Source organism: Roseibium sp. 10G30-5 (genome assembly GCF_055809635.1).
Genome location: NZ_CM147918.1, coordinates 1,088,232 through 1,145,902 on the forward strand (window position 1 = coordinate 1,088,232; position 57,671 = coordinate 1,145,902).

51 protein-coding genes, 1 tRNA gene and 10 pseudogenes (2 of these 62 cut by a window edge) are annotated in these 57,671 nt (G+C 55.7%); 20 read left to right on the forward strand and 42 right to left on the reverse strand.

The annotated features are described in order from the left end of the window. The 11 genes and pseudogenes from AC0L7U_RS05545 to AC0L7U_RS05595 form a co-directional block, all read right to left on the reverse strand. A protein-coding gene (locus AC0L7U_RS05545; protein ID WP_473694443.1) for a hypothetical protein crosses the window boundary here: on the reverse strand, positions 1-104 show its 5' portion. It extends 154 nt beyond the left edge of the window; the window shows 104 of its 258 coding nt (coding positions 1-104); its start codon is at positions 102-104; its stop codon lies beyond the left edge, outside the window. A gap of 19 nt (positions 105-123) precedes the next feature. Continuing rightward, entirely contained in the window at positions 124-1,173 is a 1,050-nt protein-coding gene (locus AC0L7U_RS05550; protein WP_473694445.1) for an NAD(P)/FAD-dependent oxidoreductase, read from the reverse strand. 4 nt (positions 1,174-1,177) lie between these two features. Further along, positions 1,178-2,314, reverse strand: a complete 1,137-nt coding sequence (locus AC0L7U_RS05555; protein ID WP_473694447.1) for an NAD(P)/FAD-dependent oxidoreductase — start codon at positions 2,312-2,314, stop codon at positions 1,178-1,180. A 518-nt stretch (positions 2,315-2,832) separates the two neighbouring features. Then, positions 2,833-3,780, reverse strand: a pseudogene (locus tag AC0L7U_RS05560) (UDP-glucuronic acid decarboxylase family protein). A gap of 160 nt (positions 3,781-3,940) precedes the next feature. After that, positions 3,941-4,261 carry a hypothetical protein gene (locus AC0L7U_RS05565; RefSeq protein ID WP_473694449.1) on the reverse strand — a complete coding sequence of 107 codons (321 nt, stop codon included), beginning with the start codon at positions 4,259-4,261 and terminating at the stop codon, positions 3,941-3,943. Positions 4,262-4,272: 11 nt separating this feature from the next. After that, a complete protein-coding gene (locus AC0L7U_RS05570; protein ID WP_473694451.1) occupies positions 4,273-5,184 on the reverse strand; it encodes a glycosyltransferase family 2 protein in 912 nt (303 codons plus the stop codon). A gap of 15 nt (positions 5,185-5,199) precedes the next feature. Beyond that, on the reverse strand, positions 5,200-6,051 hold the full coding sequence (locus tag AC0L7U_RS05575; RefSeq protein WP_473694453.1) for a response regulator: 852 nt from the start codon (positions 6,049-6,051) through the stop codon (positions 5,200-5,202). 4 nt (positions 6,052-6,055) lie between these two features. Continuing rightward, a complete protein-coding gene (locus tag AC0L7U_RS05580; RefSeq protein ID WP_473694455.1) occupies positions 6,056-7,225 on the reverse strand; it encodes a sensor histidine kinase in 1,170 nt (389 codons plus the stop codon). After that, the gene (locus tag AC0L7U_RS05585) at positions 7,222-7,599 is read right to left on the reverse strand and encodes a PAS domain-containing protein (protein ID WP_473694457.1); all 378 of its coding nucleotides are present in this window, start codon (positions 7,597-7,599) and stop codon (positions 7,222-7,224) included. The genes AC0L7U_RS05580 and AC0L7U_RS05585 overlap by 4 nt, the downstream gene beginning before the upstream one ends. 271 nt (positions 7,600-7,870) lie before the next feature. Then, complete coding sequence (gene cueR / locus AC0L7U_RS05590; RefSeq protein WP_473695676.1) at positions 7,871-8,266, reverse strand: Cu(I)-responsive transcriptional regulator; 396 nt, start codon at positions 8,264-8,266, stop codon at positions 7,871-7,873. A 22-nt stretch (positions 8,267-8,288) separates the two neighbouring features. After that, the gene (locus AC0L7U_RS05595; protein WP_473694459.1) at positions 8,289-10,916 is read right to left on the reverse strand and encodes a heavy metal translocating P-type ATPase; all 2,628 of its coding nucleotides are present in this window, start codon (positions 10,914-10,916) and stop codon (positions 8,289-8,291) included. Positions 10,917-11,185: 269 nt separating this feature from the next. Here AC0L7U_RS05595 and AC0L7U_RS05600 point away from each other — a divergent pair, with 269 nt between their 5' ends. From AC0L7U_RS05600 to AC0L7U_RS05610, 3 genes are all read left to right on the forward strand, one after another. Beyond that, the gene (locus tag AC0L7U_RS05600) at positions 11,186-12,013 is read left to right on the forward strand and encodes an inositol monophosphatase family protein (protein ID WP_473694461.1); all 828 of its coding nucleotides are present in this window, start codon (positions 11,186-11,188) and stop codon (positions 12,011-12,013) included. A gap of 131 nt (positions 12,014-12,144) precedes the next feature. Further along, positions 12,145-13,359, forward strand: a complete 1,215-nt coding sequence (locus tag AC0L7U_RS05605; RefSeq protein ID WP_473694463.1) for an MFS transporter — start codon at positions 12,145-12,147, stop codon at positions 13,357-13,359. Continuing rightward, positions 13,356-14,330, forward strand: a complete 975-nt coding sequence (locus AC0L7U_RS05610) for a GlxA family transcriptional regulator (RefSeq protein WP_473694465.1) — start codon at positions 13,356-13,358, stop codon at positions 14,328-14,330. Before AC0L7U_RS05605 ends, AC0L7U_RS05610 begins: the two co-directional genes overlap by 4 nt. Here the strand turns inward: AC0L7U_RS05610 and AC0L7U_RS05615 are convergent. The 9 genes and pseudogenes from AC0L7U_RS05615 to AC0L7U_RS05655 form a co-directional block, all read right to left on the reverse strand. After that, a complete protein-coding gene (locus AC0L7U_RS05615) occupies positions 14,327-14,824 on the reverse strand; it encodes a DUF1330 domain-containing protein (RefSeq protein WP_473694467.1) in 498 nt (165 codons plus the stop codon). The genes AC0L7U_RS05610 and AC0L7U_RS05615 overlap by 4 nt on opposite strands. Positions 14,825-14,871: 47 nt before the next feature. Next, the gene (locus tag AC0L7U_RS05620) at positions 14,872-15,168 is read right to left on the reverse strand and encodes a helix-turn-helix transcriptional regulator (protein WP_473694469.1); all 297 of its coding nucleotides are present in this window, start codon (positions 15,166-15,168) and stop codon (positions 14,872-14,874) included. Beyond that, a complete protein-coding gene (locus AC0L7U_RS05625) occupies positions 15,125-15,439 on the reverse strand; it encodes a hypothetical protein (RefSeq protein ID WP_473695932.1) in 315 nt (104 codons plus the stop codon). The genes AC0L7U_RS05620 and AC0L7U_RS05625 overlap by 44 nt, the downstream gene beginning before the upstream one ends. After that, positions 15,366-15,593, reverse strand: a complete 228-nt coding sequence (locus AC0L7U_RS05630; protein WP_473694471.1) for an HTH domain-containing protein — start codon at positions 15,591-15,593, stop codon at positions 15,366-15,368. The genes AC0L7U_RS05625 and AC0L7U_RS05630 overlap by 74 nt, the downstream gene beginning before the upstream one ends. A 192-nt stretch (positions 15,594-15,785) precedes the next feature. Then, complete coding sequence (locus AC0L7U_RS05635) at positions 15,786-16,631, reverse strand: glycerophosphodiester phosphodiesterase (RefSeq protein ID WP_473694473.1); 846 nt, start codon at positions 16,629-16,631, stop codon at positions 15,786-15,788. Continuing rightward, positions 16,618-17,673 (reverse strand): ABC transporter ATP-binding protein, encoded by a 1,056-nt coding sequence (locus AC0L7U_RS05640; protein ID WP_473694475.1) that lies wholly within the window; start codon positions 17,671-17,673, stop codon positions 16,618-16,620. The genes AC0L7U_RS05635 and AC0L7U_RS05640 overlap by 14 nt, the downstream gene beginning before the upstream one ends. A gap of 18 nt (positions 17,674-17,691) precedes the next feature. Next, positions 17,692-18,486, reverse strand: a pseudogene (locus tag AC0L7U_RS05645) (ABC transporter permease). A 59-nt stretch (positions 18,487-18,545) separates the two neighbouring features. Further along, complete coding sequence (locus tag AC0L7U_RS05650) at positions 18,546-19,433, reverse strand: ABC transporter permease (protein WP_473694477.1); 888 nt, start codon at positions 19,431-19,433, stop codon at positions 18,546-18,548. 4 nt (positions 19,434-19,437) lie between these two features. Further along, entirely contained in the window at positions 19,438-20,589 is a 1,152-nt protein-coding gene (locus AC0L7U_RS05655; RefSeq protein WP_473694479.1) for an extracellular solute-binding protein, read from the reverse strand. 413 nt (positions 20,590-21,002) lie between these two features. Here AC0L7U_RS05655 and AC0L7U_RS05660 point away from each other — a divergent pair, with 413 nt between their 5' ends. Together AC0L7U_RS05660 and AC0L7U_RS05665 are read left to right on the forward strand one after the other, a co-directional pair. Then, a complete protein-coding gene (locus AC0L7U_RS05660) occupies positions 21,003-22,547 on the forward strand; it encodes a M23 family metallopeptidase (RefSeq protein ID WP_473694481.1) in 1,545 nt (514 codons plus the stop codon). Between the two features lie 57 nt (positions 22,548-22,604). Further along, positions 22,605-22,991: a hypothetical protein gene (locus AC0L7U_RS05665; protein WP_473694483.1), complete on the forward strand. Its 387-nt coding sequence runs from the start codon at positions 22,605-22,607 to the stop codon at positions 22,989-22,991. An 8-nt stretch (positions 22,992-22,999) separates the two neighbouring features. Here AC0L7U_RS05665 and AC0L7U_RS05670 read toward each other — a convergent pair whose 3' ends face one another. Continuing rightward, positions 23,000-23,434 carry a winged helix-turn-helix transcriptional regulator gene (locus AC0L7U_RS05670; protein WP_473694485.1) on the reverse strand — a complete coding sequence of 145 codons (435 nt, stop codon included), beginning with the start codon at positions 23,432-23,434 and terminating at the stop codon, positions 23,000-23,002. A 169-nt stretch (positions 23,435-23,603) separates the two neighbouring features. On the opposite strand from AC0L7U_RS05670, the pseudogene AC0L7U_RS05675 reads away from it, so the two are divergent. Beyond that, a pseudogene (locus AC0L7U_RS05675) lies at positions 23,604-24,357 on the forward strand (SDR family oxidoreductase). Positions 24,358-24,444: 87 nt separating this feature from the next. Here the strand turns inward: AC0L7U_RS05675 and AC0L7U_RS05680 are convergent. Further along, positions 24,445-25,157 (reverse strand): annotated as a pseudogene (locus tag AC0L7U_RS05680) (LrgB family protein). Then, positions 25,129-25,555 (reverse strand): annotated as a pseudogene (locus AC0L7U_RS05685) (CidA/LrgA family protein). The pseudogenes AC0L7U_RS05680 and AC0L7U_RS05685 overlap by 29 nt, the downstream one beginning before the upstream one ends. 107 nt (positions 25,556-25,662) lie before the next feature. On the opposite strand from AC0L7U_RS05685, the pseudogene AC0L7U_RS05690 reads away from it, so the two are divergent. Further along, a pseudogene (locus AC0L7U_RS05690) lies at positions 25,663-26,469 on the forward strand (LysR family transcriptional regulator); the annotation flags it as partial. 179 nt (positions 26,470-26,648) lie between these two features. Here AC0L7U_RS05690 and AC0L7U_RS05695 read toward each other — a convergent pair. The 4 genes from AC0L7U_RS05695 to AC0L7U_RS05710 all read right to left on the reverse strand — a co-directional run bounded on the left by AC0L7U_RS05695 (position 26,649) and on the right by AC0L7U_RS05710 (position 30,721). Then, entirely contained in the window at positions 26,649-27,284 is a 636-nt protein-coding gene (locus tag AC0L7U_RS05695; protein ID WP_473694487.1) for a methyl-accepting chemotaxis protein, read from the reverse strand. Positions 27,285-27,288: 4 nt separating this feature from the next. After that, positions 27,289-28,653, reverse strand: coding sequence for a HAMP domain-containing protein (locus AC0L7U_RS05700; protein ID WP_473694489.1), 1,365 nt, complete (start codon positions 28,651-28,653; stop codon positions 27,289-27,291). Between the two features lie 291 nt (positions 28,654-28,944). Continuing rightward, complete coding sequence (locus tag AC0L7U_RS05705; RefSeq protein WP_473694490.1) at positions 28,945-29,805, reverse strand: NAD-dependent epimerase/dehydratase family protein; 861 nt, start codon at positions 29,803-29,805, stop codon at positions 28,945-28,947. Between the two features lie 22 nt (positions 29,806-29,827). Further along, positions 29,828-30,721: a helix-turn-helix transcriptional regulator gene (locus tag AC0L7U_RS05710; RefSeq protein WP_473694492.1), complete on the reverse strand. Its 894-nt coding sequence runs from the start codon at positions 30,719-30,721 to the stop codon at positions 29,828-29,830. A gap of 144 nt (positions 30,722-30,865) precedes the next feature. On the opposite strand from AC0L7U_RS05710, the pseudogene AC0L7U_RS05715 reads away from it, so the two are divergent. The 10 genes and pseudogenes from AC0L7U_RS05715 to AC0L7U_RS05760 all read left to right on the forward strand — a co-directional run bounded on the left by AC0L7U_RS05715 (position 30,866) and on the right by AC0L7U_RS05760 (position 39,097). Next, positions 30,866-32,158 (forward strand): annotated as a pseudogene (locus tag AC0L7U_RS05715) (ABC transporter substrate-binding protein). 191 nt (positions 32,159-32,349) lie between these two features. Next, the gene (locus AC0L7U_RS05720; RefSeq protein WP_473694494.1) at positions 32,350-33,192 is read left to right on the forward strand and encodes a carbohydrate ABC transporter permease; all 843 of its coding nucleotides are present in this window, start codon (positions 32,350-32,352) and stop codon (positions 33,190-33,192) included. Then, positions 33,192-34,082 (forward strand): carbohydrate ABC transporter permease, encoded by an 891-nt coding sequence (locus AC0L7U_RS05725; RefSeq protein ID WP_473694496.1) that lies wholly within the window; start codon positions 33,192-33,194, stop codon positions 34,080-34,082. Before AC0L7U_RS05720 ends, AC0L7U_RS05725 begins: the two co-directional genes overlap by 1 nt. A gap of 15 nt (positions 34,083-34,097) precedes the next feature. Then, on the forward strand, positions 34,098-35,180 hold the full coding sequence (locus tag AC0L7U_RS05730) for an ABC transporter ATP-binding protein (RefSeq protein ID WP_473694498.1): 1,083 nt from the start codon (positions 34,098-34,100) through the stop codon (positions 35,178-35,180). Between the two features lie 24 nt (positions 35,181-35,204). Next, positions 35,205-36,194: a Gfo/Idh/MocA family oxidoreductase gene (locus tag AC0L7U_RS05735; RefSeq protein WP_473694500.1), complete on the forward strand. Its 990-nt coding sequence runs from the start codon at positions 35,205-35,207 to the stop codon at positions 36,192-36,194. Positions 36,195-36,216: 22 nt separating this feature from the next. Then, entirely contained in the window at positions 36,217-36,975 is a 759-nt protein-coding gene (locus tag AC0L7U_RS05740; protein WP_473694502.1) for a ThuA domain-containing protein, read from the forward strand. Then, positions 36,972-38,024 (forward strand): mannonate dehydratase, encoded by a 1,053-nt coding sequence (locus AC0L7U_RS05745; RefSeq protein WP_473694504.1) that lies wholly within the window; start codon positions 36,972-36,974, stop codon positions 38,022-38,024. The genes AC0L7U_RS05740 and AC0L7U_RS05745 overlap by 4 nt, the downstream gene beginning before the upstream one ends. Before the next feature lie 18 nt (positions 38,025-38,042). After that, positions 38,043-38,174 (forward strand): hypothetical protein, encoded by a 132-nt coding sequence (locus tag AC0L7U_RS05750; RefSeq protein ID WP_473694506.1) that lies wholly within the window; start codon positions 38,043-38,045, stop codon positions 38,172-38,174. Beyond that, positions 38,175-39,008 carry a lactonase family protein gene (locus AC0L7U_RS05755; RefSeq protein WP_473694508.1) on the forward strand — a complete coding sequence of 278 codons (834 nt, stop codon included), beginning with the start codon at positions 38,175-38,177 and terminating at the stop codon, positions 39,006-39,008. Next, the gene (locus tag AC0L7U_RS05760) at positions 38,981-39,097 is read left to right on the forward strand and encodes a hypothetical protein (protein WP_473694509.1); all 117 of its coding nucleotides are present in this window, start codon (positions 38,981-38,983) and stop codon (positions 39,095-39,097) included. Before AC0L7U_RS05755 ends, AC0L7U_RS05760 begins: the two co-directional genes overlap by 28 nt. A 123-nt stretch (positions 39,098-39,220) precedes the next feature. Here the strand turns inward: AC0L7U_RS05760 and AC0L7U_RS05765 are convergent, their stop codons facing one another. From AC0L7U_RS05765 to AC0L7U_RS05790, 6 genes and pseudogenes are all read right to left on the reverse strand, one after another. Next, positions 39,221-40,414, reverse strand: coding sequence for a Gfo/Idh/MocA family protein (locus AC0L7U_RS05765; protein WP_473694511.1), 1,194 nt, complete (start codon positions 40,412-40,414; stop codon positions 39,221-39,223). A gap of 168 nt (positions 40,415-40,582) precedes the next feature. Beyond that, a complete protein-coding gene (locus tag AC0L7U_RS05770) occupies positions 40,583-41,671 on the reverse strand; it encodes an ABC transporter ATP-binding protein (RefSeq protein ID WP_473694512.1) in 1,089 nt (362 codons plus the stop codon). Between the two features lie 106 nt (positions 41,672-41,777). Beyond that, positions 41,778-42,573: pseudogene (locus AC0L7U_RS05775) on the reverse strand (carbohydrate ABC transporter permease). Between the two features lie 73 nt (positions 42,574-42,646). Further along, positions 42,647-43,495 carry a carbohydrate ABC transporter permease gene (locus tag AC0L7U_RS05780; RefSeq protein WP_473695677.1) on the reverse strand — a complete coding sequence of 283 codons (849 nt, stop codon included), beginning with the start codon at positions 43,493-43,495 and terminating at the stop codon, positions 42,647-42,649. Between the two features lie 110 nt (positions 43,496-43,605). Beyond that, a complete protein-coding gene (locus AC0L7U_RS05785; protein ID WP_473694514.1) occupies positions 43,606-43,791 on the reverse strand; it encodes a hypothetical protein in 186 nt (61 codons plus the stop codon). 32 nt (positions 43,792-43,823) lie between these two features. Continuing rightward, the gene (locus AC0L7U_RS05790; protein ID WP_473694516.1) at positions 43,824-44,900 is read right to left on the reverse strand and encodes an ABC transporter substrate-binding protein; all 1,077 of its coding nucleotides are present in this window, start codon (positions 44,898-44,900) and stop codon (positions 43,824-43,826) included. Between the two features lie 263 nt (positions 44,901-45,163). On the opposite strand from AC0L7U_RS05790, the gene AC0L7U_RS05795 reads away from it, so the two are divergent. Beyond that, a complete protein-coding gene (locus AC0L7U_RS05795) occupies positions 45,164-46,105 on the forward strand; it encodes a LysR family transcriptional regulator (RefSeq protein ID WP_473694517.1) in 942 nt (313 codons plus the stop codon). 334 nt (positions 46,106-46,439) lie between these two features. Here AC0L7U_RS05795 and darG read toward each other — a convergent pair whose 3' ends face one another. The 4 genes and pseudogenes from darG to AC0L7U_RS05815 all read right to left on the reverse strand — a co-directional run bounded on the left by darG (position 46,440) and on the right by AC0L7U_RS05815 (position 48,639). Continuing rightward, positions 46,440-47,420: a type II toxin-antitoxin system antitoxin DNA ADP-ribosyl glycohydrolase DarG gene (gene darG / locus AC0L7U_RS05800; protein WP_473694519.1), complete on the reverse strand. Its 981-nt coding sequence runs from the start codon at positions 47,418-47,420 to the stop codon at positions 46,440-46,442. Between the two features lie 50 nt (positions 47,421-47,470). After that, positions 47,471-48,031: pseudogene (locus AC0L7U_RS05805) on the reverse strand (DarT ssDNA thymidine ADP-ribosyltransferase family protein). 310 nt (positions 48,032-48,341) lie between these two features. Continuing rightward, positions 48,342-48,512 carry a helix-turn-helix domain-containing protein gene (locus tag AC0L7U_RS05810; RefSeq protein WP_473694521.1) on the reverse strand — a complete coding sequence of 57 codons (171 nt, stop codon included), beginning with the start codon at positions 48,510-48,512 and terminating at the stop codon, positions 48,342-48,344. A gap of 50 nt (positions 48,513-48,562) precedes the next feature. Further along, positions 48,563-48,639, reverse strand: a tRNA-Ile gene (locus AC0L7U_RS05815). Between the two features lie 233 nt (positions 48,640-48,872). Here AC0L7U_RS05815 and AC0L7U_RS05820 point away from each other — a divergent pair. Beyond that, the gene (locus AC0L7U_RS05820; RefSeq protein WP_473694523.1) at positions 48,873-49,664 is read left to right on the forward strand and encodes an SIMPL domain-containing protein; all 792 of its coding nucleotides are present in this window, start codon (positions 48,873-48,875) and stop codon (positions 49,662-49,664) included. A gap of 107 nt (positions 49,665-49,771) precedes the next feature. Here AC0L7U_RS05820 and AC0L7U_RS05825 read toward each other — a convergent pair whose 3' ends face one another. From AC0L7U_RS05825 to AC0L7U_RS05840, 4 genes and pseudogenes are all read right to left on the reverse strand, one after another. Beyond that, positions 49,772-50,155, reverse strand: coding sequence for a DoxX family protein (locus AC0L7U_RS05825; protein ID WP_473694525.1), 384 nt, complete (start codon positions 50,153-50,155; stop codon positions 49,772-49,774). Positions 50,156-50,566: 411 nt separating this feature from the next. After that, positions 50,567-52,588 (reverse strand): annotated as a pseudogene (gene rpoD, locus AC0L7U_RS05830) (RNA polymerase sigma factor RpoD). A gap of 463 nt (positions 52,589-53,051) precedes the next feature. Then, on the reverse strand, positions 53,052-55,121 hold the full coding sequence (dnaG, locus tag AC0L7U_RS05835) for a DNA primase (RefSeq protein ID WP_473694527.1): 2,070 nt from the start codon (positions 55,119-55,121) through the stop codon (positions 53,052-53,054). A 262-nt stretch (positions 55,122-55,383) separates the two neighbouring features. Further along, positions 55,384-55,857 carry a GatB/YqeY domain-containing protein gene (locus tag AC0L7U_RS05840; RefSeq protein WP_473694529.1) on the reverse strand — a complete coding sequence of 158 codons (474 nt, stop codon included), beginning with the start codon at positions 55,855-55,857 and terminating at the stop codon, positions 55,384-55,386. A gap of 241 nt (positions 55,858-56,098) precedes the next feature. Between AC0L7U_RS05840 and carA the strand changes: the two genes are divergently transcribed. After that, positions 56,099-57,316, forward strand: a complete 1,218-nt coding sequence (gene carA, locus AC0L7U_RS05845) for a glutamine-hydrolyzing carbamoyl-phosphate synthase small subunit (RefSeq protein ID WP_473694531.1) — start codon at positions 56,099-56,101, stop codon at positions 57,314-57,316. 129 nt (positions 57,317-57,445) lie between these two features. Here the strand turns inward: carA and AC0L7U_RS05850 are convergent, their stop codons facing one another. Then, positions 57,446-57,671 carry the 3' portion of a MerR family transcriptional regulator gene (locus AC0L7U_RS05850; RefSeq protein ID WP_473694533.1) on the reverse strand. Its footprint extends 218 nt past the window's final position, so 226 of the gene's 444 nt are visible here — the last part of the coding sequence; the start codon falls outside the window, past its right edge; it ends in the stop codon at positions 57,446-57,448.

Consider the following 57,671-nt stretch of genomic DNA (forward strand, 5'->3'; position numbering starts at 1 on the left):
GACAGAGAGGCCATGGCAATTCCAGACCCGTGCCAGCCAACGGCTGCGTACACACCGTCCACCCCCTTCATCTCGCCAACAAAGGGCGTCAAGCGACGGGTCATACACACATGACCATGCCATTTATAAGAGGTTTCCACCTCCCGCCAGTGCCGGGAACATGCGGTCGAAATCTGCCCGTGAGCGCTGGTAGACGCCGCGCAAGGTGTCCGCCCCTTCAAACACGCCGCCTCGGGTTCCAAACAGAAAACGCTTGTCGGGCAGCAACCGAAAATAATGCAACAGGGTGCGCGTGTCCGAGGACATGATGTCAGATGTCCAGCCTTGCGCGGCCAGTTCGCCGTCGCTCAACGGGCGGGTCACCAAAACAGAGGACATGACAGGCAAAAGCCGCGCGCCAAACCCCAGCGGGACATCATCACGGGAATAGCCATTGCCAGCCAGCACCACCTTTCGCGCTTTAACCTGACCATTGCGCGTGCGCAGGAGATGGCCCCCTTCTCGATCTGCCTCCATGGACAGCACCTCGGAGTGGGCAAAGATGCGACCACCGGCCGTCCGCACCTGATCTGCCAGCGCTTGAACATATTTCATCGGATTAAGCGCAAAACCGCGCGACAGATGCAAACCGCCGTAAAACTCAGGCCCCGCCAATCCGCGCTCTGCCAATGCCTCCTTAGACAAGATCGATGTGGGCAACCCGTAGATCTCTTTCAGAAATGCCGCATCCTCAACAAATCCGGCGTAGTCCCTGGCACGATGTGCCAGGAGCATTTCACCGTCCGAATGGCGATCGGCAGCCAAATTCCAATCGTCTAGACGCTCCCGCACCGTATCGATTGCTTCACATTGATAATCGAAAAAGCGCCGCGCCTCATCGCGACCAAAACGACGGATCACATCTTTGTCGGAGAGCTTGGTCCCACCAAGACAGCAAAATCCGCCGTTGCGTCCAGAAGCCCCCCACCCAACGCGATTGGCTTCCAAAACAGCAACGGAGACGCCAGCCTGCGCCAGTTTCAGCGCAGCCGAAAGCCCGGCAAACCCTGCACCAAGAATGCAGACATCAAAGCGCGCTTCACCAAAAAGCTGGCGATCTTCATGAATGCGCCCAACGGACGCCTCCCAAAAGCTGCCGATTTCCATCGGCTCATGTGCCCCGGCATGGCTCATAAAATCAAACCCCAAGCCGATCGCGCAGAGCGTACCACGTCATCGCCAACACCAGAAGCGGGTGACGCAAGGCTGCCCCTCCGGGAAACGGCGGCACACGGATCGCCTCGAAGCTGCGCAAATCGTCGTCCTGCCCCAAAATCGCGTCGCATAACACACGGCCCGCCAGTGTCGCCATGGCCACTCCATGCCCGGAATAGCCCCCTGCGCCCAGAACAGTGGGTTCAAGACGAGTGATGAAAGGCATCCGCTGCATGGTGACCGCCAATGTGCCACCCCAGCCATAATCAATCCGCAGGTCCTTCAAATGCGGAAAGATATTCAACATAGGCTTGCGGACGAACTGTTTGATGTCTTTCGGGAATTTATATCCATAAGTTTCCCCACCACCGAACAGCAGTCGATGATCGGCAGAAAAGCGAAAATAGTTCACGACGAACTTGCTGTCCGCAACGGCCACATTGGAGCGGATCAGAGCTTCTGCATCTGCCTTGGAAAACGGCTCGCTCGCCAGAATGAAATTGTTGATCGGCAGAACATGCGCGGCCGTCTGCTGCTGCAAGGAACCAAGATAGCCATTGCAGGCCCAGACCAGATAACGCGCCCGGACACGGCCATGTCGGGTGGACACTTCATGCCGCGCCCCAGCCGTGGCCACCGATGCCGTCTGCAACACTCGGCTGTTTTCAAAAAGCTGCACACCCGCATCTTGGCCCGCATTGGCCAGTCCCACGGCATAGTTCAATGGGTGCAGGTGACCGCCTGCTTCATCCAGAATACCGGCGTGATAACGTGGACTGGCAACCCAATCCCGGATATCGCCCCGTGCAATGAACCGGAGCTTGTCATAGTTATAGGTTTGACGCATGTGCTGCACATAGTCACGACTTTCAGCCACGTAGGCTTTCTTGTGATCCACATGCAAAACGCCATCAACCCAATCGCACGCGATGGAATGCTCGCGGATCAGATCCTTGACGAGGGCAACAGAGTCCAGCGACAGGTCCCAGAGACGACGCGCATGCTCAACGCCCAGTTGCTTTTCCAAAGTGATCTGGTCCAGCCGTTGACCCGTCGCCACCTGACCGCCATTGCGGCCCGATGCACCCCATCCGACCCGATTGGCCTCTAGCAAGACCACTTCGCGCCCGGCCTTCGCCAGATGTAACGCCGTTGACAGGCCGGTAAATCCCCCCCAATGACGCAGACATCACAGTCCACCTCATCTTGAAGCGCCGGAAAATCGGGCTGGTCCTTCAGCGTCGCGGCATAATAACTTTGCGCGTGATGGCCCGGGCTGTCATTTGCACTGAGAAGATCTAGTCCGGTTCCCGTCACGCCACTCCCCTGCTGGGTCACGTCTGGCCGGTTTGATCAGCCATCCGCCCAGTTCTATCTTCGGTTCCGCCAACACCCCTCGCCGCAACACTCGCACGCATTCGTCAAATGGGAACACGTTCATCACACTGGACGGCCTACCAAACGGGACACACGCCCCCCGAGGATCGTCTCGACCGAGCTGCGTCATGTCATCTGACCGGCGCTGGTATTCGCTTAAATCACGGGAATAGTTCCACAAAAAAGCCTTCTGACGCAAGCACCAAGGCTCACGTCAACACACTGCGCCGCGCATTTCAAATCAGTCATGGAGATCAGGCGTCAGTGATTGTCTTTCAGGCGCATATCAAAATACTCGATAGTCTTGGCAAGACCTTGACGCAGTTCGACGGTCGGTTCCCAATCGAGAAGATCTTTGGCCAACGAAATATCGGGTTGTCTTTGCACCGGATCGTCTTGCGGCAATGGCTTGAAGACAAGTTTGGAAGAGGATCCTGTCATTTGCGGATCAACTCGGCAAGCGAGCGGATCGTGAACTCATTAGGATTACCGATATTAACCGGCCCAGTCACGTCGTCTGGAGTTGCCATCATGCGAAGCATGGCTTCGACCAGATCGTCACGATAGCAGAACGAACGTGTCTGAAGGCCTTCGCCAAAAATGGTGATATCGTCACCTTTCAGGGCCTGAACGATAAAGTTCGAAACAACACGCCCATCATTGGGATGCATCCGCGGACCATAAGTATTGAAAATACGAACCACTTTGACCGCAAGGTCATGCTGTCGACGATAATCAAAGAACAACGTCTCCGCACAGCGCTTACCCTCGTCGTAACAAGACCGGATGCCAACCGGATTTACATTGCCCCAATACTCCTCGACCTGAGGATGAATTGATGGATCCCCATAAACCTCTGACGTAGAAGCTTGGAGGATCTTGGCACGCAGACGCTTGACCAGCCCCAGCATGTTGATTGCACCAATAACCGAGGTTTTGGTCGTCTGAACAGGGTCATGCTGATAGTGTACTGGCGATGCAGGACAGGCGAGATTATAGATTTCATCCACTTCAACATACAGCGGGAAAGACACATCGTGACGCATCAATTCAAACCGGGGGTGACCGATCAGGGTGCTCAACATTCCGTCGCGTGCCTGTATAAAAATTATCAAGGCATAGAACCTCATCGCCCCGGTCCAGCAATCGCTCAACGAGGTGCGACCCAAGAAAGCCGGCCCCGCCTGTTACCAGTACTCTCACACCCATGCCCCGTACCCTTGTTCCAGTTGAGCGCACATCTAGCGAGACTCGCCGCTGATTGTCAAAGCACAAGGGCCCGAACACCTCCCGAGGACTTCGGATAATGAGAAAATTTCACAAAAATTATTTCAGAGAAAACTAAAAGAAGAATATTTTCACGGCTATTCTAATTTTTAGAATAAAATTTCGAATAAATTCGTTTAATTTTTTTAATTGACCTTAAAATTCTCCGTTTAATCTTCAAGCCAATCGGAAAAATTTCCGAGGGGGAATAATATATCAAACCATGAATACGTTCTTTAGCGCATTTCATTAACATAACTTCACTTTCCTTATCCTCGCCCAAATATCGCGCTGCCGATCGGACAACTTCAAAGATTGAAACAAAATCAGGCTTATCGGACATCTCCTGATAAACGCTATGCTGTAAAAGTGACAAATCAACCATAGCAGGTGTCGGCGCATCTAAACCCCAGATCGCAGCCATATTTTCCGACACTAATGATGCAATGCTGGACGGCAGCAATGTACCGGAAAGACTTCCCGGCACCTGTAGCGATAAAGAACCAGTCGTTCAGATAAATTTGCCACCCGATAACAACGAGAAATCCGCGACCAAAGCTCCAGGTCTTCCGGATGGCCTGCCGGATTGATTTCAAACCCTCCGACCTTATCGATCACATGGCGAGGCACCATGATTGAACTGGCCACAAACGGATTGTCGAACATTAGATCGAAACGCAATTGCGCATCACTCAGAGGATGTTCATGACCCTTTCGAGACACGCCTTCAGTATCAATAATCATGGACCAACTGCCAACGAGCCCGACACCCGGATGCGACCGCAAATAAGCGACCTGCGTTTCAAGACGTTCGGGCACCGACATGTCATCATGGTCCTGAAACGCGATGTACTCCCCGCGCGCATGCTCCAGCCCAGTGTTACGAGCAACCGCGACGCCCTGATTTAACTGCTTGATCAGCCTGATGCGGGGATCTTCAAGAGCGTCAACAATCGTTGCAGTCTCGTCTGTAGACCCATCGTCAACCACGATAATCTCAAAATCGGACAAGGTTTGCTGCAAGAGAGATTGAATGCCCTCCGCGACAAAAGACGCCCCATTGTAGACTGGCATCACGACACTAACGATCGGCGCAGACATAAAAAACTCCTGATTCCCTTGACGCCACAGATCTAACCGACCCGGCACATCGAGGCCAGCACAAAGCCTCTCGTGCTCACAGGCAGAAAACCTTTCTAATATCTGATATTGGAAACGTTGCCTTTTGCCACCGAAGCAAGGCAGAAGATCGCCCTCCAGAAAACCATCTGTGTTGGTTTCATCTGACCGGCGCTGGCATTCGCTTAAATCACGGGAATAGTTCCACAAAAAAGCCTGCTGACGCAAGCACCAAGGCTCACGTCAGCACACTGCGCCGCGCATTTTGCGCATGAGAAACTTGAACACCTCAATCGGAGGATACGGAAACTGGATGTACTCCCTGACCCCGGTCGATTGCAAAAGCTGAAGTTTTTCGACCGGCAACCTTGGAGGGGCCAGAAAGACACAACGCTCCTTGAGCTGTGTCATTCTTGGCCCCACACCACGCGCCATCATGTAATTATGCATGGCCTGAGTGTAGACAGCGAAAAACAGATCCGGGGATGTATCCCGAAAATTCGGCGACATGATCTCATCTTCACTTGCCAGCATCACATCACACCCCAACTCCCGCAGGGCATTGGCAAGAGGTTGCAGAAGGGCGGGCTTGGGAGATGACAACAGCAGCGTCAAGGTCTCTGGCACAGCCGAGACCTCCGGCGTCTGACGCTGCTGCGACTGGAAATATTTATAGATTTTCTTGAGTTTCTTGTGGTTCTCCGTCGCCATACGCTCCACCTGAGCGAGACTTGCCTCAACCGTTGCCAACAGAAGATCATAGTCGACCGGCTTTGTCAGATAGTCGTCGACGCACAGCTTCTTGCCTTCGATGATATTCTCACGCGTGGCTTTCGCTGTCAGAAAGATAAATGGCACATTGCTCAAGCTCGGATACTCGGTCCGGATCGTCTGGAGCAACGTCGGGCCATCCATTTTGGGCATCATCATATCGCAGAGGATCAGGTGAACCTGGGTTTCTTCCAGAATGGACAGGGCTTCTTGACCGTTGGTCGCAGCCACAACCGTATACCCAGCATCTTCGAGTTCTTCACTGATGTCTTCCAACAGCAACTTTTCGTCTTCAACACACAGGATCGTTGTCTTCTTCTTCATTGGATCATGCCTCCTCATTCGATGCCGAACGCATGCTCGATGACGCTCCCCGAAGGGCTCTCTGCCCTTGTCCGGCCTGCGCCTGAAGCGGCAGCTTCAAAGTGACCACGGTCCCTTTACCGACTTCACTTTCCAGTTCCACTGTGCCGCCGTGCTGCTTGACGATCATCTGCGTCATATTCAATCCGATGCCCGTCCCTGCAATACCGCTGGACGTTGACGCTCGGAAATAGCGATTGAAGATTTTCTTCTGCTCATCAAAAGGAATTCCAACACCTCTATCCTCAACCCGGATCACGGCATGGCCGCCATCACAATATCCCGACAAAAAGATCTCATTACAATCCGGAGAGTACTTCACAGCATTTGACAAAATATTAGATACACACTGTTCAATCAGCTTTGAATCCATATCTATAAACCTTGGAAGGCTTTCGATATCGCATGTAATACTGTGATTGTTGCTGACATCTTGCTCACGCGCACTTGCATGCCGAACCAGCTCCTTTAAGTCATGACGTCCCAACTTGATCTGCATGCCGTTCAGGGATTGCGCTTGAGAAAAATTCAAAAAACGGTTGATCAGATACTGCATGCGCCCAACTGCATCCCGAATATTAGACAGCCGCTCCTGCAGCTTTTCGGCAGAGATCTTATCGCCGCGGCGGATCAAACGCTGCGCATTACTGTCAATGATTGCCAAAGGCGTGCGGAATTCGTGCGACGCCATCGAGACAAATTCGCGCTGCATCTCGGTGAGCTGTTTTTCCTGGCGCAGGTGGCGCACCAACTCTTGAGCGTGTTGCTGTAGAACAGCGTTCTGCTGCTTGTAGTGCGTCACATCGGCATAGACTGAAATCAGGGATTTGTCTGGCATGACCGAACGCGAGACGCGATACCATCGCCCATCGGGGAACTGGCGCTCAACCCAGTCTGCTCCCTCGCTTTCGCCCTCACTTTGCAGCATCTGGGCTTCATGGTCCGGCTCATCGGCAAAAACGCGTCGAAAAATATCCGAGGCCTTTCCACCCTCCGTAATGAGATCATTCAATTCGGGATAGATTTGTTTCATCTTGGCGTTGGCCATTACAGCGAGACCATCGGCATCCGAAATCGCAATCCCCTCAGACAGAACATCAAGGGCGTTGAAAAACAGATCACTGCTCGCCTTCAACTCGCGCGTCCGCTCTCCCAACGCCTGCTCAAGACGTTCCTGCTCTTCCTGGATCCGACGCTGCTCAAAAAATCCCGCGTCACGTCCGTATAAGTCGTCACAATCCCGCCCCCCTCAAGCGGGCTTGTCTGCAATCGCAACATGCGCCCCTTGGGCTTCTCAATCACGACATCACTGGGCTTACCGGTTCGCGTACTCTGAAGCCTTTCTTGCACATAGCTTTGTGCATCCCCCTCGCCATAGTCACCGCGGTCAGCAAAGAAGTGCAGCAATCGAGAGAGGCTTGGATCTCCCTGCAAGAGATCTTTTGGAATACCGAGAATCTTGAAGGCGGTATCGTTGATCATGACGACCTGCAAGTCACGGTCCGTCACGATAATTCCCTGATACGCGGTTGAGGCAATACATCTCAACAACTCCCAAGGATCCTCCTTACCCCGAACAAAGTGAGACATAGCCGAAGAATTCCTATCATTAACCCGCCCAATTCTAGAAGCAAGTCATGATCAATTCTCTAAAAAGCATATATAATATATTGTAAATATAGAAATTTTATCTCTAAAAAATAAGTAATAACTCTTATAAATTTGAAAATTTCAGCGAATACGTAAAAATACTAAATAATAAAATCGATGAAAAGAAAAATTACTTAAAAGAAATTCCAGCAAGGTCATCAATAATCGGGCAATCGGGGCGATCATCACCGTGACAGGAGGATACCAGATGGCGCAATGTCGATTGCAGACTGCGCATTTCCTCGATCTTCTGATCAAGCTCACGCACCTTCGCTTCGGCGATCTGTTTCACCTGCTGGCTTTCCCGGCGCTGATCATCATAAAGCGACAGGAGCAAACGGCATTCATCGATGGTAAAACCCAACGCCCGGGCTCTTTGAACAAAACGCAGACGATGCACCTGCTTGTCGGAATAGCTGCGATAACCATTGGGCAGCCGGTCCGGCTCAACCAAACCAATCTGTTCGTAATAGCGAATGGTCTTCGCTGACAGCCGGGTTTCCTCGGATGCCTGCCCAATGTTCATTGTCATTCCGTGTCAATCCATTTCAAAGTTTCAGACGGCGCAATCTCAAGGCATTCGTAATGACCGAGACTGACGACAGGCTCATAGCAGCGGCAGCAATCATCGGCGACAATGTCAAGCCGGTGAAAGGATACAGAATACCGGCTGCAATCGGCACACCGACCCCATTGTAGGCAAAGGCGAAAAACAGGTTTTGCCGAATATTCGTCAGCGTTGCCTGTGCCAGTTCCCTTGCCCGCAACACGGCCCCCACGTCACCATTGAGCAAAGTCAGACCGGCACTTTCCACCGCCACGTCAGAGCCACTTCCCATTGCAAGGCCAACGTTGGCACTGGCCAGAGCCGGAGCATCATTGATGCCATCACCCGCCATGGCAACCGTCACGCCATCTTGTTTCAAGCGCTCGATCAGAGCTTTCTTGCCCTCCGGCAACAGCCCTGCATGCACTTCGTCAACGCCCAGTTCACGAGCGACCGCCGTTGCTGCGGCCTCATTGTCGCCGGTTGCCATGATGACCCGCAAGCCAGTCTGGCGCAATGTCTTCACCAACCCGGCAGATCCTGAGCGCACGGGATCCGCCAAGCCAAGAATCCCGACAAGCTGCTGCTTCTCGGCAAGATAGATCAACGTGCTTTCAGGCGCATCAAGCCTCTCCCTCAACGCCTCAAGCTGATCTGTAGCAATGCCCAAATCCTGCATCAGACGTGCATTGCCAAGTGCAACGTCGCGGCCATCAAGAGAGCCCTTCACGCCGCGTCCGGTGAGGGTTTCAAAGTTCTCAACGGCCGCAGGGCGTGCTGCGCCACTGCTCTCGAAGGCCCGTTGAACGGCATCCGCCAAGGGATGCTCCGAACCACGTTCAAGAGCTGCGGCCAGCCCCAGAATATCCTCCCGGCTCTGGTCCCCCGCAGCGACGACCTCCGTGACGCTGGGCCGCCCCTCGGTCAACGTTCCCGTCTTGTCGATCACCAGCGCATCGACGCGCGCAAGTGTCTCAAGAGCTTCGGCATCGCGAACCAGCACACCGGCCCGTGCCCCTCTGCCTGTCGCCGTCATGATCGCCATGGGCGTTGCCAGACCAAGCGCACAGGGACAGGCAATGACCAGAACGGAGACGGCTGCCACGACCGCATGAATGAAAGCAGGAGATGGCCCAACGGCCCACCACAGGAGAAAGGCAACAAGAGCCACGAGCACGACACCTGGCACGAACCATCCTGCCACCCGGTCTGCCAGACCCTGGATTGGAGCCCGCGAGCGCTGTGCCCCGGCCACCATCTCGACGATCCGCGACAACACCGTATCACTGCCAACCTTTTCAGCTTCCATGACCAGAGTGCCTGACCCGTTCAACGTGCCGCCGACGATCTGATCCCCTTCCCCCTTTTCTTGCGGAATGGGTTCACCCGTGACCATGCTTTCATCAATCGAGGAGTGACCTTCCAGTACACGCCCATCTACGGGAACGCTGTCTCCGGCTCTGACGCGCAATATGTCGCCGGTCAGAATATTGTCCAGCGGCGCATCATATTCATCACCATCTGGTGTAATGCGTCGCGCTGTCTTGGGTGCGAGGTTCAACAAGCTGGCGATGGCATCTCCCGTTTTCTCGCGGGCGCGCAACTCCAACACCTGACCGACAAAAATCAGGGCAATGATGACTACGGAGGATTCGAAATACACCGGCACATCGCTGCCCATATTGGCGAAGGCGCGTTCAAAAACACCGGGAAACACGGTCGCAATCAGACTGTAGCCATAACTTGCCCCCACACCCAGCATGATCAGCGTCCACATGTTGAAATGCCGCGTTTTCACCGACATCCAGCCGCGCTGAAAGAACGGAGCTGCCGCCCACACCACTACAGGTGTCGCCAGAACCAATTCTATGATCCGGGCAACCGTCTCGCCAAAGACGTCGCGCACCGGAAGTCCCACCATCGGTCCCATCGTGAGGAGCAACAAGGGAACAGCCGCAACAACGCTGACAACCAGACGCCGGGTAAAATCAATCAGCTCTTCATTTGGGCCTTCCGAAACACCGCTCATTGGCTCCAGCGCCATGCCACAGATCGGACAGGTGCCCGGCCCATCCTGCACGATTTCCGGATCCATCGGACACGTGAACTTGGTGTCAGCAGCGACCTTCTTCCCGGCCTTCTTGTTGTTGCCGGACAGGAAGAAATAGGGATCCGCCTCAAAGCGGTCGTGACACTTCTGGCTACAGAAATGATAGTCCTCCCCCTTGTAGGCAAGATGCGGTTTTCCGGCATTCAGTTTCACGGTCATACCGCACACCGGATCAATCGCGGTTTCGCCGTCTGTCTCATCTGGTGAAGGCGTTGCCTTGCCATGGCCACCACAACAGCCATGCTCGTGGCCACCATGATCGTGCCCGGCGTGAGGCTGATCATGACCTGTCGCAGATGCAGGGGCAGCCTTCAGATAGGCAGCCGGATCAGCGTTGAATTTATCCCGGCACCCCACCGAACAAAAGAAATAGGTCTGCCCCTCATGCGTTGTCTGAGGCGTCGTCTCGGTGATGCTGACATCCATGCCGCAGACCGGATCAACAGCGGTTTGGCTAGATGTTTGGGCGGCAGTATGAGCGTCAGTCGAGCTTCCACAGCAGTGTCCGTCATCAGACATGGGGCCAGCCTTTCCTGTTGTATAAAGTGGGCGCAAGAGAGCCTTGCGCTTTCATCTGTACCCAACATAAGGATTCCAGTTACTGGAAGGTCAAGGTTCAGGATCTGACTTTGTCTGTCGATTGCCCGGTGCTCGCGCCGTGCCGAAGTCTTCAACCCGCTTTGCGGTCACGAAACTGCTGCACGGTTTGTCATTTTGTTGCAAAATTTCGCTGTCACAGCCTATGCTTGGCACCTCTCCTCACGCCCTCACCACAAAGGATTGCCATCATGACTGCCGCTTCCTCACGTCTGCCCGACTGGGCAAGTCCACGTCTCGTGGTGCTCGCGCAGGCAGCTCTTGCTGGGGGAGCACATGCACGCGATTGCCTGAAACGCTTTTCCGCTGATGGTATGGTTCACAAGGGTGCCCGCGACTATCAGACCGACGTTGATGTCGCCGTCGAGGGCATCATTGTCACACATCTCATGAGCCATTTTCCCGATTATTCAGTGGAAGGGGAAGAGGAGGTCGGCGATCGTGACATGGGCGCGGACGTGCCTCGCTTCGTCATCGACCCCATTGACGGCACGTCGAACTTCGCCTGGGGCCTGCCGCATTTCGGCGTGGTGATTTCGGTCGTTGAGCACGGGGACGTCGTCGCGGGGGTCGTTTATGACCCGATGCTGGACGAAATGTTTGCCGCCGAAAAAGGCAAGGGAGCGGCTGTGAACGGTGATCCTTTACGCGTTGTCAAGGTCGACAGCATGGTCGACACGCTGATCGGCGCCGGATTGCCACTGCCCGGTCAGGTCACCAGTGTTTCCGAGTCCACCTATCACGCCGCCCTACGCCGGGCGATGGACACCTCTGCCGGAGTGCGTCGACTTGGGTCGTCTGCGCTGTCGATTGCCTATGTCGCCTGTGGTCGCCTGGACGGTTTCTTTGAAGATGGCTTGTCCTTGCATGACTTTGGCGCATCGGTACTGATCCTGCGGGAAGCCGGTGGTATCGTCACCGACTTTGCCGGTGCCCAGAAGACAACGGACACAGGTGCCATTCTGGCCGCAACACCCAGCACGCACGGCTGGCTCCTACAGGGTTTTAAGGACGCGTAGACGTGACCAAGCACCCTATTTTGCGCAAATAAAACCAGATTGGCCGGATTTGCCCACAAATTGGCCATCCGGCCAATTGGAAACATGGCAAGCCTCTTTCATACTCAGCCGTGAATGAGAGAGACTTCGATATGACAGAACAGGCGACAGTCAGAACCGCGCGTCGCAACTCAGCCGTGTTGACGCTGTGCAATGCGTTATTCGTTTGCTCCATTTCCATTGACCTGACGCTGACGGGGGTCGCAGGCTACACACTCGCCCCCACGCCAGCGCTGGCAACCCTGCCCTTTGCCCTGATCACCGTTGGCGCAGCAATGACCACATGGGGGGCGGCCAACTTCATGCAACGCCGCGGACGCCGGGCAGGCTTCCTGGCAGGGGCCACAAGCGGCGCGGTCGGGGGCATCGTCTCTGTGGCAGCTCTTGCACAAGCCAACTTCTGGCTGTTTTGTCTGGGAACGCTTCTGGTTGGCATCTGGCAGGCATTCGGCCAATATTATCGTCTGGCCGCAGCCGATGGATTGCCGGATCAGTTCAAATCGCGCGCGATCTCCATTGTTCTTGCCGGAGGGCTGATCGCCGCCATTGCCGGACCTGCTCTTGCCTCCTGGAGCCGAAACTGGCTGACCGGCGTGCCTTTTGCCGGGGCTTATCTGGCCGTAACCGTGCTCGCTCTCGCCTCAAGCGCCATTCTGATGGCCTATCAGAAGCGGCCTGCCTCGACACAAGAGACAGCAAACGCATCGATGGCCCAGCCGCCGCGCACTTACCGTGACCTGCTGCAAGACCGGATCTTCGTTGCTGCCCTTGCCAACAACGTTATTGCCGGCATGGTCATGATGACAATCATGACCGCTGCACCAATTGCCGCCGTTCACATGGGGCTTGGTATTCCGGCAGGAGCCAGCATCATCCAATGGCATCTCGTGGGCATGTATGGACCGTCCTTCTTCACAGGCCTGCTCATTACCCGCTTTGGTCTGGCGCGTGTGCTGTACACCGGTCTGATCATCAATCTGATCTGCGTTGCCACCGCCTTGACGTCCCAGAGCAACCTTGGCTTTCACGTGGCCCTGTTCGCCCTCGGCGTCGGCTGGAACTTCATGTATGTCGGCGGCACCACCCTTTTGACCAAGGCTCACCGACCAGGGGAAGAGGCGCGCGTGCAGGGGATGGCGGAATTCTGCCGCTATGCCATGACAGCACTCGGCGCCCTGTCTGCCGGTCCATTGCTGCTCTACATCGGTTGGAGCATGACCGCGCTGCTCACTGTGCCGCTCCTAGCAATCTCGCTTGTGGCCACACTGCGTTGGCAAACGACACCGGAAAGACTGAGCCCCGCATGAATGACGCGCTTCAAAAGACCATCGTTCTCGTTGCGTTTGACGGCGTCAATCTGATTGATCTGGGCGGCCCGATGCAGGCGTTTGCCTCCGCTTCTTCCCTTGACCGGAGCGGCCGCCCCGCTTACCGCCTGCTCGTCGCCTCCCCCGATGGCGGGGCGATCGCCACCGGTCCCGGATTGTCAATCGAAACGCTGGCGCTAGAGAACCTCACGCCGTCGGACATCGACTTGCTGATTATTCCGGGAGGCAGCCGCAATGGCACTCCCCCGTTCAATCAGGGATTGGTGGACTGGTTGCGCGACAGCACGGCAGACATAGCGAGGATCTGCTCTGTCTGCACGGGCGCCTTCCTGCTTGCCGAGGCCGGCCTTCTGGATGGCCAGCGCGCCGTCACGCACTGGAAATGGGCCGTGCAATTGGCACAGCGTTTCCCGTCAGTACAGGTCGACATGACACCAATCTACATCAACGGTGGCCGCATCTGGACATCCGCCGGGGTGACAGCGGGCATTGATCTGGCACTGGCGTTGATCGCAGAAGATCGTGGTCATGATCTGGCCATCGAAGTGGCGCGCAACATGGTGGTCTACATGCACCGACCCGGCGACCAGTCTCAGTTCAGTCAGGCCCTGACAGCGCAAAGTGCGAACAACGCCCGCTTTGCCTCTCTTGACGCATGGATGGCCGACAATCTGGACAAGCGGCTCGATTTGGATCGACTGGCCGCAGAAAGCGGAATGTCGGAGCGCTCCTTCCGACGCCACTACCGCGAGGCGACAGGTCGCACACCCATGCAAACCGTTGAAGCGCTGCGACTGGAAGCCGCCCGCGCCGCACTCGTGTCAACGCGCAAATCAATCAAGCAGATTTCGCGGGAGGTAGGTCTGGAAAGCGAAGGCAGCTTGAGACGACTGTTCCTGCGGCATCTCGCCATCGCGCCACAGGACTATCGTGACCGCTTCACCCCTTAGAATTGGACGCTAGGCGTGCCCCATAAAATGTCCGACCCGGACCCGCTCCGCTCCAATGGCCTACAGGTTTCGGCTATCGTCGGAAGAGACCCACACGGCCCCTCCCAACCTGTCTTTCTGGATGCGACCAGTCCGTCGATCATTGTCAGCGGTTGTAGAATGATCTCAGCAATCGCGGATTCTCCGACCTTGAACGCCACTTGGTAGTCCGAATCTGCAACCATATCCTTGAAGACGGCCCGACGCGGATATTGGACCAGCACAACGGCATCCCATCCCTGGACCTCTCCTGTGGTGAGCACCGGATGACCATCACCGCCGAACAGAATCTTCGCGCCAAAACGGGCCAGTATTGGCTGGGCCATTTGCAGGTATTGCAGATATTTTTCCCGCCCACCATCCGGCACAAACCGGATGAGATTCAGCATGACAACGGCTGTCTCGTCTTCTTCTCTCATGAAGGCGTCAAAGGCAGCAGGTGAAAATCCGACCATTTATCTTAATCCTTTGCTGGGGCGCTGAAAATGCGCCTCCCGCAAAGTTAGCGTGTCGGTGTGTCAGAAACTGTCAGGAGTGAACGCCAGTCTCGATCCTGCTCACGCCATTGCCTCATGATCGATTGGCGTCGGCCCGGATAACGTTCTGCCAAAATTTCTCTCACGTGAAGCCGATCAAGACGAAAGTGGCGAAAGTCCGATCTGTGTTCGCACCAAGCCGCCAACACACGCACATCGTCAAAATAAATGAGGGCAATCGGCCAGATAGTGCGCTTCGACACTGCGCCCTGCGCATCTTCATAACCAATCGAAACCTTGCGTTGCCGACGAGATCGCGTCACGCAATAAAGCGGCCTGTGGAGGATCCACGCGCTCGGACACCGAGGCGGCGGCGGCAAGCGCGGGAGGTCCCTCCCCTGTCCCGCCGCCATCCTTTGCAGAGGACAAGATTTTTGCCAGAGCACTTTCACTGCCCTGTGCCAGGGACGGATCCGCGCGCTGCTGCACCCAGCCGAGCCCAAGGATCAAGGCATCCAGCTCATCGGTCGAAAATGCAAACTCCGGCAGGAAGAACCCTTTCCGCAAACAATAGCCCACGCCCAGCCTGGCCATCGACAAGTGCGCCCAGCGAACGCAGAGTTTCAATGTCGCGATATATGCTGCGCTGCGAGACATCCAGCGCCTGCGCCAAATCGATGGCGGTCACCGGCATCCTGTTTGCGCGCAACACTCTGATCAATTCAAACAGGCGGCTTGTTCTCGACATATGCAAGACTTCCTCGACAAACGCTGTGCTTTCCCGCTCAACCGTCCAGCGGACCGCCGGATGGACGCCGTCGCATAATCAAAACGCATTTTAAGGTCATAGCCAAACGATACGGAAAGGTCCACGCGACGGCATGTCAGGCGTCAGACTGGTTTCCGCTCGCATTTATACCTGATTGAATGCCTCGAAGACCTAATCGGGAAAGCGACTGTAAAAGCCTTGTGCATCATCTGTCGTGATCTGATCGACCTCCAACTCCAGCAATTGCCGCACACGCGCCGCAGTTCCATCGCTCGCCACGTTGATCGTATAGGCATCAACTCCTTTGCCGCCTCGATGAAAAGCGGCAATCACGTCAAAGCCATCGACTGCGGCCTGCAAGACCAGATCAGCTTCCAGATAAACCGTCGCAGCCGCAGGAGCCTCGCCCAGCGCCGTCTCGACAAACTCTGCATACTGCCGGGTGCGACAAGTTTCTGCGGCAACACCGAAATGGCACGGGTCATGGCCAACCCGCAGATCGGGCAAGGCATCGGCGAGATAGCGGACCGCTCGCACATCACCGCCAGACAGGATCATATGACGGGCCACCGGCGCGACATCTTTCACAAACGCCGCAACATCCGCGTCGCTAAGATCACTCAGGCCCGATTTCAGATCCAGTTGCAAGACCGCTTCATCCGGTAGCGTCAGGGCCGCAACGTTTCGGCACAAATCCCCAAGCACGGCCACTGGATACGGGCTGCGCTCGCCGTCATTGGTCAGCAGGTGCAGAGTGCGCAGGTCATCCGCAGTTGCCTCGGCAACTGGGCCATGCCCGGTCGTGCGGCTCTCCAGCAGGTCATCATGCAGCACGGCAAACCCGCCCCCCTTGTGCGGCAGCAGATCCACTTCAACACTGGCACCGCCCTGCAACCCTTCCAAGATACGCTGCGGCGAAAACTCAACGTCACCGGGAAACCGGCGACCGCGATGCCACTTCAGCCAGGCCTTGTGACCGTTCAGACTGGCGAAGATCGGCAGATCAGGCAGCAGCATGAATGGCTCCTTCGGCGCGCTTTACAACAACATCATTGCGATAGACCGCAAACTTGTCGACACTCACAGATACACGCTGACCAGTACCGAGCCGCACATCCGGTGGACACAAAGCCTTGATCTGCGTGCCGTCGCCCAGATCCACGGTCACCAGAATATGTGTGCCAAAGTCCGTGGCAAAATGCACCGTACTTTTCGCCTCCGCCGACGGAGACAGGCGAACCGCCTCCGGGCGGACTGCCAGCGTTGCCACGCCATCATCAAGTGCCACCGCAAGCGGGAAATCAGGATGCGCGATGCGACCGTTGCAGATCTCCGTTTCGATGAAATTCATCGACCCGATGAACCCGGCCACAAAACGCGTTTGTGGATTGCGATACACCCGATTGGGCGTATCCACCTGCTCGATCATCCCATTGCGCAGTACGACGATGCGGTCCGCCATGGCAAGGGCTTCGTCTTGTCCATGGGTGACGAACAAGGTGGTAATGCCGACACGGCGTTGAATATCGCGGACTTCTTCGCGCAAGCGCTCCCGCAGATGCTGGTCAAGACTGGCGAAGGGTTCATCCAGAAGTAGGATTTTGGGTTCCAGAACGAGAGAGCGGGCAATCGCCACACGCTGTTGCTGTCCACCGGAAAGCTGCCAGACGCGGCGCTGACCATGATCGGCAAGGCCGACCATTTCCAGCACATTTGCTACTTGCTCCTGAATGACTTTGCGGGACAATTTGCGCAGCTTCAAGCCGAAGGCAATATTCTGCGCCACACTCATATGCGACCACAGCGCATGGCTTTGAAACACCATGCCGGTGGGTCGATTTTCCGGTGGCACCCGCGTTACATCCTCGCCGTCAATGGCGATCACACCGCTGGTCGGGGTTTCAAAGCCACCCACCATGCGAAGGACCGTCGATTTGCCGGAACCTGAGGGACCAAGCAGACACACAAGTTCGCCATCGCGAACATCCAGATTGACATCCCGGACGGCCGCCGTCTGCTCGAATGCCTTGTGGAGATTGGACAGGGTCAGTTGAGCCATGTCGAAGAACCTTTTCGATTAGACGCCGAAACCGCGGGCGAAGGAGTCCGAGCCAATCATCCGGCGTGCGAACATCAGGGCCACAAACGAGGGCACCCAGAGCAGGACGGAGAGCACGGCGCCATATTGCACCACAAGCTGATGGTTGATGTAAGTGATCATCAGCACCGGCATGGTGCGGATTTCCGGCGCGCCGATCAGTCAGGCGCCCTCGGTTTCATAAAACGTCTGAACAAACGTCAGAAGGATGGCGGCAAAGATAGTGGGCGCTGCTTGTGGCAGGCTGATCGCCCAGAACACCCGCAACGGCCCCGCCCCCGCATCACGTGCCGCCTCTTCCATGCGCCGGTCGACGTTTTGAAACGCCGCAACAGGGATCCAGATCATCAGCATCAAGGTGCCGACAAGCTGAATCAGCACGACCCCCCAAAAAGTGGCAATCAACCCCAGATGCAGGAAAATACCGGCGATGGCGACCAGGAGGCCGAACTTGGGAAACGCATGGCTGGCGAGAAACGACAGGAAGAAGATATTCTTGCCGGGGAATTTCATGCGTGCGAATGCATAGGCTGCGGGCAAACAGATTATCGCCGACAACAAAGTAACCGTGGTGGCAAGGCGCAATGACAATGTCAGTGCTGACCAGACATCGGCGCGCGCAAACGTTGCATGCCAAAAGCGCAAGCCGAAGCGCTGCGGCAGCAAAGCCGGATAACGCCACACCTCGGCGAAGGCCCAGATTGCGACCACCAGCAACGGAATGATGATGACGATGCCAAGCAACGTGGCAAGTGTCAGACCCTTCCAGTCGATGCCGGGCTTGTCGAGACGCTGGGCGTGGGGCACAGCCTGTGGAATGGATGCAGGAACGCTCATGAACGGCCCTCCCCGTTGCGGGCAATCGACCAGACGTAGAACGCCCCGAAGATGGCACAGATCACAAATGTCACCACCGCCTGCGTGATAGCCTGTTGCGGATTGCTCAGGTCAGAAAACGTGCGCTGCATGAACGGCCCCATCATCTCGGGCGAGGCCGGGCCAAGCAGATATGGCAAGGTGAAGGAAGAAAAAATACTGAGGATGGAAAAGCTCAACACCACCAGCAGGGCATTGGTCATGCGCGGCAGAATGATGTGCCACAGGATTGCAAACTTGCCTGCCCCCACATCACGCGCTGCATCGACAGCATTGTCGCTGACAGACCCAAGCCCCGCAGTGAGCATCAACACGGTCAGCGGGATATTGTCCCACACAAGACCGATGATCGGCCCGGCAGGCGTCAGATAAGGGGTTGCCAGTTTCGGCAGGCCGAGCGCATTCAGCACGATGTCAACCGCACCGTTGGGGCCGATGCTCCGGATGATCGCATAAGCCAGAATGACCGAAGGCACAAACATCGGAAACAGCGCCAGCCCTTGCACGAAGGAGGCCACGCGCCCCTTTGAAAACCGCAAGTAAAGGGCGATGGGAAAGCAGATGCACAACAGCAAAGCCACACACACGGCACTGACCCAGATGGTCAGCCACAGATTGTTGAGACTGTAGGCATCGGAAAAGAAAAAACGATACGTCTCGAACGACAGATGCGGGCCATCCGGGCCTTCAACCAGCACACTGCTGACAATGGCGTTGAAAATCGGATAGATGATGAGCCAGCCCAGAAGCAGCACCGGAAGCGCAACGAGAAGCAGACCCTGCAGTCCGCTTCCCGTAAATTTCCGCACAGACTTCCGGCCAACAGACAGTTGTTGACCGGTCATCAAATCACCCGCGCTTCACATTCGGGGCAACGTTGCGATACCAGCCATCATTGACAGCATTGTCCCAGGGGCCACTTGGGAACGTCGGGATCGATGTCGGAATGACGTCTTTGTATTTTTCTTTGAGATCCGGATCGACATAATCCCAGCTCACACCCGGGAAACCACCGAGCTTGGTGATGATGGCTGTCTGGATATCCTTGGAAAGGACGAAATTGGCCAGAGCCTTGGCTCCGTCCAGTTCCTTGGCATTGGTCGGCATGACGATACGCGAAAAGCCACCACAAAGGGCCAGATCCTGAAGCTGGACAAGGCCCGTTGTTTCCGGATCGAGAACACCTTCGGACAGCGCCTGAAGGATCTGGTCGGACCAGACCGGAACCATGGTCACAACGCCCTGTGCAAGCAACTGCACCGACTGGGTGTTACCGGAGGTGTAATGACCTTTTTCATAGAGCGACGGCGCCAGATCGTTGAGGATCTTCCAAGCCGGCGTCAGCGACTTTTCGGCATATTCGTCCGAATAGTTCTTCAAGGTGAACTTCTTCGGGTTCAGGCCATTGGCTTGATGGATTGCACGACGGACGAAGTTACCGCCCGAGCCACCCTTGTCAGGACGATTATAGATGAACTGCCCCGGATTGGCCTTGATCCATGCCGTCAGCTCTTCCCACGTCTTGGGCGCATCAGCAGGCTTCAGCTTTGTCTTGTCATAGGCCAACAACACCTGGCTGCCACGATATGGCAGGCTGTAGTCGGTCTGAATGGCTTCCGGATTGACATGCGCATAGTTCGCAAGGCCAGCTTCCTTGAAGTTCACCCAAAGACCATCCTTGATGGCATCCTTGGTGATCATCGGATCGAAGGCTTCAAACATCTCGACCTGCGGATCGGAATTATTTTTCAGTGCGGCCATGGCACGGTCGGCCATCGCGCTCAGTCCGTTGGTATCGCCCGCATCGACAATACGGGTCTGATACTCGGGGTGTGCCTTGTTGAAGGCCGGCAGAATTTCATTATTCCAGAAATCGGAAATATTGGAATCCGACCCTGTATAGATGTTGATCATGCCATCGGCCGCGAAAGCAATGCGTGGCAGCATAAGCGCACCAGCAGCCGACAAGGCGCTTGCGCTGAGGAATTGACGTCTATTCATGAACACACCCCATGCTTTTGAAAAAGCGAACATTCGCTTTCAGGGCAAATGAACCCGAGGCGTGACAGGTGCGTGGCACCTGCATGAAACTTCCATGACACGACTACGAAGGCTCTTCTTGCAAACAGAGGCGTGTAGGTACAAATCTTCAAATGAACTTTCGCATGGATAGCCGTCCATGCGACTGAAGTCCTTGACAGAAGATGCCTGAGGAAATCGGCGGATCTCTTGTGTTCAATCGCAGATTGGCTGCGCACTACCAAGAAACCGCCACATTTGGTTAATTAATGTTCAGGGGATTCAGGACTTGAAATTTTGCGTCGTCGGACTACCACATCCGTACGATTCCTCAGGCCTCTCAATCCTTAAGCACACAAAACACGCAGCCTATTGGAAGACAGAGGACCGTCTTGATGAAGCCGAGCCGTCGCAAGGTGACCCGACCCAACCAGCAAGACGAGAACCTCGACGCACCCCTTTCGGTTCCAAAGACGCATCATCATTTTTCCTGGGGTCATCATGGCCGCCATCTGATCGCCCTGACCTGTGTTGGGGCTGTCTGTGTTGTCGGACTGAGTGTTGGCGTATGGAAATTGCTCGACAGCAAGCATCACGTTCAAACACTTGACGAGATCGCCAAGTTGCAGCAACCGCTGGAACAGGCCCCCGCGCGCGCTGGCAAAGCCATGCTGCGCGCCGGCAAGGAAGTGGTCTCCTGGTTCAAGACCCGCAAGCCGGAACAACTGCGCATCGCCGAGGGCACTCAAAAGGGCGTCACCGCGCTTTACAGCTACCATTTCGTTCGCGTGAATTTCTACCAGCACCAGACGCCCAAGAACCTGCTTGATGAACGCAGCGATCTGAAGTCTGCCCTGCTTCATTCTGCCGTGCTGCATCGCGCCACACTTGAAGAAAACCAGTCCGGAACCAGCGATTTCGACCCCACAGCGACAAGCGACAACGCTTCTGACAACCCGAGACTTATTCAGGACACGCCGATCAATCTCAGCGTCGTACATGCCACGCAGCCGACATCGCGGATTGAGCGCATTGTTGTCTTGCCACGGGACGACCAGTCCCTCGACAAGCTTTTGACCACTGCTCACATGCATGAAAGCGACATCCTTGCCTTTCAGAAGGCGAGCGGTCTGAAAGGCTTGCATAGCGGCCAGAGCCTGTCCCTGTTTTTCCGCACCACCAGTGACACATCCTCCCACATCATCGCCATTCGGGAGACATCGGGCAACAAGCAACTCACGCACGATTACGCCCGCACCCATGAGGGTAAATTTGTTCAGGTGCACGACCGCGACGTCATCTCCAGCCTCAGTGAAGAGGCTATGATGGATGCGCGTAAGGCGACAGCAGGATCGCTTTTGCAGGGTGTCGATTGGGCCGCGGGCCAGAAAGACAACATTCGGGTTCCCGCTGTGATCATGAAGAACCTGCGGAAATTGTCGAAGCTCAACCGCCTGTCGACGCAATGCGGCTTGTCCGACAACAATCATGTCGACGTGCTGTTTCGCACCCCGATCAGCAAAAAGGGCAAGAGCCAACTGGTGTTCGCCGACTTTACTCTGGAAGGCAAGCACCACAAATTTTACCACTATGGTTCACCGGACGTACCGAAGGACTTCTACAACGCTCGTGGAGAATCCATGACCGTTTTCCTGATGCGGCGCCCGGCACTGGACTATAAACGGGACGGCGATGGCTTTGGCTGGCGTATGCACCCTGTGCTGCACAAGCGCCTGTTTCATGAGGGCAATGATTATCCTGCGCCCATGGGATCGCCCGTCGTCTCTGGCGGGGATGGCAATGTCACAGTGATTGGCTGGCAAAAAGGCTACGGCAAATACGTTCGTGTCGAGCATGACCAAGGCTTTGAGACGACCTACGCCCACTTATCCGGCCACCCCAAGTCTCTGCACGTCGGAGAGCGCGTGCATCAGGGCTAGGTCATCGGCTTCGTTGGGTCGACAGGTTATTCTACTGGTCCGCACCTCTACTACGAGTTGCGCGTCAAAGGCCACTACATCGATTCCCGCCATACCCGTATCCGGGCTGGTCGCATTCTCGACGGCAAGAAATTACAGGAACTGCACCGGCAGGAAAGACATACCGCCTGGATCATCGACAACGTCAAGCGCATCAGCGCCCAGACCGTGTCGCTTTCACAAGACCCGAAGTGTCGCGCTCCGGAACTCGTGACCGCGGGCCTGTTGAATGCCAATGGCAATTCGACCGTCCTACGCGGGGTGAAAGACACGCCAATGCCGCGACCTGATGCTGACAATCCGGAAGATGCCGGAGACAGCACCACCTCCGTGGCTTTCGCCGAAACGCCGCAGGATCATCCGACCGTTTTCGACAAGGTATTGCGGTCCGATAACAAGCCCTGACGCGCAGGTCATGGCTTGTCGTCGAACATCTCGCGCGCGTCGCTGACCCGGTCCAGATTCTCAATCGCCCACACCCAGATGTTGCAAAATGCCGCCCCCAGGCTCAAGCCAAGCGCAGACAGTCTGTATTCCACTTTGGGCGGCACACAAGGATACATCGTGCGGATCACCAGGCCATCCCGCTCCATGCGACGCAAGGTCTGGGTCAACATCTTCTGACTGATCTCTGGCACCTCACGCGACAATTGCGTGAACCGCAAGGTTCCCTCTTCCCACAGCGTATCCAGGATCTTGAAGGTCCACTTATCGGCAAACCCTGTGATCAGATCCTTCACCAGCGTTTCAACCTGCGGATCGACGTCTGAGGGATACTCCCGTAGCCGATAGCTCTCAGCGAACGCGATTTCTTCCTGCGTAAAGTCTGTGCCGGTTTCAAATGTCATGATGGCCCTTACCTCCCAAGATGTGCCTGCCAAGCTCGAATATGAAAGCGAGAATCGGCAGAATATCGCATTACTCTCCTTTGAGAGAGTATAAAACTTTCAGGTGCCTTCTTTCATTGCGAAAGCGATCATTCCTATATCAGGTCCCACACCAGATGGAGACATTAAAATGGATTTCACCAAAGCAACGATCCTCATCACCGGCGGCAATTCCGGCATTGGGCGCGGACTGGCTGAGAAACTGCAAGCACGCGGCGCCAAGGTGATCATCACCGGACGCAATCCCTCTTCCTTGCGCGAGACACTGGAGGCCAATCCGGACATGGCCGGTTTCGAACTCGACATCATGGAGGCTGACAGCATCAAAGCCTTCGCCGAGACAGTGCTTGCGGCTCATCCGGATCTGAATGCGGTCATTCACAATGCAGGCATCATGGAAAGCGAAGACATGACGGCAGATCATGTTGACCTCGATGTGCCGACACGCATCATCGAGACCAATCTTTACGGCCCGATCTCGACTGAGCGCTGCCCTGTTGCCGCATCTGCGCAGCAAAGACGAAGCCGCTCTTGTGACCGTATCGTCCGGGCTGGCTTTCGTGCCGAAGGCCGATACGCCCACCTACAGCGCAACCAAGGCCGCAATCCACTCATGGAGCATCTCGTTGCGCCATGAGTTGCGGGATACAACTGTCGAAGTGGTAGAGATCGCCCCACCACTCGTTGCCACCGAGCTGACACCGGGACAGTCGAAAGCTGAACACGCCCTGCCACTGGAGGATTTCGTGACTGAAACCATGAATCTGTTGTGCGCAACCCCAACGCCGCCTGAAGTGCTTGTTCAGCGCGTCCTGCCGATGCGGACCGCCGAGCAGACCGGAACGTTTGAAAAAGTCTTCGGCATGATCAACCCCGGCGCTTGACCTCGTATCGCGCAAGAGTACCGGCGAAAACAAACGGGGCCTCATAGGCCCCGTTTCCATAACTCATGACTTCAGGTGTAATCGAGATCACCGCAAGAATTGCGCCAGAAACGGCGCGACAAGCACATTCAGCAAACCGACCAGAACCATCAAAAGGCCTGCAAACGAGCCTTCGGCGCGACCAATTTCATGGGCACGCGCTGTTCCGGCGGCATGAGCAGCAACGCCGAACAGGGCCCCCGTGCCAACGGCGAGCGAATACGCAAGAGCGTCGACATGCCTTCACCAACGGCTGCACCAAAAACCCCGGTCACCACCACGAAGATTGCGGTCAAACTGGGCAAGCCACCGATATCCGACGAGACCACCAGCGCAAACGGTGTGCTGATGGAGCGTGGCAACAGACTCAGGCGAACCGCCTCATCCAGCCCCAGCAGGCTTGCAAGCTCCCAACTGACTGCAATGGACACCGTAGTGCCCACCAGCATACCGGCCAGCAAGACCGGCCAATGCTCCCGGATCATCTGGCGTTGTTCATAAATCGGCACGGCAAAGGCCACCATCGCCGGCCCCAACAACATCTCCAACCAGCCTGTGCCGTGAATATAAACGGCGTAGCTCGTGTGCAAGACCAGAGCGAGCGCAATCAGCAAAACCGGGGCAACAAGCAAAGGCATCAACCACCAGCGCGGCCAGCGCAGATACACCCGCTTGGAACCAAGATAGAAGAAAATCGTCAGCACCGACCAGAACACAGCCGACGCAAGAAGATCAGCCTTCGACAGCCATACGCTTGTCATGGCGTCTCCCCATCCAGCGACTGCAAAGTTCTACCGTCAGCGCCGTGACACACATGACGCTGAGAACCCCCGCAATGATCACGAGAAAGATCTTGGCCCCCAGCCAACCGAAAAACTCGGGATGCTTGAGAATGCCAAGAACAGCCGGAATGAAGAACAGCAGCATTTCGGCCAGAAACCAATTGGCGCCGCGGCGCAAGGTCAGCAGCTTCACACGCCCGCTCAGCAACAGTGCCAGCACGGCTGCGAGAGCCAGAATGCTGCCCGGGATCGGCAGGTGAAGCAGCGACGAGACGACCTCGCCCAGCAGCCAGTACCAGAACAAGAATCAGAATCTGGGCCGGAAGACTGCGCCGCAAACTGCGGCGGGCACGCACGAACATTGCTCTCGACGTCATCACTCGTTCCTGTTTCCGGGGCCCTCCTGTTCGTTCAGATATAGCGAGTTTGCATACATTCTCAAAATGACTTATTTTTCTAAGTCTAATTCCAATGAGGAATAGTTATGGAGTTCAGGGACCTTCGCGCCTTTGTCGAAGTTGTTCGCGTCAACAATTTCTCTCAAGCGGCCCTCAAGCTCAACGCCACACAGTCTGCCGTTTCGAAAGCCGTGCGGCGGCTCGAAGACGAACTCTCCGTCTCGTTGATCGACCGCAGCGGCCAGCGCAATTTGCCGACCGCCATTGGCGACGTGGTCTATCAGCGTGGCCTGAAGCTTCTGGCCGACCGCGATGCCATGATGACGGAGATCGGCGAAATTACCGGCTTGCGCAAAGGCGAACTACGGCTCGGCTTGCCTGCCATCGGCTCCAACATGCTGTTTGCGTCCACCTTTGCGCTCTACCGCCAACGCTACCCTGGGATCAACATTCATCTGGTCGAATATGGCAGTGACCGGTTGGAGGACCTCTTGCGGGCCGGCGAAATAGATCTGGCCGCCTCGCTGCTACCGGTCGACAAGGCAGAGTTCGTCTGGCAATCGGTGCGCTGCGAGCCGCTGGTCGCCCTTCTCACGCCCTCTCACCCTCTCGCGCAGACCACCGCCTCAAATGGAAAACTCAGTCTCGCGGATCTCGCGGATGTGCCCTTCATCCTGTTTGAAAGCGGTTTCGCGCTCAATCGAATCATTCTTCGGGCCTGCCATGCGGAAAACGTCGAGCCACAGATCACCGCACGCAGCAGTCAGACCTCGTTCATTCTGGAACTGGCAGCAGCTGGACTGGGCGTCGCCTTTCTGCCGCGCATGATTGCCGAACAATCGGGCGCGGCCTCATCATTTGTCATGCGAGACGTCAGGGGATTGGAAACCGCCTGACACATGGCTCTACTCTGGCGGCGTGACAGCTACATACCCCATGCCGCACAGGCGCTTACTCGACATGGTTCCAACCGATGGGCACAGATAACTGCGATCCACGGCGGCAACAGCGCAAAAAAGGCGCGATAGATCTTCACCTGTCGCGCCTTTGATCATCTTGCAGCAATCCGAGCTCAGGCAGCCCGGATACTGGCGATGAATGTGAGCATCTCACGCTTGAGTACGGAGGCCTTATCCGCCAGTTCCAAAGCGGAAGACAGAACCTGGCTTGAGGCGCTGGAAGAGCTGGCCGCGTCCTCACGAATATGGCCGATAGCCCGCGACACCTCATTGGTGCCGGATGCGGCCTCCTGAATATTACGGGCGATCTCACCGGTTGCCGCCGACTGTTCCTCCACCGCACTGGCAATGGACGAAGAGATGCTGTTCAGTTCGTCAATGATAGCGGAAATATCCCCAATGGCCTGAGCCGATTCACTCGTTGACGACTGGATAGAACCAATCTGATCAGCAATCTCGCTCGTTGCCTTCGACGTTTGTTCAGCAAGGTTCTTCACCTCAGCCGCCACAACGGCAAATCCCTTACCCGCCTCCCCGGCACGCGCGGCTTCGATCGTCGCGTTCAACGCCAGCAAATTGGTTTGCTCGGCGATGCCTTGGATAAGGTCGACAATGGCCCCGATCTTCTCGGCAGCACCTGCGAGCTTCTGCACCTTGCCGACAGTCGCTTCTGTCTGTCGAACGGCATTTTGTGACTTACGCGAAGACATCTCAACCTGATTGCCGACCTCACTGACCGTCGCAGTCAATTCCTCAGTCGCCGCTGCAACGGTCTGAACATTGGTCGACGCCTCTTCCGAGGCTGACGCAACCTGTGGTGGAGCGTTCCTCGGTTCCAGCTGATGTGTCCGCCAACGTCTTGGCAGCCTCCTGAAGATGCCCTGCCGCCGTGGAAACCGTCTGAACAATTCCACCAATGGTGGCCTCGAACTTGTCGGCAAGCTGATGTGCTGCGGCACGGCGATCCTCAGCCGACTGCTTTTCGAGGTCAGCCTGTTCCTGCTCCAGACGCACACGTTCAATGCCATTTGTCTTGAACACCTCAACAGCTTGCGCCATTTCGCCAATTTCATCCGTCCGCTTCAGTCCAAAGACTGTGGCCGTGTACTCTCCGTCGGCAATAACCCTCATCGAGCGATTGATCCGCTGGATCGCCCCAGAAAGACGCGATGCCAATAAGAAGGCGATCGCACTCCCGACAAGCACAAAGATGACACTGATCAGAAGGGCTTGCGAGGCGGTGCTTTCGGCCCGCGCCTGAGCTTGCGGCCCAATGGTGTTTTGAACAGCCACAACCCGGTTCACAATAGTCTTGAAGCCCCCCATCATCACCGGGCCGATACGATCCATCTCGGCACTCATGTCATCGCGTGTTTTCAAACCGCCACCAATCGACACGAGCATTCCCCGATACTGTGCAAGACCCGACGAGACTTCAGTCATCAGTTGATGACGTCCCGGATTTTTCAATTCCTTGAGAAGAGTTGCAGCAGCGTTATTCGCCTCCTCCACTCGCTTCAAGGCTTCATCCCGGTACTCGACCTTGGCACTTTTGAGAAACCGCTCCGCATACAGACGGCCAAGAAGCAGGCTTTCCTGCACCCGTCCTGCATAAAAGGCCGCAGCTGGATCGCCATCCTTATAGGCACTCTCCATGATCTTGGAGAGCTTCATACGAATGTCGCGGCCTTTCTCATGCAAGCGGTCCGCGGCTCCATCAACATCCATCTGGGCCTTGGTGAAATTGTCGAGATCACTTGCGTACTTCTCAAACATTCCCAAAAGCTGCGAAACTTCCGTTGAGGTTTTTGCATCGGAAAACAACGCTTTCATGGAGACTTCTGCCTTGCGGACATCCGCAAAACGATCTTTCAAAAGAGCAATGGCCGAAGGGTCATAAGATACGCGATACCGCATAAACTGAAGTCGAGCTTCAATGATACTCTGCACCATCTCACTGACGACAAGCGACTGGCGTGCAGCAACCCGATAATCAACGAACTGCCCCTTGACGTTGGTCAGACCGGAGATCGTGATGACCGCAACAGCGACCAATGCGGTAATGATGCAGGCAAAACCTGCGTACAGCTTGGATTTTACAGTTAGCAAACTTTTCATTCAGGAGAACCTCAACACCGCAGAAGTCACTGGCAATGCCCGCAAACCACTTATGCAAGCACACCTACATCAGGCTTGAGTACGGTTGTTTCTGTTAAAAATCAGGCAACAGAATTACCACCGTTCATTTTAGCGTACGCACAAATACAGATATGAAAAATAAAAAATTATCAAAAAATATATTTATAAACAAATACTTAGATACAAACATTAGAAACATTCAGAAAATATAAAATCATGATCACAAATAATTATGACAGCCTGCACAGGCCGTCGCGGACCGAATAGCTTTTACGAGTGGCACCTTCCTTTCGTGCTATGGCTCTCAGACACTCTTCGTCGGCACCCACCCCAAAATCTGGTTGGCTTTCTGTGATGAGAAAAAGGAAGAATTCCCAACCGGCTCACATCGCTAAGTGGAACCTTCGGATAAAGGGCCGCCGCCATGGCACTGCTTTCCTCATTGATCGTTGTATCGGCGGCCACGACATAAAACACTTCATGCCCGTTGAAATCCGCCGTCAACGATAACAAGCAAGCGCGCGCGGCATCACGTGCAAGCACATACCCCCAAAGCTCCCGACCGCCCTTTTCACTTGTCGGGGTCTGCATATCTGCCGCCATTTTTCGTGTTGCCACCACCCAGTGAAACCGCAAGCTGGCGACGACAAGCTGATCGAACCGGCGCACCAGACTGTCGGCTTGCTGTTCGCAAATCCACTTGGACAGGCTGTAGGCCTCATCGCAATAGGTTGGATGCGCCTCGTCGACCGGAAAATAATCAAAACGTTGCCGCTTCGCATAAGCCAAGCCCAGCGCATTGACGCTTGATCCCTGACAAATACGGTAGATGCCCGCATCAACGGCGGCATGAAGAGCGTTGTAGCTCCCCACCACATTGTTGGCATGAACAACGTGATCCAGATGACCGACGGGACTGGGAAAGGCCGCCATATGGATCAAGGCCTCACAACCTGAGAACAAATCGACCAGTCGGCCGTAGTCGTGCATGTCAGCAACAATGCCCTCCACTCCGTCTGGCAAGTCAGGCAATTCCCGATCAATGGCAACCACCTCATGGCCATCGGCCAACGCCATCGGCAAGATGGCTTGCCCCAATCGGCCCGCAGCGCCTGTCAGTGCAATTTTCATCGTCGTCCCCTCCCGGAACAGATCATGATTCAGTGCTGATCTCGGCCCGGCGCGGATGCACCAGATCAACTTGCGCTCTTCGCCGGTATTTCATCGGGCTGGTCCCATGAACCTCCCGAAACAATCGATAGAAATGGCTGAGGTCCTCCACCCCGCATTCCAAAGCAATTTCAGTGATTGCCAGATCACTGTCGACCAGATGACGCGCCGCCTGATCCATGCGCAAGGCATTGACATAAGCCGATGGTGTCTGACCAAAGATTTGCCGAAACGTACGTGAGACATGCTCATGGCTGCGCTCACTCAAATCGACCAATGCCGAAACGCCCTTTCGTAAAACAGCCGGGTCCGACAGGCCCTGACAGGCAGACACAAGCCACTCAGGCGCTTCCGCAGGCGCATCCACCGCCTCGGTCAACAAACCATCCGTCAGAGACAGCAGAAACGTTTCGATACGCGCAAGGGAACGAGCGCCACGGCTCAGGCGCTGCTCCAGTAACGACAGGTCTCGCATCTGGACGGCATCCAGCACAAAGGATGCCGGCATGTTTCCTTCGGCCCAGAAAAACCGGCCTTTCATCTCGACCGAGTACCGATCGAGCAGATGATTGGCCGTTTCCCGACTAAAAGCGACATTAATCATCTGGCAGGCAGGGCCTTCGGCATTTTGGAAGGCATGCCAGTCACCGGGCCGGATAAATGTCAAGGTGCCCGCGCGGACCGGTTCAATGGTTCCATTGATGAAATGCGTACACCAGCCGGAAACGATCCAGAAGCATTCGAAGAAATCGTGATCATGAAACGACGGCGGCGGCGCCCGCTCGATGAAAGGGCGCGAGATATGAAACCAGTCATTTGCTCCAATCTTTGAGTTCAAATTGACTGTGAACCGCTCGGTAATATCAAATATTCCCATAAAACCATCAAACGCGCCCAAGAAAACATAGAGATATTTGAAATAGCTTATCAATGGTTGTCAAGTGTCGGTCATAAGGCGTTTCCGGGGAGGGAGACACCACACGGCCTCATGACGCTAAGGCAGCTTCTAGGGAGGAAATAAATGTTCAAGCAAGGACTTCTGGCCGGCTGCCTGTTGGCGGTTGGTGTCATGACACAGCCCGCATTTGCCACCACGGTGCGTATTGCCGAGCATCGTCAGGCCCGCATTGATGCACTCAAGGCTGTAGTGCCGGAGATCGAAAAGGAAACCGGTATCAAGATCGACGTGATCGAGTACCCCGGTCCCGATCGGGAATATATTTCCAAGCTGCTGACCGAATTGGCAGCAGGCACCGGGCCTGATATTTTCCCAATTCCAGATGCGCAGATCGTCGACTTCTCGGCCGCCGGATACCTTGGCCGATCTGACAAGCGCCGAACAGGCTTCGGACAATTTCAAGCAGCTTTATCCCGTCGCGCAAAAGTTGGCGACCTCCAGTGACGGCAAGATCTTCGTCGTGCCGACAATGCTCTCGGTTCAGCAGCTCTACTATCGCCGCGATGTTCTGGAAAAAGCGGGTGTCTCGACGGCGCAGCCAAAGTCCTGAAAGACCTTCTCGAGCGCGCGGTCGAGGCCAAGAAAAAGACAGGCGACTATTCACTTCTTCTGCCGATGGGCGTGACATGGGGCGGCGGGGTCTACAACGAAGGGTTCCGTTATCTTCTGGCAGGCAGCTCTACCCCCCAGATCTTGGACGAGAAAACCGGTAAGCTGAACCTCACCAGCAAAGGCATCCGCGAGGTCTTCGGCTTCTATCAGCAGATGGTCAAGGACGAGCTCCTGCCGGTTGATCCACTGCTTGGACCAGAACCCTGGGTGATCCCGAAATATCAGATGTTTCCGGCAGGCAAGCTGCTCATTACAAGCTGTGGCTCATGGTGCTACATCTTCGACTGGGGTTCGCAGAGCAAGAACCCGATTCCCAACATCACCAAGACCGTTGGCACATGGTCCGTCCCGGGCAGGGATGGTGGCGAACACGTCATGGTCGGCCTCAACCATCCCTGGGCTGTCAGCAGCAAGGCGATGGATGAAGACGCCGCCAAGAAGGTTGCTGTCGCCATGGGGTCGGTTGATCTGATGGTCAGCTATGCCAAGCAGGAAGGCAATCTGCCCGCCAGCACTAAAGCCGTCGACAATGCCGAGTTCCAAAAGCTGACACCGCTGGTGCCGCTGATGAAAGACCTGAAGAACGGGACTTTCCTCAAAAGCGCCCTTAGCCTGTCCGCCGTCAGCGAAGGCGTTGCCCGTGCCAGTGAAGCCCTGCTTCTTGGTAAGACTGATGCTGCCGGAGCGCAGAAGATCCTTGTCGATTACGTCAAGAACACGCTCGGTGACGATCAGGTCGAATAACGTGCCTCTGCCATGGCCGCCACGCTGTCAAGGCAGGTAGGCGGCCATGGTCTCGCTGACCCTTCCCTGACGATCCAAAGGTATCCAGGCCTCTGGCCTGCCCCTTTTTGCGACGTCTGGCAGCCCTTCTCTTTTCAGACAAGAGTTTCACGATGTACATGTTCGAACGCCGGGAAGCATGGCGGAACAGGATGCTGATCCTGCCATCCGTTGCCCTTCTGACAGCCTTCGTGTTGTATCCGGCAGGCTTTGCCTTCTACACCAGTCTGACCAATCAGTCGCTGACGGGGCTTGCCGCAATGCACCCCCGGTTTGTCGGTCTTGCCAACTACACCAAGCTGTTCACCGATGCAGGGTTCTGGCATTCGCTCGCCATCACCTTCTGGTTTGTGCTGTTTTCTGCTGTCATCGGCCAATTGGCACTTGGTCTTCTCTCCGCCATGCTGCTCAACAAGCGGTTCCTGCTGCGCCCCATCGTCAATGCCATCATCCTGATGCCCAATGCGGTGCCGGAAGTTGTCGCGGCGCTAATGTGGGCCTCTGTGCTGGCAGCCGGAAAATACGGCACGTTGAACAACATCGTTGCCTGGTTCGGTGTTGATCCGCAGCGATGGCTGGCGACTTTTCCGCTGACCATGATCGTTATCGTCAACATCTGGCGCGGCATCGGCTTTGCCATGATCCTGATGACCTCAGGTCTCAGCTCGATTTCCAAAGAGCTGTATGAAGCCGCCCGCATGGATGGCGCCAACACCCGTCAGGTCTTCCAGCGCATCACCCTGCCGCTGCTGATCCCGACAATCTTTCTCTATCTGCTGGTTTCCACCGTCTCGACATTGGCAATCTTCGGCCTTGTCTTCGCCCTCACCCGTGGCGGGCCTGCCGGCGCAACGGAACTCATCGGCATCTACATCTACAATCAATCATTCAACGCCTATCAGCTCGGCTATGGCTCCGCCGTCGCGGTGGTGCTTCTGGCGTTCTCACTCCTCATCGGCCTGTTCTATGTTCGCATTCTGAAGGTGGAAGTGTAATGGCAAACGGGAGCGACACAACCAAAGCCGTTGCCAGCCGGTTCGGCCTCTTGCTGCTCATCAGCGTCTACTGCTTCATGCCCTTCATCTGGCTGTTGCTGGCTGCTTTCGACCCGAATGCCGGGCTTTTTCTGGAAGTGCCGAAAAGCTTCTCGCTGATCAATTTCGTCAATGTCTTTTACGAGCAGCACGGCCTGCGCTGGCTGATGAATTCACTGATCGTGTGCGGTGGTGCGACCCTGCTTGCCCTGGTACTGGCAGGCTTTGGCGGCTACACTCTGTCGCGCACCCGCGCCTGGTGGAAGCGGCCCTTTCTGTATTCAATCATCCTGATCCGGGTGATCCCGCCCACCGCCCTCATCGTGCCGCTGTACAAGGTCATGCTGAGCGGCAATCAGGTCATTGCCGGGATCATCCGCCCCATCGCCGGATCAGATTATTTCCGGCCCTTGATGCATATCTTCGGTTTCATCGATGGCTATCTCGGTCTGATCCTGATGCTGGCCACCATGCAGTTGCCGCTGGCGTTGTGGATCATGAAGACCTTCTTCGACACCGTCTCCACCGAGTATGAAGAGGCTGCGGTCATGGATGGCGCCACGTTCACACAGCGCCTGCGCCGTGTGCTCTTGCCACTGGCCATGCCGGGACTTGCCGCCTCTGGCCTCTTTGCCTTCATCGCAGCCTGGGGGATTTCCTGTTCCCCCTCACCTTCATTTCCTCACCGGAACTGCGCATGTTGCCGCTTGGTATCTATGCCGCGTTCCTGCGTGCCAACCAGATCGACTATGGCTTCCTTGCCGCCGTCGCCATTGTCTATACCGCCCCTGCCGTTATCGCCTTTGCCCTTGCCCGGCGCTATCTCGTGCAGACCTTCGGCGGCGGTCTGAAAGGATAGACCCGATATGTCTTCAATCAAACTGACCAATGTCCGCAAACGCTTCGGTGGCCTGGAGGTAATCAAGGGCGTCAACATCGACATCGAGGATGGCGAATTCGCTGTGTTCGTCGGCCCTTCCGGCTGCGGCAAATCAACACTGCTGCGCATGATCGCCGGTCTGGAATCCATCTCCGACGGCGATTTTCATCTCGACGGCGAGCGCATGAACGAGATCTCGCCTGACAAACGCGGGTTGGCCATGGTCTTCCAATCCTACGCTCTCTATCCGCATATGACGGTGGCCGAAAACATCGGGTTTTCCCTTGACCTCAAGGGAACCGATAAGGGTGAGATCAAGCGCCGTGTCGACGATGTGGCCGAGCGATTGCAATTACACACATTGCTTGAACGACGCCCGCAGGAGCTGTCCGGCGGACAACGTCAGCGCGTTGCCATCGGCCGCGCGATCATCAAGGAACCGAAGGTCATCCTGTTTGATGAACCGCTCTCCAACCTTGATGCCGCGCTGCGTGTGCAGATGCGTGCCGAGCTGCAACAACTCCACAAGTCCACCGGATCGACCATCGTCTATGTGACACACGACCAAGTGGAGGCCATGACCCTGGCAGACCGGATCGTGGTTCTCAACGACGGACAGGTTCAACAGGCAAATCATCCTATCCAGCTCTACAAGGAGCCCGACAATCTGTTCGTTGCCCAGTTCATCGGCTCACCGAAGATGAACATCCTCCCGGTCCGCGTCGACGCTGCAGATCCAACCTCCGTCAAAGTCGCGACGGATCAGGGCTGGTCCATTGCGCTGGACCGCACCAACACCTTGCAAGTCGGCGACACGGTTCAGCTTGGCATTCGCCCCGAAGCCTTCACGCTCGCAGAGCCGCATGCCGCAGACCTCACAGTAACGGCATTGCTGTCGGAACGGCTGGGGATGGAAACCTATGTCTCATTCCAAACCGGCGGCGAACCTGCCATCGCCCGCATCGCCGGCGACCATCAGTTCAACTCCGGCGACACCGTGCCTCTCTGCCTGGACCGACACGCCTGCCACCTTTTCGATCATGCCGGACAGATCATCCGGCGGGTCTGACCTCGATTGACAATGGAGATCAACATGCCTTTGAAACTCGGCGTCATCGGCTGCGGCCTCAAGGCCGTTGGCTACGCACGCTCTTGGGTAAAAAGCCCCAACGCCCCGCACTTCGTCGCCTTGATGGACACCAGCTCCACCTCGGTCGACCGCTTCATCGACGCAGTCAGCGGCAACGGCACCACACCACGCACCTATGAGACAGCCGACGCCCTGCTGGAAGCAGAAGCAGGCCATCTCGATGCCATCTACATCTCAACACCTCACGCCTTCCATTCCGGCTATGCCAAGGCAGCCCTGGAGCGCGGACTGCATGTCCTTCTGGAAAAGCCGATGGCTTTGAATGCCAAGGAAGCAAGTGCCATCATCGCGGCGCGTGACAAGACAGACTGTCAGGTCGTCGTGGCGTATCAAGCCTCTCTCTCGCCGCTTCTCGCACGCATTCGCGCCCGCGCCCGCTCGGGCGAGTTTGGAGATCTGCTGGCGGTTAACGGCGAAGTCTGGGAAGACTGGCAAGACCGCTATGTTACGAGTTGGAAGCAGATTCCGAAATTATCCGGCGGCGGCTTCCTGTTCGATACCGGATCGCATCTGCTCAATGCCACCCTTGAGATGACAGGCAAAGCCTTCACGCAGGTCGCTGCAACGCTGATGTCACGCGACCACGACTATGAATTGGTTGGCGGTGTCTTTGGCCAGCTTGAAGGCACAACGCCGGTTAATCTGACCTTCTGTGGCGACACCATTCCAGGATGTGAATCATCGCTGACGCTCTATTTCGAGGATGCCATTGTCCGCGTTGATATCTGGGGTAAATGGGCTGAAGTGCGTCAAGGTCCGGTCACGACCCGTGAAACCGCCGGCGAAGATCTCGATGCCGTGTTGCAAACCTTTGAAGACACCTGCGCCGGACATATCAGCAACCCTTCTACGCCAGAGCGCAGCCTGCATCTGGCAGAGCTATGGGACCTGATCAAACACTCCTCGCAATCGGGCGCAGCCCCTTTGCCCTGACCACAAACCCCGGAGAGCTGGCATGACCCACCCCATCCGCATCACTATCTGGAATGAATTCTGGCATGAAACCAACCAACCCGAAATCCGTGCTGTTTATCCCGATGGCATTCACACTGCGATTGCTGAGGGCATCGCCAGTGATGACTTCGAAATCCGCACGGCCACCTTCTACGACGACGACTTCGGCTTGACCGACGACGTTCTGAACACCACCGATGTGCTGTTCTGGTGGGGTCATGTGGTTCACAAGGATATTCCTGACGAGCTGGTCACGCGCATTCAAAAACGGGTTCTGGATGGCATGGGGCTTGTGGTTCTCCACTCTGGCCATCACTCCAAGATTTTTGGCCGCCTGATGGGGACCTCCTGCAATCTGAGCTGGCGCGAGCACGAAGGCGGCGAACGTGAGCGCGTCTGGGTCATTGATCCAGCCCATCCAATCGCCAAAGGTCTGCCGGAAAGCATTCTGGTGCCGCAAACCGAGATGTACGGCGAGCCCTTCGACATTCCTCAGCCTGATCGTCTTGTTTTCATTAACTGGGTGGAAGGTGGCGAAGTCTTCCGCTCCGGTTGCTGTTATCATCGTGGCCGTGGTCGTATTTTCTATTTCAGCCCTGGTCACGAAAGTTTCCCGATCTACTATCAGCCGGAGATCCGTCAGGTTCTGGCCAATGCGGCCCGCTGGTGCGCCACCCGCCACGAAGACGGAGAACGTATGGTCAACCGCCACAAGGTTGAGCCGCTAGAGCCAATCCGCACGACGGAGACAGGCCAATGAGCATCCGCCTCGCCATCGGTCAGTTCAAGGAACTCACCGATGAGATGCTGCGTTACGCGGCACAGACCGGCGTCACCGGCCTTCAGATGAACAATCCCCACCTGCCCGGCGACGTTCGCTGGGAGGTGGACGACATCCGCCCACTGGTAGAAAAAGCGCAGAATCATGGTCTCACCTTCGAGGCTATCGAAAACGTGCCGGCACAATTTTACAACAAGGCCATGCTGGGACTGCTTGGGCGCGATGAACAGATCGAGAATTATCAACACACGATCCGATCCGTCGCGCGCGCAGGGATTCCCATCCTTGGATTTCACTTCACGCCCAGCGGTGTGTGGACCACCGACCGCGTCACCCCGACACGGGGCGACGCCATGGCCCGCACCTTCGACATGGCCTTGGTGGATGCCGCCCGTGACAGCGTTGACGAGTTGCGCGCGTTTCTGCCAAACGGCCTTGGCAATCAAGATGCCCTTCCTCTTCATGCAGGACCCGATGACGTGATCACTGCAGAGGAGATGTGGGCCAATTACACCTATTTCATCAAAGCCGTTCTGCCCGTTGCCGAAGAAGAAGGCCTGCGGCTGGCACTGCACCCGGACGATCCCCCTGTCGAAAGTCTCGGCGGCGTGGCCCGCATTTTCAACAAGCCGGAGAATTTCAGGCGCGCCCATCAAATTGCCGGGGACAGCCCTGCCTGGGCGCTGGACCTATGTCTCGGGTGCTGTTCGGAAATGCCCGGCGGACGCCAGAATGTCATCGAAATGATCGAACACTTCGCGCCCTTGAGAAAGATCGCCTACGTTCATTTCCGCGATGTGAAAGGCAGTGTGCCGAAATTCACGGAATGCTTCATTGGCGATGGAAATTTCGATCCGGCGGAAATTCTCACCCTTCTGGTCCGCAATGGCTTCGATGGTTTCATGATCGACGACCACGTTCCCAAGATGGATGGAGACACGCCTTGGAACCATCGTGGCCGCGCACATGCAATTGGCTATATGCAAGGGCTCATTCGCATGGGAGAGTATGCCAAAGCCTTCCAATAAGAAAACAGGAGCAGGAGCTTGGCAGATCTCGACTTTTTCCTTGGCGCCTATACGGCCGGGGATCCCGCAACGATCAAGGGTGGTATTCAACACGTTCGGGTTCCGGATGCAGAAGACCCGGCCAGCGCTGACCTGACGCTGGTCGCCTAGGTGACCAATCCATCCTGGATTTCCGCGTTGCATGACAGTGATCTGCTGTTTGCGATCGAAGAGGTGGATCTGAGTAAGACGCCTCGTTTCCTGACCTACAAGATTGATGGCGCACAATTAGTACCTGTTGGAGAGACCGAAGTGCCCGGCAGTGATGCCTGTCATATCGCGGTCTGTCCTCATCGCTTTCTGGCTGCAAGCGCCCACTACAGCGACGGCTCGGCAGCTCTTTGGAAAATACCGCCGGAGGGAGGCCCTGCGGTGTTACTGGAACGCTTGCAATTTGATACCACAGGGCCCAACACAGCCCGGCAGGAAGCCTCGCACGCACACTTCGTCTGCTTTTTCGACAATGGGCGCAGTCTGGCAGTGACAGATCTCGGCGGCGATGCCGTGCATTTCTATGAAGTTTGCCCGGGAGATAGGCCACGGCTGATCCTGCATCAGCGTCTTGCCATGCCAGCCGGCTGCGGGCCGCGCCATATGGTACTTGCCGCCAAAGACCGGATGTATCTGGCCTGCGAACTCAACGAACGCGTTTACACGCTGACTCGGCAGAATGGCATCTTCGAAATCGATGCAGGGATCGCGCCCTTCGACGAGGGTTCAGCAACAGATGGCGCACTTTCGGCCGTTCGCCTGTCGCCCGATGGACGCTTCCTCTATGTCGCCGGTCGCCTGCAAAACGCCATTGGCTGGTTGCAAGTCCAGCCAGACGGCTCATTGGCTCCGGGGGGCTACGCCGATTGCGGTGGCGACCACCCGCGCGACATGGCGATTGACCCGAGCGGAGCCTATGGCTCGTCGTGGCCAATCAACACTCCAACAGTCTGACGCTCTTCACGCTCGATCCGCAGTCTGGTGCCGCGATCCGCATTCCCGGCAGTATCAACACGCCTCGTCCTGCCTGCATTTTGTTCTGATAAAGCAAATATAATCACGCCGCTGAAATTGACGTGCAAGCACCGCAAGTCAATTTCAGCGCACGTCCGTCAGTCAGATGTGACGCAGTCGTCTTCGCGCCACATCTGACCCCACATCAGTCATCAGCCGATCTGCCACTTTTTGTGTGGCAGCGAGATACCCTTTTCGGCGAGAAACGCGTCCATATGAACCGTCTCGCCACTGGCAATCGAGGCATTCGCGGCAATTCCCGTCAAAATAGACCAGGCTCCATCGATATGAGATGAGCTGCGACCATAGTGATCTTCCCCCGCAGCAGGATCAAACAGATAGCCGAGCATCACCGGATCAGCGCCGCCGTGATCGCCAGCTCCCGCCCAGACATCAATGGCAATAGGCTCTTTGCCCGCGACATGGAGGGTTGTGGTCATTGCTTCTGAATCGTCCGCCTTGTCCTGTTTGCCACCAAACACACCATGAACCTCAACGTGCTTATGGGACAGCTCTCCCTTGGTGCCATAGAACTTGATCTCCAGCCCCTCCCAGGGACTGTAGGCGCAGAGCGTATAGTTCAGCGTTGCATTGTTGGCGTAGCGCGCATGCACCTGCATGGTGTCCTCGATGGTGATGTCATCATCAAACACGCAGCGGTCGCGCAGATACCCGTCAGCCTCTTCCGCTTCCAGATACAACTCACGCAAGGCCGGATCTCCGGCCAAATCCAGCTTGAAATCGCACTTATCAGCGACCGGGCACTCATGACAGCGTGGCCCATGTTCAGCCAACCCCAGTTCCCGCGCCATTTCCGGGCGATAAAACGCCCGCTCTCCATGTGCTGACACCGCCGTCGGAGAAGACCCGAGCCACCAGTTCACCAGATCGAAGTGGTGGGTCGACTTATGGACCAGCAGCCCCCCCGACTTGTCCTTATAGCGATGCCAGCGGCGGAAATAATCAGCGCCATGCACCCGGTCGAGATGCCAACTGAATTCAACCGCAATCACCTCACCAATCGCGCCAGACATCAGGATATCCTTGATCTGCGTGCGGGCAGGCGTGTAGCGGTAGTTAAAAGTGACGGCGACCTGTCGTCCCGTCTCGGCCTGAGCATCCAGAATAGCCTTGAGCTTGTCCAGATCAATGGTCATGGGCTTTTCTGTCATCACGTCACAGCCGGAGCGCATGGCCGCAATGATATACTCGTGATGACGATAGTCAGGCACCGTGACAATCACCTTGTCCGGTTTCTGTTCCTGCAACATCGTCTCGAAGTTTTCGGCCTGATACGTCGCAACCCCATTGCCGCCGATATCCACCTCCGATGCAGACAAGGCCAAGGCGCTTGTCGTTCACATCACACAACCCGACCAGATCATTCTGATCCTTATAAGTTTCAGCGACTGCACGGCGAAACATCTTGTGCCGCGAGCCTGTTCCAACGATGGCGTATTTCATGCTTTCGTCCCTTGCTTTGCGGGAAATCAAATAATGCCTCAGCTTGACCGTCAGGCGCGCAGCGCGCGGCCGTCCGGTGCAAAGATGTGGCTGTTGGTGGTATCAAGTGACAGAGGCACCACATCGCCATTTCGAATGGCCTGCTGGCCGGGTGCCAGCACCGTCAGATTGGCCCCGGTCGTCGTGCTGGCATAGATTGCGGTAGTGCCGCCCAGATGCTCGACCAGATGCACTTTCACATCTCCAAGTGACTGACTGTTGCCATCTTCGTGTCCACCAAGGCGGATGTGTTCCGGGCGCACGCCGAAGGTCAGCGCATCTCCCACACCGATCTGTCCACGTTGAACCGCTTCCAGACGGAGGGGCTGGCCAGCGACTTCAATCGTGTCGTCCGACGTCGCGCGGGCGTCCAGAAAGTTCATCTTGGGCGAGCCGATGAATCCGGCGACGAACTGATTGGCAGGCGCGTTGTAAAGATCCAGAGGCGTGCCGACCTGCATGACCTGCCCACCCTTCAGCACAACGATCCGGTCAGCCATGGTCATGGCTTCCACCTGATCGTGGGTGACATAGATCATCGTGTTGCCCAACCGCTCATGCAGCTTGGCAATCTCAACACGCATCTGCACCCGCAACTCGGCATCAAGATTGGACAAGGGCTCATCGAACAGAAAGATATCCGGGTCACGCACGATCGAGCGGCCAATGGCAACGCGCTGTCGCTGGCCACCGGAAAGAGCCTTCGGCCGGCGCGACAGATAGTCCGTAATCTGCAAGGTTTCCGCCGCTTCCCGGACACGCCGCTCTATTTCCGCCCGCTTGAAGCCTGCCGTCTCCAGCCCGAAAGCCAGGTTCTTGTAGACCGTCATATGCGGATAAAGCGCGTAAGACTGGAACACCATGGCAATGCCCCGCTTGGCGGCGGCGACATCATTCATGCGGTCTCCGCCGATCAGCAGATCTCCGTCGGAAATCGTCTCCAGACCGGCAATCATTCTGAGCAACGTGGATTTGCCACACCCGGAAGGACCGACGAAAACAGTGAACTCGCCTGGAACAATCTCCAGATCAAGGCCCTTGATCACATCAAGAGAGCCGAAGCGTTTCACCACTTTCTTCAATTGAATGCTCGTGGACATATCTAATTCTCACTTTTTGTCCGGGGCTACCTGACACACGCCTCCCAAGGCGACCTTGTCATCACGACAGGCGCTGAAGACGACCGATGTCAGGCTCCCTGTCTGATCAGCGTTTCATGCCCGTCGTCGCGATGCCCTCGATGAGCAACCGCTGGAAGAACAGGAAGATCAGGAAAATCGGGATAAGCGACAGGATCGACATTGCGAACAACTGGTTCCAGCTTGAGGTGCCGCTGGAGTCGACGAAGGAACGCAGGCCAAGTTGAACCGTGTAGAGCTTCATGTCGCTGAGATAGATCAGCGGGCCGAAGAAGTCCTCCCACGTCCAGATGAACGAGAAGATTGCAGCCGTTGCCAAGACCGGCAGAGACAGGGGCAGCATCACCTTCCAGTAAATTCGCCAAGGCACTGCACCCATCCATCTGTGCGGCTTCGTCCAACTCCCGCGGAATGCCACGGAAGAACTGCACCATCAAAAAGATGAAGAAGGCATCGACAGCGAAATACTTCGGCAGGATCAGCGGCAACCAGGTATTGACCCAGCCGAGCTTCAAAAACAGCACATATTGCGGGATCAACGTCACATGGTAGGGCAACATCAGCGTGCCCAGCATCATGGCGAACCAGAAGCTGCGTCCGGCAAACCGCAAACGGGCAAAGGCAAAGGCTGCCAGAGATGCAGCAAAGACATTGCCAATGGTCGCCAGCGTGGAAATCAGCAGCGAGTTGAAGAAAAACCGCCCGAAACTGACCTGCAACCCGAACCACCCGTCCGTGTAGGCCTTGATCGTGACCTGCGAGGGAATGAGACTGGCGCTGCTTCCAAACAGATCCGACGCCGGTCTGAGAGAGCCTGCCAACATCCACAGGATCGGATACAGCATCACGAAAGAGGCCGCCATCAGACCTGAGTGCAGCAGAGCCGAGCGGAGATACGGATGCGCACTCGTCTGGCCCGGAAGATCTCGAGCGTCGTTACTCATCGTAATGCACCCAATAGCGTGTGGACAGGAAAGAGAAGGCAGTGAAGACGGCGATGATCACCACAAGCACCCAGGCCAGCGCCGAGGCGTATCCCATGCGGAAATAGCCAAAGGCCTCCTGATAGAGGTAGAGCGTGTAAAACAGCGTCGAATTGATGGGTCCGCCAGATCCACCAGAGACGATAAAAGCAGGCGTAAACGCCTTGAACGCATCAATCGTCTGAATGACCAGATTGAAGAACACGACTGGTGACAACAGCGGCAGGGTGATCTTGAAAAACTGGCGCAGCGGCGACGCGCCATCCAGACTGGCCGCCTCATACATATCTGTCGGGATCTGACGCAGGCCCGCCAGAAAGATGATCATCGGCGACCCGAACTGCCAGACCGACAGCACCACCAGCGTATACAGCGAGTAATGCGGGTTGGAGATCCAGCTTGGCCCTTCAATTCCGAACAATGCCAACACGTTGTTGACCATGCCATCGGCCGCAAACAACTGCCGCCAAAGAACGGCAATGGCAACCGATGCCCCCAACAGCGAGGGCAGATAGAAGATCGCGCGGTAGACCGGCAAACCGGCCAGCCCCCGATTGAGCGCAATCGCCACAGCCAATGCAAAGGCCAGTTTCAATGGCACCGAAAGCACCACGTAGACGAAGGTGACATGCATCGCTGCAGTAAACTTCGGATCCGCCGTTGCCATGCGCACGTAATTCGCCATGCCGATGAACTTCGGACTTTGCAGCAGATCAAAGTCGGTGAATGACAGATAGAGTGACACCAGCGCCGGGCCGAGCGTCAAACACAAAAAGCCGATCAACCATGGCGCGAGAAACAGATAGCCTGCGGCATGTCGCCTCCATGTGCTTTGCGCAGGTCGGACGGGCGCTTTGCGCCCATCCCCTGGATCGTGGCGTCCACTTGCCCACTGATCCCCATAGGTCTTACTTACCCTCGCTTCAGGACGGATTCTGCCTCGGAGATCATCTTGGCGCCGCCGTCCTTGGGCGAAGATGCTTCAAAGGCGACTTCCTGACTGATGCGGATCAGCACCGCGTTCAATTCACCCGCTCCCTTGGGTGGTGCGGGCGGCAAAGCGCCGACATAAGGCGTCAGCTTGGAAATGAAATCCACGGCCTTGCGGCTTGGGCCATCAAGCTTCGGCGTCAGGGCATCACGAATTGCAGGCGACGCGGGAACACCCCGTTCAACACCAGGATCAGCGCTCCAGCCGGATCGCGGATAAGGAAGTTGATCAACTCTGCCGTCACCTCGGGCGCTTTGGAGGTCGCCGAAATCGAGAACATTTGCGATGGCTTGAGATAATGTCCCGGCTTGCCATCCTTGACAATTGGCTGCGCGGTAATCGTCAACTCCGGCTTGTTCATCTTCTGGTAGCCGACAAACTGATTGGAGAAGGCGAAGTCAGTCGCAGAGTACCCCAGGGTCAGAGGTGACGTCTCGATGGTATTCTTGTAAAGCGCCTGACGGTCCGGACTGACACAGCCGCCAGCCTTGCGGATTTCGGCCCAGTACGCGAACCATTCCGCCACATCATCGGCCGAGTAACCGAGTTCACCTTCTGGCGTATAAAGCGACTTGCCACGCTCCCGCAACCAACCTTCAAAAAGGTTTTCGCTGCCACTTGCATCGGCAGAGGCATGCATCTTGCGGTTCTTGTTGCCCTTGGCAAAGTCTTCGGTCTTTTTGGCGAAATCCTCGAAGGTTGTGCCATAGGTCGGCGCTTCGACGCCGGCAGCTTCCCATAGGCCTTGATCAAGGATAGTGCCAAAGGCATTCACCCCAACATTACCGCCATAGAGTTTGCCGTTGACCGAGCAGGAATCCAAATTGACCTTGCCGAAATCCTCGATCTTGAGCTGTTTGCCGAGAAAGGCGTCGAGCGGCATGATGGCTCCGCGACGCGCATACTCGAACATGTAGCGATAATCCATCTGGATGAAATCCGGCGCGTTGCCGCCCGCAACCTGCGTTGCAAGGCGTGGCCAGTAATCATCCCATCCCATGAATTCGGTTTCGACGCTGACGCCGGAATGTGCGGCCTTAAAAGCATCCACGGCCTTGGTGGTGCGTCGGGCACGCTCTTCAGAGCCCCACCACATCATGCGCAACTGGGCGCTTTCAGCAGCGAATGCCGACCCCAGCCCCATAAAAGGCACAGACGCCAGACCGGCAGCACCTGCCCCCAAAAAGCGGCGACGATTAATCATGAACGTATTCATCTGGTCTCCTCCCATCCAAATCACGCGTTAGGTAGCGCCACTCGCGTTCAGGCGCCCAATCCGGTTTCTTGCGTCGTCCTCCCGCAACCCTGTCCCACCAGAGCGAAACCGAAGAGAAAACAACGTTGTCACGCCGCAGCTAGCAAAACAAATACAAAAAATTGGTCATTCTATAAAAATATTTTATATTATGATTGGCAAAATAACTGAATATTGCGTCGCAAAATTGAAATCATATTTCAAAAATTGAGGGATTTCTGCAGATGGACAAGGCATTGGAGCAGTTTCTGGCGGTCACCGAGATGGGGTCCTTCGTCGCTGCAGCAGAGCGGCTGCTCATCTCGCAACCGGCACTGACCTACAACATCAAAAAACTGGAACGCACGCTCGGCGTCCGTTTGTTCGACCGGTCATCTCGCGGCGTACGCCTGACCCCCTATGGCGAGACACTTTACAAGAACGCCTTGCTCATGCGCCGCCTCTACACCAACGCCCTTGAGACCATCGAACGGCAACAGGGCGAGCAGGAACACGGCATCAGCATCGGCTCGGGCTACTCCGCCTGGACATTGTTCCTGAAAGATTTTGTCGTCGACCATGCCAAGGCCTACCCCAACGCCCCGATCAACGTCAGCATTGGAAATGCCATGCGCTGCATGGACCACCTCTGGGCCGGAGACATTTCACTTTTTGTCGGTCACCAAGTGGCCAATCTGGTGCGGGAGGTTGACGTTGATTTCATTCCGCTCGGCATGGCCCGTGACAGTTATTTCGTGCGTGCAGGGCACCCCTTGCTGGAGACCCCAAGGCGCATTTCCGAAATACAGGCCTACCCGACCACAGTTCCCTCACCGCCGGAAGCGCGTCAGAAGCGCCTTGTCGCCGAAGACGTCGCCCCCGCACAATCGAGCAGCTTCACGCATGTGTTCACCTCCAACTCGATGCGTGCCTGCATGGATTTCGTCCAGGCAACAGATGCGGTGCTTGTTCACACTGAGTTGCTGACAGGCTCTTTCGCAGACTACGGATTATACCCAGTGGATTTGGCCAGCAGCGAAACGCCGCCAAGCTGGTTGCTCGGCATTCACGTCCTGCCAGAGCGCCGCTCAGACCCACATGTGATGAAATTCATCGATCTGATCTGCCAGGGCGCCACCCGCCTCAATCTAGAAGCCTCCACGGCAACGACAGCATCTCAAGAATAATGGTGGGCCCGGAGGGAAAAGGCATGCAGACATAAAAGACTATATTTTTCAGATATATAGAAATTATATGGAGTAGGAGTTTGTAGTAGCATCAGCATGATATTGAAAGTGCAACAACAAACATTCGGACACGGCTAAGGCTAGCTACCAAATTAGTTATGAATTATGGGAAACTCTGATGCGGATTGCTGTCGCCACTGACCCGAAAGATTTGCTCGGACCGAACGAATTAACTCCTGACGTGCAAAGCATTCATGAAATACTCTTAGAGATAGGCGACGAGCCTGATTAGGAAATCGTGACTACATTATTAGACTGCTAAGAGTTGGAACGTTCAGTTTAGCAAACCGTCTTCCATCAGACGACCATATGCCAGCCGAATTGCGTCTTCATCGAACTTGTTTCGCTTATTCTCATTCCAGCTTTGCATCTCACGAACGAGCGCCTCCAACGGAGAGTGTTTTTCATGATGAGCCAACCAGTGAACCGATGCCAGTAGCTCTAACCCGTAAGGGCTTTCATATCCCTGAATAAGCTTATCCAACCGGGTGATAACTTCCCTTCCCCGCTCGTCATTATTCAAGAATTCATCCGCCGCTGCGTACCCACTCCGCGTTACCTGTGTTTGACGATCCTCGGAAAAGAATCCAGAAATCATCTCATGCTTATCAAGTGCAATAAAGGCCTTCTTTAAGCTCTCAGAATATGGGCCGTAGAGGTTGCGAGAAAATTGCAACCCAAAGCTCACGCCCAGCGCTTGAAGAAAGTAAACTATCTTCTGCATCGAGATCCGGTCTAACGCACCATCGAAATGCCCCTCCAGATCACCAAAGCTTTTTAAAAGTATAGCTCGCTCAAAGGTCAAACGCATACCTGTGACGGCATACTCCGGTTGATCGATAACCTCCTTCGGAGCGAAAACGACGATATCGATATCATCCAGTGCGCCAAGCTTAGTCTCAATCAAGGGCTTTACATCGTCCCAATCAAGGCCGCCATTCCCACAGCCCAAAGGCGGCATTGCAATTGACTTAATTTGGAGTCGTTTCAGCTCAGCCACCAACGCATCCAAGCCTTGCTCGATGTACGATAGCTTCGATCTCGAACGCCAATGATCCTTGGTTGGGAAATTGATTAAATACCGAGGCCCATTCTGATCAAAAAGTCCCGCAGTATCAAAAACAAACATCCTCCCAGGGGTCAGCCCACCGGAACTACATTCAGCCTTATATGCTTTGTAATTTGCAGGCCAGCGCTTCTTGAATTCAAGCGCAACCCCCTTGCCCATCACACCGACGCAATTGACCGTATTCACGATAGCCTGCACGGACTCCGAAAAAAGGTCCCCAGTCTTAAAAGAAATGGTCATGACACAAAGCACCCCGGTTTGGTGAGTACAGGAATTTCTGGATAGCAGGAAGCATCAACCCGCTCTTTTAAGATAGCGTTGATTTCACTTGTTGGCACGACAATGCAACTCAACAATCCAATGGGAACAGATGTGTGCACGAGAAACTCGGCCATGCGTTGTTGCTTGCGAAATTAATAGCGTTGCGGCGTATCGCCACTGAAAAAGTAACGGCATGCACCACCATATCCAATTTCGGAAATAGACGCCACAAGCGGGGACTCGTCAAACACACTCCAATGCACATGCTCTTCGATTTTACCGCAGTCATCCGTAACCTGCGGAACGGGAGCATTTGTATTCAATGCTAAGTCACTAATGCAGCAACGCAATTCGGCAGCGATCAGATCCGAAACTCGAAAAACCAGAAAAACCCGTTGGTTCTTATTCGAGTTCCCCAAAAACCCGCCGCTAGGCGAATGCACTTCTACCCCTCCCCGATTTATCGCGCAGGCAAAGGATGTCAACGGAGAGAAATAGAAAGCAACATAATCATTCACTACACCGCCGCATGGCATTGTAAACACGGTGGTACCGCGTCTCTCCACCAAGTTCGAATAGCTCGTTTGGTGACAAGCTTGCCGCGAACTATGATTTTTTGCTCGCACCTCACGATCTGCAAAAAATAACGGTATATCTCGGTAGTCTACCTGCCGGAAAACAAATCGCTCAGGCAAATACGCCCCCCCCCCAAAAAAAAACTTCAAAACTCACGCAGACCAAATCTTTATCAGGCCTTGCGGAAGATACCTGATTCCACCCGACGCCCCCAAAACTGCATGATGCGGGCTCTACAATTTCCAGATATTTGCAACAGAGTACAACGTTTCATACCTCGGCCAAAGCCCCGTAGACACTCACACGGCCAATACCTAGTTCCCTCGCGATGGCCGCCGCGCCCATGCCGGACTGCTTGAGCGCCCTTACCCTTTCAACATCCACGCTACGCTTGCGCCCCTTGTAAACGCCCCGCTCCTTAGCTTGCGCGATGCCCTCCATCTGGCGTTCACGGCGGAGGTAATTTTCGAATTCAGTGAAGACAGAAAAAATGGTGGGCCCGGAGGGACTCGAACCCCCAACCAATCCGTTATGAGCGGACGGCTCTAACCAGTTGAGCTACAGGCCCTGCGTCGCACGGCAACAAGGCCCGGACAGCAATGATGGATTTCCTACACAAGCACACGCAAAACGGCAAGAGGCAGTTGCCGTGCGACGCGGATGTGCGCCCAGAAAAGCTCAGGCGCACACGCCTTTTGCAAGGCCGTCACAAACCGGCCTTGAAGGTCAGACACCGTTGGACATGAACCTTCGACCCAGACAACACAAAAGGCCACGCCGTTGATGAACCTGAAGAGATTTATGTCCGTCCGTCCCGCTGCCTCGTCTCATGCTCCACGCCTGACGCTGCGCGCGCTTGTCTCTGCATTGGCGCTGGCAGCTACCGTGCCTTTGGCACAAGCTGACGAGCAGCCCACACCGCCCTCGACGTTGACCCTGGCTGGCACCGGCGAGATTTCGGTCAAGCCCGACATGGCGCAGATCACCGGATCGGTCGAGACCCTTTCCAAAACGGCACAAGGCGCACTGGATGAAAACTCCAATGCCCTGCGGCAAGTGATTTCCAGATTGAAAAAATCCGGCATTGCCGCCGCTGACTTGCAGACCAATGGCTTCAACATCTCGCCGCAGTACAAGACCGACCCAAAGACCCATCGGCGGCTTCCGGAGATTGACAGCTATCAGGTCAGCAACGGCCTGACGATCAAGGTTCGGAACCTCGACAAGCTTGGCTCTGTCATGCAGATGCTGGTCAGCTCGGGCATCAACAACATGAGCTCGCCCAACTTCATGGTTTCCGATCATGACGCCAAATTGAACAAGGCACGCGAAGCGGCTGTCGCCAATGCCCTCAGCAAGGCAAAGCTCTATGCCAAAGCCGCGCATGTGACACTCGGGCCGATCCTGGCCATGTCCGAACACGGATCGGCAACCCCGCGTCCGATGCAATTCGGCGCCCGCAAACTGATGATGGAAGCTGCCAGTGTTCCCATTGAAAGCGGCGAAAACAGCTTGTCCGCCAACATCAGCATCACCTATGGCAGATCAAGTCAGAGTAAACACGTTGCCGATATCGATTTGATTTGGCAATGAGCCCGCAAACAGCAAAAAGCCGCAAGAAAGTATTCTTGCGGCTTTTTGTTTAAACGCCCAAGAAGCCAATACCTCCTGCCCTCAAATCGGGCAAGGGCATCGCGGCCTTACTTGTTGCGACGAATCAATGCATCCAGGCTGATCGGACCGGCACCGGCTGCACACATGAAGAAAAACACAAAGCAATAGAGCAAAGCCGGTTCACCATTGTTGAGCATCGGAAAGAAGCTCTTCGGAAAATGCACGGTGAAGTAGGCCACCGCCATCGTGCCACTGGCAAGAAAAGCCGCAGGACGGGTGAACAGACCGAGGGTGATCAGCAGACCACAGACCAATTCAAAGATCCCGGCAAAGCCCCCCATGGTCGCAAGCGAGTGACCACTCATGCCCGATTGCGGAAAATACAAAAGCTTGCTGGTGCCATGCTCCAGAAAAGCTGCACCGGCAAAGATACGCAGCAGGCTGTGAGCCGTCGGTGCGAGAGGTTTCATGAAAGTCATCATTGGAACTGGATCCGTATGTGGTCATTGTTGACACACTTATGACCTGCGCTTGAAGTCTCTGACAACTGCTTCCTGTAATTGGCACAAGCTTCAAACGCGAGTGTTCAGCATATCGCAGCTTCGAACAAAAATATATTCCAGAAAGGCGCACTGTTAAGGCACAACAAAACCCTAAAATTACTAGAAGAAGTTTAAAATTCCCTTCGCCTCTCAAATCCGAAACTGATGGTCTCCATATAATGAACAATGCGCAAACCCTGTTCACCTTTCATCTCGGACAATCCTAGAGCACCTGACAGCCTATCAGAAAGCGCTCTACAGGATAGCGATGGCCTTGGACACAAAAAACCCGGCACAAGGCCGGGTTTCTGATTATCGATTCGCATGCACGGGCGCTTTTTAGCTGTCGATGAAGCTGCGCAGTTTGCGCGAGCGACTCGGGTGCTTGAGCTTGCGCAACGCCTTTGCTTCGATCTGACGAATACGTTCCCGCGTCACAGAGAACTGCTGACCAACCTCTTCCAGAGTGTGGTCAGTGTTCATGCCGATGCCGAAGCGCATCCGCAGCACACGTTCTTCACGAGGTGTTAGAGATGCCAGAACCCGAGTCGTTGTCTCGCGCAGGTTCGACTGAATGGCCGCCTCAATCGGCAGAACAGCGTTCTGATCTTCGATAAAGTCGCCCAGATGGCTGTCTTCCTCATCCCCGATCGGGGTTTCGAGAGAGATCGGCTCCTTGGCAATCTTCAGAACCTTACGCACTTTTTCCAGCGGCATTTGCAGCTTTTCAGCCAACTCTTCCGGTGTCGGCTCACGACCAATTTCATGAAGCATCTGACGCGATGTACGGACGATCTTGTTGATCGTCTCGATCATATGCACCGGAATACGAATTGTGCGTGCCTGATCCGCAATAGAGCGGGTGATCGCCTGACGAGATCCACCAGGTGGCATACGTCGAGAACTTGTAACCACGACGGTATTCGAACTTGTCGACCGCCTTCATCAAACCGATGTTGCCTTCCTGAATAAGATCCAGGAACTGCAGGCCACGGTTGGTATATTTCTTGGCAATGGAAATCACCAGACGAAGGTTGGCTTCAACCATTTCCTTCTTGGCGATACGGGCCTCGCGTTCGCCCTTCTGTACCATTGCGACAATGCGACGGAACTCAGTGATTTCCAGACCGGTCTCAGTGGCCAGCGTCTGAATTTCCTGACGGATCTCGTGAACCTGATCCTTGTCCTTGGCGATGAAGTTCTTCCATCCACGCCCGGTCAGTGTCGCAACCTTGCGGATCCAGTTCGGGTCCAGCTCAGTGCCCTGGTACTGCTGAAGGAATTCGGCCCGGTTGACATTGTAGCTGTCAGCCAGACGCACCAGACGGCCTTCATGACGCATCAGACGCTTGTTGATGTCATAGAGCTGCGCAACAAGGGCATCAATACGATTCTGATTGAGCGACAGGCTCTTCACATCCGTAATGATGTCTTCTTTCAGCTTCTTGTAGCGGCGCTCCTGCGACGGAGACAACGTCTTGTTGGCCAGCTTGTTTTCAACATGCTGGTCCTGAAGCTTACGCAACTTCTTGTAATTGTCGGCAATCCCGTCAAAGGTTTCCAGAACGGCAGGCTTCAGTTCGGCTTCCATCGCAGACAGCGAGACATTGGCTTCGAACTCGTCGTCCTCGTCGCCGTCTTCGTCGTCCTGATCGCTTTCACCAGCCTCGGAGGCACCCTTCTCTTGCCCGTTGCCATTGGCAGCAGGAACGGCAGCCGCCCCCCTTCTGAGCCTTCTTCATCATCATTGTCGCCGGTTGGACCATTCTTGGCGTCAGGTCCCGCATAAGTGGCTTCAAGGTCAATGATGTCGCGCAAAAGCACTTGAGCTTCATTCAACTCGTCACGCCAGATGATGATGGCCTGAAACGTCAGCGGGCTTTCGCACAAGCCTGCGATCATCGCTTCCCGGCCAGCTTCAATGCGCTTGGCAATCGCGATTTCGCCTTCGCGAGATAGAAGCTCAACAGACCCCATTTCACGCAAGTACATGCGCACAGGATCATCTGTCCGGTCGGCCGGTTCTTTGGTCGTTGTCGTCTTGGCAACCGCGCCAGAGCTTGCCGCGACCAGATCACCGCCGGCAGCACCTTCCTCGGCGTTGGCTTCTTCAACCTCGTCAGAATCAATGACGTTGATGCCCATGTCGGAAAGCATGGACATGATGTCCTCGATCTTCTCCGACGAAACCTGCGCAGACGGCAGAACCTCATTCAGCTCATCATAAGTGACATAACCGCGTTTTTTCGCGGCTTTTATCATCTTTTTGACGGCGGCGTCAGAGAGATCGAGAAGCGGGCCGTCCAGCCCCTCACCAGTTGCTTCCTGATTGTCTTCCACTTGCGTCGCCTTAGCTACCATTTCGTGCTCCAGAATCATGCCGTGTGCGGGCATGCCTTGATAAACGTGCGCTTGAGCCCGAACCGCAAACAGCGCGCACACCAGATTGGCAGCGCAGCTGTTGAACTTCGTCTCTTGATTCGGAATTTATGCTCCGTCCCTTAAGCTCCAATTAACTCTGACCGATTTCCGCCCCGCAAAAATTGCTTAGCCTCCACCGCACACGTTATCGGAGCTGGATGATGACATATCATCACCGCAAGGGTACGACGAACAAAACGCAGCTTTTCGATCTTGTGTCGGCGGTCTTTGACCGGTCTTCGACGCTCTTTGCTGCCTATGGTGTATTTAGCTCGACAAAAAGAAAGCGCAAGAGCGTTTCTCATGCGCAAGCTGAAAAAAGAGATGTTTTTTTCGGTTTCTCCGAAAATATCTGACGAAATGACAAGACAGATCACATTTTGTCTGTCTTCAGACGCCTGATTTACATACTTCCTCCCCCCAAAGCAGGTTCGCTTGCACGCGGCGCACTGAACTCCATCTTCTTTGCCCGCTCGGCTAACGAGGCTTCATCACGGGTGCACTCTTCGCGCCGCCGCGTCAGGTCTTGCGTCAGAGCCTGAATGCGCAGCCACCCATCTTCGCTCAGATCCTCAGCCGCTGCCTTCATCTCCTCGTCAAGTTCGACTTCCAGACGTTTGAGTTCGAGGACGTCAAGAAAATGCAAGAATACGGCGTCAAGAAAATCTTCCGGCGGCTGTTTGCGCAAAAGCTGGAAGCGATGTGCCAGAGTTGACCAGCCCCCGCGTGTTGACCCCCCATTGCCGCTCTTCCCAAGATCATCGCTGACTTCGGTCAGGAGTTGCTTCAGGGCGTCATCGAGATCGCGCTCAAGCGCCATCACCGGACTGACCTCTGACGCATCAGCAAACCGACACAGCGCATTGCGGAAGCGTCGATGCACATCATCCGAAAAGGGCAGCATCGAAAACCGCTCAAGATGGCGATCCAGCAGATACGGATAGCGCACACACAACCCGCAGACGAGCCGCTCAATACCATGCATCGGTGCATCCGGCTTGGCCGTGGCACCGGGCGCGGCAGATCCGAAAACGCTGGCCGCATCGCTGTTGCCGCCATATCCGCCTTGCCCGCCATATCCGCCTTGCCCGCCATATCCGCCTTGCCCGCCGTTGCGCCAGTCCCCCTTGCGACCATCCCCTTTGCGCCAATCGTCCTTGCGGGCTGCACTCCGGCCACTTCGTGCCTGTTCAAAGAACAAGTTCGATAGACGGAACCGCAAGTCCATCTGGTAGCGCCGTTGAACGCGGGTATCCCGAATTGTCGCAACAAGATCATCAAACTGCTTTTCGAGAGCGGCTTTGCGCTCTGGTGTATCCAGGCTGACCGCTCCGGTCTCGCGCTGCCACAACACGTCAAACAGCGAATTGGAGGATTCCAATTGCTGACGAACTCCGTCCGGGCCTTCCGCCTTGATCAGATCGTCCGGATCCATGCCATCCGGCAGAAAACAGAACTGGAAGGAATAACCACTTTGCAGCACGGGCAGAATGCGATCCACCGACCGATGCGCTGCCGAAACCCCGGCGCTGTCACCATCAAAGCAGATCACCGGCTCGGCTGCGAACTTCCACATGGCCCGGATCTGATCTTCGGTGAAAGCAGTGCCAAGAGACGCAACCACATAGGGAAAACCCGCCTGCCAAAGCGCGATGGCATCCATATAGCCTTCAACAATGATAGCTTGCCCCGACTTGAAGGCAGGCTCGCGCGCCCGATGCGCGTTGAACAACATGCGCCCCTTGTCGAACAGCGGCGTTTCTGGCGAATTGAGATACTTGGGCAGGCCGTCAGGGCTCAGCGTTCGCCCGCCAAAGGCCACCACCCGACCGCGCGGATCATGAATGGGAATCATCAGCCGACCGCGAAACCGGTCGTAACCTGAACGGCCATCTTCAGGACGGATCACCAGTCCGGCCTCCACCATCAGCGCTTCCGGCACCTCACGTGAGGCTAAAAACCGCTTGAGGCTGTCGCGCGTATCTGGCGCATAGCCGAAACGAAACTCGGTGAGCGTCTCCGGTGTCAGACCACGACGCTTGACGTAGTCGCGTGCCGTCGCACCGCCTGTGCCGCTCATGTTCGACTGAAAATACTGGGCTGCCAGCTCGCACACATCCGCCAAGGTGGCGCGCTGCTTTTCGCGTCGCGCCATCTGCGGATCAGGCGCCGGCAAGGACACGCCCGCTTCCCCAGCAAGCCGCTCAACCGTTTCAGGAAAGCTCAGTCCTTCGGTTTCCATGACAAAGCGGAAGTGATCACCCGATTCGCCGCAGCCAAAGCACTTGTAGCGATTACGGCGATCATCAACATGAAAGCTCGGTGACTTTTCCTGATGAAACGGACAACAGGCCCAGAAATCTCCCTTGCCCGGCTGCGTCTTGCGGCGGTCCCACGTCACCCGACGGCCAACGAGGTCCGACAAGCTCAAGCGGGCCCGTATTTCATCGAGAAGACGATTGTCAAAACGCATCAAAAACAACCGAGAGGTTCAACGGCCACACGTCGCGCACTGCGCGCAGGCGGCCAAAGGATCAGGAAGAATGAAAGATAGCAGACGGCACCAGAACCGACCAGCCTGCAAAACCCTCAACGGGAGAACAACAGGCCGACAAGGCGAAACGGCATGACCAGTCTGTTCAGTTGGGAGTGCGGGTAAAGGTGAAGCCACCAGAACAGACAGCTCAATCAGCCGACCGCCAAGCACACCCACATCAAGGCAATCCGGAGATGGCTCAGGTTTGCCCCGGCTTGCCATCCTTGCGAAGCAGATCCTTCATGACACAAGACGCGCGCACGAAGTCCATTTGCCCCGGGTAGCGGGTTTTCAACTCAGACATGCAGCGTCCGATGTCGCGCAAGCCATTCGCGTCAATGTCGCGAACGGTCTTCTCACACAGTTCCGCCATCTCCTCGCCGTTGATCTGCGAAGGGAGAAACTCCTGAATGATCTCGCTCTCGCGCCGTTCCTGCGCGGCAAGATCAAGTTGACCGCTTTCTTCGTATTCGCGGGCCGAAACACAGCGCTGACGAACCATCTTCTGAAGAATATCATTGATATCATCTTCAGATACACCATCGCGCCCTGAGGCCTTGGCCTCGGTGTCCCGATCCTGAATCGCTGCCATCACAAGGCGAAGGGTCGCGACACGGCATCGGTCGTCGGATTCCTTGCAAGCCTTGAGAGCTGAAGTAATTGTTTCGCGCATATCATTCCCCAAAAGGGCCGTGGCAGCAAAGTGACTGAAACGCCCTTCTATGCTACCAGACCCACAGGTTACAACCCTTTGAGATCGAACTCTTCGTTTTGCCTCGTACCGGTTGACGCTTGCCGGGAGTTCCCATAGATTGCCCGCCTTAATGCAGACGGCATTTTGATCGGGATAACGCCCTGCCCCTTTAGCCCCATCTGCAGCGTATGATGTCACCAACAACAGCTGGAAACAAGACATGACGACTGCTGACGCATGGTCTGAAAAACCGGCGACCGCCCTTCTCGTTTTTGCCGACGGCAGAATTATCGAAGGCGAAGGCCTTGGAGCCATCGGCGAAGCGGTTGGCGAGGTTTGCTTCAACACCGCGATTACCGGGTATCAGGAAATCCTGACGGACCCGTCCTACGCTGGTCAGATCATCACATTCACCTTTCCTCACATCGGCAATGTCGGAACCAACGACGAGGACGTCGAAACGGTTGACATGGCCTCACGCACAGGCGTTCGTGGCTGCGTGCTGCACGCCGACATCACTGAACCCTCCAATTACCGCTCTGCGGGCAAGCTTGACGGCTGGCTCAAGGACCGGGGTCTCATCGGCATCAGTGGCGTCGACACACGTGCCTTCACCGCATTCATTCGTGAAAATGGCATGCCCCACGCCGTGATTGCCCATCATCCGGACGGACAGTTCGACAAGGAAGCCTTGCGCAAGCAGGCCGCTGACTGGTCGGGTCTGGAAGGCCTGGACCTAGCCAAGACGGTAACGACGGGTCAAGCTCACCCATGGACAGAAAAGCCGTGGTCGTGGGACAATGGCTATCCCGTTGTCAACGACAGTGACGCTGCTGAGTTCAATGTGGTGGCGCTTGATTATGGAATCAAGCGTAACATCCTGCGTCTTCTGACTGATGTTGGGTGTCGCGTGACAGTTGTACCGGCCACCGCGTCAACTGACGAGATCATGGCTTTGAAGCCGGACGGTATCTTCCTGTCCAATGGACCGGGAGACCCGGCCGCGACCGGCGATTACGCCACTGGACCGATCCGTGATGCGGTCTCTTCCGGCCTGCCAGTCTTCGGCATCTGTCTGGGTCACCAGATGCTGGCACTTGCCCTCGGAGGCAAGACCGAAAAGATGCATCAAGGACACCATGGCGCCAACCATCCCGTGTTTGACCGCATGACCAACAAGGTCGAGATCACCTCGATGAACCATGGCTTTGCCGTGGACATGGCGACACTGCCAGACAGTGTCGAAGAAACCCATGTGTCGCTGTTCGATGGCACCAACTGTGGCATTCGCGTCAAGGGCAAGCCGGTGTTCTCGGTTCAGTATCACCCGGAAGCGTCCTCTGGCCCGCGCGACAGTCATTATTTGTTCAAGCGGTTTGCCGACGAAATGCGTCAGGCGAAAGTCGCAGCGACAGACGAGACTGTTTCAGCCGGATAAGTCCCGGGCCTCGCGGACAAATCCCTGAATACAAAAAAGCCCGGCGAGCTATTCTCTCGCCGGGCTTTTTATTTGAAACTCATCACCACGCCGTCAAAGAATATCTCTTTGAAGCGCGTCTTTTCGTCGTTAGCTTGCCTTGGCCAGGTTGCCGAGCGACGTCAGGACGGAATTGACTTCCTTGACCTGTTCGTCGAGCATCGACTTCTGTTCCATCAACATATCGTACTGGCTCTGGCAAATTGTCTGCAACTCCTGGAACTGCTGCACCCGAGGGGTGTCACTTTCCACGAGCTTGATCACCCGGCGGATTTCCGCAAGCGTCAGACCAATACCCTTTGCCTGTAGGATGACC

Excerpts from the sequence above, each read along its gene's own strand:
- AC0L7U_RS05630 (WP_473694471.1), bottom strand. The coding sequence starts at position 15,593 with ATGTCGAGAACAAGCCGCCTGTTTGAATTGATCAGAGTGTTGCGCGCA.
- AC0L7U_RS05790 (WP_473694516.1), bottom strand. The coding sequence starts at position 44,900 with ATGAATACGTTCATGATTAATCGTCGCCGCTTTTTGGGGGCAGGTGCT.
- AC0L7U_RS05825 (WP_473694525.1), bottom strand. The coding sequence starts at position 50,155 with ATGAAACCTCTCGCACCGACGGCTCACAGCCTGCTGCGTATCTTTGCC.
- AC0L7U_RS05635 (WP_473694473.1), bottom strand. The coding sequence starts at position 16,631 with ATGCTGCTGCCTGATCTGCCGATCTTCGCCAGTCTGAACGGTCACAAG.
- AC0L7U_RS05705 (WP_473694490.1), bottom strand. The coding sequence starts at position 29,805 with ATGAAAATTGCACTGACAGGCGCTGCGGGCCGATTGGGGCAAGCCATC.
- AC0L7U_RS05575 (WP_473694453.1), bottom strand. The coding sequence starts at position 6,051 with ATGAAGAAGAAGACAACGATCCTGTGTGTTGAAGACGAAAAGTTGCTG.
- AC0L7U_RS05625 (WP_473695932.1), bottom strand. The coding sequence starts at position 15,439 with ATGGCCAGGCTGGGCGTGGGCTATTGTTTGCGGAAAGGGTTCTTCCTG.
- dnaG (WP_473694527.1), bottom strand. The coding sequence starts at position 55,121 with ATGCGTTTTGACAATCGTCTTCTCGATGAAATACGGGCCCGCTTGAGC.
- AC0L7U_RS05795 (WP_473694517.1), top strand. The coding sequence starts at position 45,164 with ATGGACAAGGCATTGGAGCAGTTTCTGGCGGTCACCGAGATGGGGTCC.
- AC0L7U_RS05710 (WP_473694492.1), bottom strand. The coding sequence starts at position 30,721 with ATGGGAATATTTGATATTACCGAGCGGTTCACAGTCAATTTGAACTCA.
- AC0L7U_RS05740 (WP_473694502.1), top strand. The coding sequence starts at position 36,217 with ATGACCCACCCCATCCGCATCACTATCTGGAATGAATTCTGGCATGAA.
- carA (WP_473694531.1), top strand. The coding sequence starts at position 56,099 with ATGACGACTGCTGACGCATGGTCTGAAAAACCGGCGACCGCCCTTCTC.
- AC0L7U_RS05595 (WP_473694459.1), bottom strand. The coding sequence starts at position 10,916 with ATGTCTGATGACGGACACTGCTGTGGAAGCTCGACTGACGCTCATACT.
- cueR (WP_473695676.1), bottom strand. The coding sequence starts at position 8,266 with ATGAACATTGGGCAGGCATCCGAGGAAACCCGGCTGTCAGCGAAGACC.
- AC0L7U_RS05550 (WP_473694445.1), bottom strand. The coding sequence starts at position 1,173 with ATGAGCCATGCCGGGGCACATGAGCCGATGGAAATCGGCAGCTTTTGG.
- AC0L7U_RS05745 (WP_473694504.1), top strand. The coding sequence starts at position 36,972 with ATGAGCATCCGCCTCGCCATCGGTCAGTTCAAGGAACTCACCGATGAG.
- AC0L7U_RS05735 (WP_473694500.1), top strand. The coding sequence starts at position 35,205 with ATGCCTTTGAAACTCGGCGTCATCGGCTGCGGCCTCAAGGCCGTTGGC.
- AC0L7U_RS05650 (WP_473694477.1), bottom strand. The coding sequence starts at position 19,433 with ATGACCGGTCAACAACTGTCTGTTGGCCGGAAGTCTGTGCGGAAATTT.
- AC0L7U_RS05840 (WP_473694529.1), bottom strand. The coding sequence starts at position 55,857 with ATGCGCGAAACAATTACTTCAGCTCTCAAGGCTTGCAAGGAATCCGAC.
- AC0L7U_RS05565 (WP_473694449.1), bottom strand. The coding sequence starts at position 4,261 with ATGGCTGCGATCTGGGGTTTAGATGCGCCGACACCTGCTATGGTTGAT.
- AC0L7U_RS05615 (WP_473694467.1), bottom strand. The coding sequence starts at position 14,824 with ATGGTCGGATTTTCACCTGCTGCCTTTGACGCCTTCATGAGAGAAGAA.
- AC0L7U_RS05640 (WP_473694475.1), bottom strand. The coding sequence starts at position 17,673 with ATGGCTCAACTGACCCTGTCCAATCTCCACAAGGCATTCGAGCAGACG.
- AC0L7U_RS05770 (WP_473694512.1), bottom strand. The coding sequence starts at position 41,671 with ATGTCCACGAGCATTCAATTGAAGAAAGTGGTGAAACGCTTCGGCTCT.
- AC0L7U_RS05730 (WP_473694498.1), top strand. The coding sequence starts at position 34,098 with ATGTCTTCAATCAAACTGACCAATGTCCGCAAACGCTTCGGTGGCCTG.
- AC0L7U_RS05600 (WP_473694461.1), top strand. The coding sequence starts at position 11,186 with ATGACTGCCGCTTCCTCACGTCTGCCCGACTGGGCAAGTCCACGTCTC.
- AC0L7U_RS05655 (WP_473694479.1), bottom strand. The coding sequence starts at position 20,589 with ATGAATAGACGTCAATTCCTCAGCGCAAGCGCCTTGTCGGCTGCTGGT.
- AC0L7U_RS05610 (WP_473694465.1), top strand. The coding sequence starts at position 13,356 with ATGAATGACGCGCTTCAAAAGACCATCGTTCTCGTTGCGTTTGACGGC.
- AC0L7U_RS05720 (WP_473694494.1), top strand. The coding sequence starts at position 32,350 with ATGCTGATCCTGCCATCCGTTGCCCTTCTGACAGCCTTCGTGTTGTAT.
- AC0L7U_RS05670 (WP_473694485.1), bottom strand. The coding sequence starts at position 23,434 with ATGACATTTGAAACCGGCACAGACTTTACGCAGGAAGAAATCGCGTTC.
- AC0L7U_RS05700 (WP_473694489.1), bottom strand. The coding sequence starts at position 28,653 with ATGAAAAGTTTGCTAACTGTAAAATCCAAGCTGTACGCAGGTTTTGCC.
- AC0L7U_RS05810 (WP_473694521.1), bottom strand. The coding sequence starts at position 48,512 with ATGGAGGGCATCGCGCAAGCTAAGGAGCGGGGCGTTTACAAGGGGCGC.
- AC0L7U_RS05725 (WP_473694496.1), top strand. The coding sequence starts at position 33,192 with ATGGCAAACGGGAGCGACACAACCAAAGCCGTTGCCAGCCGGTTCGGC.
- AC0L7U_RS05605 (WP_473694463.1), top strand. The coding sequence starts at position 12,145 with ATGACAGAACAGGCGACAGTCAGAACCGCGCGTCGCAACTCAGCCGTG.
- AC0L7U_RS05820 (WP_473694523.1), top strand. The coding sequence starts at position 48,873 with ATGTCCGTCCGTCCCGCTGCCTCGTCTCATGCTCCACGCCTGACGCTG.
- AC0L7U_RS05660 (WP_473694481.1), top strand. The coding sequence starts at position 21,003 with ATGAAGCCGAGCCGTCGCAAGGTGACCCGACCCAACCAGCAAGACGAG.